Raw genomic sequence first — 57,671 nt, forward strand, 5'->3', positions numbered from 1 at the left:
TCATTCACATAGCGGATCGGGTTGCGTATATCGGCGCTGGCGTCGGCACACGGCCATTGCAACGACTGTTCGCGCAGACGGGCATGACTGGCGCCACGCATGTCGTAACCGGTCTGCGGATTCCAGGCGCGTTTGATCTCTTCGAACACCTCATTGGCATCGGTGTAGCTGAAGGCCTCGGCGAAGCCCATTTCGCACGCCACCCTGGCAATGATTTGCCAGTCGGGCAGGGTTTCGCCGGGCGCCTGCACGGCTTGTTGCATCAGCGTCAGGTTGCGTTCGGAGTTGATCATCACGCCCTCCGCCTCGGCCCATAACGCACCCGGCAGAAGGATATCGGCGTAGCGATTGGTCTCGGTGTCGAGAAAGGCGTCCTGGGTGATTACCAGTTCAGCGGCCTGCAAGCCTTCGATCACTTTCTGGCGATTGGGCACGGACGCTACCGGGTTAGTGCAGATGATCCAGCAGGCCTTGATCTGCCCGGCGCTCATCTGTTCGAACATCGCCACGGTGCCGGCACCGGCTGCGCGCGGCAGGCTGTTGTGGGGGATGTTCCATAAATCCTCGATGAATGCGCGATCCGCCTCCACCAGCAGTGAGCGCTGGCCGGGCAGGCCTGGTCCCATGTAGCCCATCTCGCGGCCGCCCATGGCATTTGGTTGACCGGTCAGGGAAAACGGCCCGCTGCCCGGGCGGCAGATCGCGCCGGTGGCCAGGTGCAGGTTGCACAGGGCATTGGTGTTCCAGGTACCGTGGGTGCTTTGGTTCAGGCCCATGGTCCAGCAGCTCATCCACTCGGCGGCTTCGCCGATCCATTGCGCAGCCTGACGGATGTCCGCTTCGGGCAGGCCGGTGATTTCTGCGACGGCATCCGGCGAATAATCCTCGAGGAAACCGGGCATCGCCTCCCAGCCTTCGGTGAAGGTGGCGATGAAGGCCGGGTCGGTGTGGCCGTTTTTCACCAGCAGGTGCAGCAGGCCATTGAGCAAGGCCAGGTCGGTGCCGGGTTTGATCGGCAGATACAGATCGGCCTTGTCCGCCGTGGCGCTGCGCCGTGGATCGACCACGATCAGTCGGGCGCCGGCCTTGACCCGATCCATCATGCGCAGGAACAGGATCGGATGACAGTCGGCCATGTTGGCGCCGATCACGAAAAACAGATTCGAACGGTCAAAATCCTGATAGGAACCCGGCGGCCCGTCGGCGCCGAGCGACAGCTTGTAGCCGCTGCTGGCGCTGGCCATGCACAAGCGCGAGTTGGACTCGATATTGGCGGTGCGGACAAAACCCTTGGCCAGTTTGGTAATCAGGTACTGGGCTTCAAGCGACATTTGCCCCGACACGTAGAACGACAGCGCATTGGGACCGTGGTTATCCAGAATGGTGCGCAGACGGGTCGCTGTCTCAGTGATGGCCGAATCCATTGCCATACGCACCGGATCTCGACTGCGTTCCTGGCGCAGGTAGGCATTTTCCATGCGCCCCGATTCGGCAATGGCCTTGCCGCATGTCGTGCCTTTGGTGCACAGCCGGCCGAAGTTGGCCGGATGGCTTTTGTCACCCGTGACTTTGACCACTCGGTTGTCTTCGACGTGCATGACGATGCCGCAGCCCACGCCACAATAGGGACACACACTGCGCACGGTTTTATTTGCCATCCTCGCCCCTCGAATCTCTACCGGCACCTGAGCGGTGCGCAAACGCAAAAGGCGCCATGCGGCCCTCCGTAAAAAACGGGGGCTACACGGCGCCTTTGTCGTATAGGTGCAATCAGCGTTGACTGCGTTTGAGGTACTTAGCAAACAGCGCGCCAGAATGTCCGGGGCCGCGCCGAATCAGGGGTTCAAGGCAGGAAAGGGTAAATCGGCATGGGTGCTGCGTGCACTTTTATATGGCGATGCACTTAATGGTGCACCAGCCCAAGGCGGGCCTTCGCAGTCCTTACCGGAATGACAGGCGCAAACGGTCAATGATTTGCTCGACGCTCGGGCCCGGGATGTTTGGCGGTTCCGGGCTCTCGCCAAATTCGCGCCAGATGAACAGCGTCAGCTCGGCGCCATCGGTCAGTGTATGAGCGTGGGCACCCGCACCGAAGTTCTTCAGTAATCTGTAGCGATCATCCTGCCAGAACAATTCTTCGACCCAGTGATAGACAGGGATGCAGTGGAAATGAATGGGGAATGCCGGGTCATGGCCAAAGCGGCTGATATAGAGCCATTTGGGTTGCAGTTGCGTCTGCAGGATCTTCTGCACTTTGCCGAGCAGGCTGCCGAGTTCAATCAACGCGGCTTCGGGAAGTTCAGCCAGTGAACTGGTGTTGTATCGCGTCCCCAGCACCAGATAGCCAGGGAGCTTTGACGACATGTGATGGTTGAGTATCCAGTGTGCCGTTTCATGGATGATGAATTGTGGAGCTATGTCCATGGATGAGTGTCCGTTGTCGAAGCAGGCAGTAAAGGCATGGTCGTAGAGCGCATTGAACTGCAGCGCAAGGCGTGACTATGCAATCCCTTGGCCGTTGTCGTATACCTCCACTTCAGCAAGACTCTGCGTCACATGAACTCGCATCCGCTACTTCAGATTTTAGTTCCGGCTGTACAAAGTGCGACACGTTTTTCTGGAAAAAAAACGCCTCATTGTCATGCCGGGGATGGTGCAGGTTTCGGGCGGCAGGAATTTATGGATAAAACCGGGTGCTGACCACCAGACAACGGTGTGTTGATTTAACACCAAGGTATAAAGATCGGCCTGACGTGCCGATATACAATGACACTCGCCGAGGTGCCCGCACTTGAGCCTCACTAACAGGGAAGAATCATGAACGTCACTGCGTCCTCGTCCTCGTCCAGCGCCTTGATCGCTGCCTATACCTCTGCCGCCAACACCAGCACGACGAGTGCCCGGGGCAAAGTGGCGGACAGCAGCGCAGCGCCGGATCAAACGCAGAATGATGACGCGGTGAGCTTTTCCAGCGCGGCCACTGATTACAGCGATGCGATTGCCAGCAACGCGCGGTACTTTCCGGTGCGCGCGGGGATGAACGCCGATGCGTTGATTCTTGGTGTGGCCCAGCCCGGTGCGATTTCCAGCTCCAGGGACAAAACCTTCGCCGACGTCGCCCTCGATGCCCGCAAGCGCATGGATGAAAAATATGCGCAGATGTCGGGCAGCGGCAAGCCCTATGACAACAGCATGGCCGACCGTAATGCGCTGATGGGCGACCTTGACCGGCGCTCGTTGTATGCGGTCGCCACCAACGAAGGCGGGAAGTTCACCAAGCAGGAGCAAACCGCAGCGCAGGACGTGATGCGCCAGCAGGCCCAGCTCGCCACTGGCTACTACGTCGGGCCGGAAGATCAGAAGAAGAACTGGCGGGATCCTTTCGCCAATGACCCGGTCGGACGAGCCAAGGCTGCCTTGAGTTTCATGGACAACATGAGCCCCGAAGAAAAGGCCACGCCGCAATGGCTGTCCCAGCGCAACACGCTGCAAACCGCGCTGGATCAAGCGACGGCGGCCGATCCCGTGGAGCTGGCGAAGAAAAAACAACTGTATTTCCCGATTCTCGCCGAAATTCTGCAGAACGGCACCAGCTGGTTCGACAAGAAAGACTCGGATGAAAAGAACGCCAGTGACGCGCTGGCCAAGCTCAAAGCGATTGTTCAGTCCACTCGGTGAAAAATCAGTCCGGTATTCGCGAGTTAGCCTTTTCGACCGACTGATTTGTCCTTTAGGCGATATGTACTGGCTTATTAGCGTTAGTCGGTAATTCTCCGCAGGGGTAGAGTCGAGATCACGTTCCTGGCCAACCCGGATGATCCCGATGACCCGCCCGCGCTTTTTACCCGACAACTTCACTCTGACCCTGGTCGGTGTGGTCATTCTCGCCAGTTTGCTACCGGCCAGCGGTCAGGTCGCGGTCGGCTTCGGCTGGTTGACCAACATTGCCATTGCCCTGCTGTTTTTCCTGCACGGCGCCAAGCTGTCGCGGGAATCGATCATCGCCGGCGCCGGTCACTGGCGCCTGCATTTGCTGGTGTTCGGCCTGACGTTTGTGCTGTTCCCGTTGCTCGGCCTGGCACTCAAGCCATTCCTCTCGCCGTTGATCGGCGACAACCTGTACATGGGCATGCTTTACCTCTGTGCGCTGCCTGCCACGGTGCAGTCGGCGATTGCCTTTACCTCGTTGGCCCGCGGCAATATCCCTGCGGCGATTTGCAGCGCGGCGGCGTCGAGTCTGTTCGGGATCTTCCTCACACCGTTGCTGGTGACGTTGCTGATGGACGTGCACGGCGATGGCGGTTCGACAGTCGATGCCATCCTGAAGATCAGCGTGCAACTGTTGCTGCCGTTCGTTGCCGGGCAAATCGCCCGCCGCTGGATCGGCGCCTGGGTGGCACGCAACAAGGGTTGGCTGAAATTTATCGACCAAGGTTCGATCTTGCTGGTGGTCTATGGCGCGTTCAGCGAAGCGGTGATCGAAGGCATCTGGCACCAGATCCCGTTGCGTGATCTGGCCGGACTGGTGGTTGCCTGCTGTGTGTTGCTGGGGCTGGTGCTGGTGGCTTCTACCGTGCTGGGCAAAGTCTGCGGCTTCAGTCAGGAAGACCGCATCACCGTCCTCTTCTGCGGCTCGAAGAAAAGCCTGGCCACCGGTGTGCCGATGGCGCAGGTGCTGTTCGCCGGCAGCACCATCGGTGTGCTGATCCTGCCATTGATGTTGTTCCATCAGATTCAATTGATGGTCTGCGCGGTCCTCGCGCAGCGTTTCGCCAATCGCCCGGAATCGGTGCCCGAGTTGATGGGGCAGGTGGATCCTTGATCGCATCCGGCTAACTCACTTGCGGTAAACTGCCTGCGCAAAAGGCGCCGCTGCGTTGAATCGCGGCGGTGCCCCTTTACCTCGCAAGCAAGAGAGTCCCATGGCCAACCAAGACATCACTTTCACCCCCGATCCCGACGCAGACTCCATTTCCTCCGACGTTGCCGGTTTCGGCGGCATGCTGGTCTCCACGCAGATTCCCACCCGCGCCGACGGGAGCCTGGAGCTGGGCGACATTACCCTGCAAAGCGAATGCACCCTGCAAGCGCTCAAGGTTGCGCTGGAGCGTGCCGGCAGTTCCATGGACCGCGTGTTGCACCTGACCATTTACCTCACCGACATGGCCGACCGCGCCGCGTTCAACGAGGTGTACAAGCGCTTCTTCGCCAAGCCATGGCCGGTGCGCGCCGCCGTAGGCGTTGCTTCACTGGCAGTCGAAGGCATGCGTGTGGAAGTCACGGCAATGGCGGCCAAGGCCTGATCCCGGCAGCACACACACAAACCTGGTCGAACAATTTGCATCCTGTGGCGAGGGAGCTTGCTCCCGCTGGACTGCGCAGCAGTCCTTGTTTCAGAGGCGCTTCACGCCCCAGCGGGAGCAAGCTCCCTCGCCACAGCTACAGCGCTTCCACAGGGTTTGAGGCATTCCAGGCCTGCCCGAGGCAGCCACCGGGCAGCCTACGGGTGCCGGTCAGGCGTTTCACCGGTACAATGCGCGCCTCGACCGTGACAGCCTGACTAAAAAAATATTATGTCCCTGCCCAAACATCACCTGGAATTGCTCAGCCCCGCCCGCGACGTAGCCATCGCCCGCGAGGCCATTTTGCATGGCGCCGATGCGATCTACATCGGTGGCCCGAGCTTCGGCGCCCGCCACAATGCCTGCAATGAAGTGAGCGAGATCGCCGAACTGGTGGAATTCGCCCGTCGTTATCACGCCCGGGTGTTCACCACCATCAACACCATCCTGCACGACAACGAACTGGAGCCGGCCCGCAAGCTGATCCACCAGTTATACGATGCCGGTGTCGACGCGCTGATCGTCCAGGACCTGGGTGTGATGGAGCTGGATATCCCGCCGATCGAACTGCACGCCAGCACCCAGACCGACATCCGTACCCTGGCGCGAGCGAAGTTCCTTGACCAGGCTGGCTTCTCGCAACTGGTGTTGGCCCGTGAGTTGAACCTGCAGGAAATCCGCGCCATCGCCGACGAGACTGAAGCGGCGATCGAGTTTTTCATCCACGGCGCGTTGTGCGTCGCGTTCTCCGGGCAGTGCAACATTTCCCACGCGCAGACTGGCCGCAGTGCCAACCGTGGCGACTGTTCCCAGGCCTGCCGTTTGCCGTACACCCTCAAGGATGAGAAGGGTGGCGTGATCGCTTACGAAAAACACTTGTTGTCGATGAAGGACAACAACCAGAGCGCCAACATCCGCGCCCTGGTCGAGGCAGGCGTGCGATCGTTCAAGATCGAAGGCCGCTACAAGGACATGGGTTATGTGAAGAACATCACCGCCTATTACCGCCAGCGCCTCGACGCCGTGCTCGAAGAGCGTCCGGACCTGGCCCGCGCCTCCAGCGGCCGCACCGCGCACTTCTTCCTGCCCGACCCGGAAAAAACCTTCCACCGTGGCAGTACCGATTACTTCGTCACTGACCGCAAGATCGACATCGGTGCCTTTGACTCGCCGACGTTCACCGGTTTGCCAGTCGGCGTTGTCGAGAAAGTTGCCAAGCGCGACATGCTGGTCGTGACGCACGAGCCACTGTCCAACGGCGATGGCCTCAATGTGCTGGTCAAGCGTGAAGTGGTGGGTTTTCGCGCGAACATCGCCGAGCCCAAAGGCGAGTTCGAAGAGGACGGCGAGAAGCGCTATCGCTATCGCGTCGAGCCCAACGAGATGCCGGAGGGCATGTACAAGCTGCGTCCCAACCACCCGCTCAATCGCAACCTCGATCACAACTGGCAACAGGCGCTGCAAAAGACTTCTGCCGAGCGTCGTGTGGCCTTGCGCTGGGTCGCTCGTCTGCGTGAAGAACAGCTTGAACTGACGGCCACCAGTGAAGAGGGCGTCAGCGCCAGCGTCACCTTGAATGGCCCGTTCGGTGCCGCCAACAAGCCGGAACAGGCGCTGGAGCAATTGCAGGATCTGCTCGGCCAGCTGGGGACCACTCAGTATCACGCCATCGACATCAAGCTCGACGCCCCACAGGCGTACTTCGTCCCGAATTCGCAGCTCAAGGCCTTGCGCCGCGAGGTGATTGAAGCCTTGACCGATGCACGGATCGCCGCCCACCCGCGTGGCAGCCGTAAAGCCGAAACCACACCGCCACCGGTGTACCCGGAGTCGCACCTGTCGTTCCTGGCCAACGTCTACAACCAGAAGGCCCGCGATTTTTATCACCGCCATGGGGTCAAGCTGATCGACGCGGCGTACGAGGCGCATGAGGAAACCGGCGAGGTGCCGGTGATGATCACCAAGCACTGCCTGCGGTTCTCCTTCAACCTGTGCCCCAAGCAGGCGAAGGGCGTGACTGGCGTGCGCACCAAGGTCGCGCCGATGCAACTGATCCACGGCGATGAAGTGCTGACCCTGAAGTTCGACTGCAAGCCGTGTGAAATGCACATCATCGGCAAGATGAAAGGCCACATCCTTGGCTTGCCACAACCGGGCAGCGTTCAACCGGTTGTCGGCCACATCAGCCCCGAAGACCTGCTCAAGACCATTCCCCGCGCTCCGCACTGAGTAGCAGCTGAAAAGGTCGCAGCCTGCGGCAGCGCCTACAGGAATCCACTGTAGGAACTGCCGCAGGTTGCAATCTGTTGATCGGGTCGTCGCGCTTTGCTTGTTCTCGACTGGCGGGCTTCGCGAGCTGTGCTAGCGTCTTGAGGTCAACCCTCATTTGCGAGCCTCTGCCATGGACGAGACCATCGTTAATGTAACCACCGAGAAGTTCAACGCACTGATCGCCGTGGTGCAGGCGTACGGCGTCGCCTTTGCGGTCAAGATGCTGACCGCCATCGCCTTCTGGATCGTCGGGCGCTGGCTGATCGGTTTTGCGGTCGGCATGGTGCAGAAGGCCCTCGGCAAGCAGAAGGTCGACCCCACCGTGCTGCGATATGTCGGGTCGGCCATCACCGTGACGCTGAACATCATCCTGGTGATTGCCATCCTCGGTTACCTCGGCATGCAGACCACCACGTTCGCCGCGCTGCTCGCTGCGGTCGGCCTGGCCATCGGCATGGCCTGGTCGGGGTTGCTGGCCAATCTGGCGGCGGGTGCATTCATTATTGTCTTGCGGCCGTTCAAGGTCGGCGATTTCATTTGCGCTGGCGGGGTCACCGGTACGGTCACCGAGATCGGTCTGTTCGCCACTGCAATCAACACCCCGGACAACGTGCTGACCCTGGTGGGCAACAACAAAATCTTCAGCGACAACATCCAGAACTTCACCCACAACCCGTTCCGCCGCGTCGATCTCCAGGCGCAGCTGTCGGGCGCGAGCGACTGGAAAGCGGCGGCGGCTTTGCTCAAGGAAAAAATCGCGGCGATTCCCAATGTGCTCGCGACCCCTGCGGTCGATGTGGAAATCATCGAGTTCAATCTGGTAGGGCCGGTGTTGGCGGTGCGTCCTTACTGCCATAACGAACACTACTGGCAGGTCTATTTCGACACCAATCGCGTGATCAAGGATGCCCTCGGCGAAGCCGGTTTCCCGGCGCCGATGCCGGCGCAAACCGTGATCTTCCAGCAAGGCGCCGCACTGCCTGGCGCACTGGCGAAGGAGTGATCGCAGCAAGCGCCGGTGATCATTGAGCCGCTTGGCTTGCAGCGGTTTCTGCAAGTCTGGCGATAACCTTGATTTCGAACGCGAATCCATAGAGCCAGGTGACGCCGACGGCGGTCAATGTCGGATGCGGTGCCTGGCCCCAGAACTCTGGCGCCACCTTCCAGATCCTCTCGAATGTCGATTGGGGATCGACCATGAAGACGGTGACGTCCACTACATCGTCGAAGGTGCAACCGGCCGCATTCAAAATCCCGTTCAGGTTGTTGAACGCTTGCCGCACTTGCTCTTCCAAGTCTTCCTCGGGCGAGCCATCCTCGTTACTGCCCACTTGCCCCGACACAAACAAAAAACCATTGGAGCGGATCGCCGGCGAGTAGCGATTGCGCTCGTAAAGTGCCTGGCGTGCGGGTGGGAAAACGACATCACGTTGGGTCATGACAACCTCCTTCGATTAACGATGGGGAGACTCTAAGGCCAGGCACTTGCCCGATAAACGCGCAACTGCAACTATCACTGTTTGCGAATCCCAAACAATCGAATAGCAATTCGGGGCAGGTATGGACCGTTTCGATGCAATGCAGGCGTTCGCCCGGGTAGTGGAATCGGGCAGCTTCACCAAAGCCGCCGAGACGCTGCACTTGAGCAAGACCAGCGTCACGCAACTGGTGCAACAGTTGGAGGCGCGCTTGCGGGTCAAATTGCTCAACCGTACGACACGCAAGGTCAACGTCACCGCCGATGGTGCCGTCTATTACGAGCGCGTAGTGCGACTGCTGGCCGATCTGGACGATGCCGAAACCAGCCTGTCGAGTGCCTCGACGGTGCCCAGGGGCAGGCTTCGGGTGGATGTGCCCAGCCCACTGGCCAGTCTGATCCTGGTCCCGGCATTGCCGGAATTTCATGCCCGTTATCCGGATATCCAGGTCGACATGGGCGTCAGTGATCGCATCGTCGATCTGATTGATGAGAACGTCGATTGCGTTGTGCGCGGAGGCGAGTTGACCGATCAATCGCTGATGGCCCGAAGGGTGGGAGACCTGCAATTGGGGGTGTTCGCTTCGCCGGGATATCTGGAGCGTGTCGGCAGGCCATCGCATCCAAAGGATCTGGAAGATTCCGAGCATCGCATCGTCGGTTTCCTGTGGGCGCGAACCGGCAAGGCTTTGCCCTATGCCATGCGCAATCAAAGTGAAAGCCTGGAGATCAAGGGGCGCTACGTGTTGGCGGTCGACGATGGCAACGCTTACATGGCAGCGGGCCTGGCCGGCATGGGCATCCTCTGGTTGCCCGATTACATGTCCAGGCCCTGGCTGGCGAGTGGCCAATTGGTTGCGCTGTTCGAGGATTGGCAGCTCGATCCGATGCCGCTCTACGTGGCGTTCCCCCCGAACCGGCATATCAGCCGCAAGGTACGCGTATTCATCGATTGGGTCGCTGAGCTGATGGCGCAGCACGCGCCGATTGCGGACCGACGTTCTGCGGCGCAATCCGTGACCTGAACGGAAAAGATCCGCACCAGCGATCGCGGGCTCTGCGGATCAAAGCGCAATGTAGCCGAAGTACATGAAAGCCATGCCCGCCGCGAGGGCGAACGCGCCCAACGCTTTCGTCGTCGATCGGTTGGTGCGCAGCGCTCCGCTGGAGCGTGGCAAGTGCATGCCTGAATCCAGGGGACGCTCAAAGAAGCCTTCCAGGGTGGCCCGGTAGGTGTAGCGCAAGCCCAGCAGGATAAACAGGGCGATCAGGCCAAGGGAAGATGCATTCAGGAAAACCGGGTCAATCCGCGGCTTGGGCAGCTCGTCTTCGCAGGCGGCACTGTCGATTTCGGCGATGCTTATTCTTCCATTGTTGATTGAAGCCAGCGCAGAACCCTTGAGGTACGACGCTTGTTGCTCCAGGTCCAGCGCCTGATACTGCCACAGCGTTGCCGAACCTTCCCGGCAATAGGTAAAACCGCTCGGGTTGGCAGCGACGATGATACAGGCGTCGTGGATACCACTTTTTTTCAGGGTTTCAGTGGCTGAGCGGGTGAAATCCAGTTCGAGAACAGGAATGACGCCATTGGCAAAAGCCCCGGCCGAGACAAACAAGTTCCCCAAAAGGCAGATGGTAGAAATGTTCAAGGTTGAGTGTCCTTGTTTTTATCGGCTTCTGCAGGAGTCGGCGAGGTTTTGACCCTCACAGATGGAGTCTAGATCGCGAATGACGATGTGATGGCAGAACGTGTGAAAGACAATGCTTCCGTTTATCGAGCGACCGGTGACATGGCACCGCCTTCGATCCTGTGCCTTACTCGAAAACCATACCGGGGAGGGCTGGGGATGCGACACAGAGGCGCAAAGTTCTGGTTATGGCTCAACAATCGGTTACCGGTCAAAATTTATGAAGATGCGCTGAACGACGGTCGGCAGATCGAAGTGCAATCACGCATTACGCAAGAAGGAATGACGCAGGTCTTCATCGGCATCTACGACAATCGTGGTGGCGTGATGTTTGAAGACTTTCAGGATCGCGGTTTCCGCGAACCGCTGGCTTCAGCATTGAAGTGGGGGGCGTCCTGGGCTCGGGAAGTTATTCTGGACATGCAACCTTTCACGGCGCCCCATCGGCCGCAGTTGACGTTGAGCACGGTGATCGCCGACGAATCGATCCTGGCATTGCGGCGGATGGAACTGACTGAAAGTCAGCGACGCAAAATCAGATTCGATGATGCTCGGGCTGAGTATCAAGCCGCTCAGGCGGCCATGCTCGAGTTGATGCGCTCGACCACCACGGTTGACCCAAAAGTATGGGCTGAGCATCAGAATCGATTGCGAGAGGCGATTGACCGCAGGATCTGGGTGCAACGCAGCTACCTGTGCTGAATTTGATCACCCACTGCATTTCGTCGAGGTATTGCGTCTGACGCGGGAGCTGCCGAAGGCTGGATCTTTGAATCTTGCTTTAAAAAACAAAATCAGAGATGGCAGCCTCGATTCGCTCGACAGCTCCGACAGGCCATGCGTTCACTGCATCAACCACGTGTGGGCAATGTCCAGTTCGGCCGGATGAAATGGCAGGTGTAACCTTCAGGAAGGCGTTCCAGATAATCCTGGTGTTCGGGTTCTGCCTCCCAGAAGGGGCCAGCGGGCTCGATTTCGGTGACCACCTTGCCGGGCCAGAGCCCCGAAGCGTCCACATCGGCAACGGTGTCCAACGCGACGCGTTTCTGCTCTTCGCTTTTGTAGTAAATCGCCGAGCGATAGCTGGTGCCCAGATCGTTGCCCTGGCGGTTTTTGGTGCTCGGATCGTGGATCTGGAAGAAAAACTCGAGGATCTGTCGGTAGCTGATCTGCGTCGGGTCGAAGACGATTTCGATCGCTTCGGCGTGGGTGCCATGGTTGCGGTAAGTTGCATTGGGCACATCGCCGCCCGAGTAGCCGACCCGCGTGGTGATCACGCCCGGTTGGCGTCGCAGCAGATCCTGCATGCCCCAGAAGCAGCCGCCGGCAAGAATGGCGGTTTCGGTGTTCGTCGTCATGGTATGCACCTCCCATCAGATAACGGCCTCGTGGGGGAGGCCGTCAGACCCTCATTGCATCTTGCTGTGATCCATCTTGCTGTGATCCATGTTGCCATGACCCATCGTGCCAAGCGCACGAGCCGGGGCATCGACCTTGATCGTTTCTTTCTCGCCCTTGGCGTTTTCCACGGTCAGGTTCAGGGGAACGCTGTCGCCCTCCTTGATCTGCGCCGTCAGGTTCATGAGCATGATGTGATAGCCATGGGGGTCAAAGCTCACGGCCTTGCCGGCGGGCAGGGCAACCGAGTCGACCTGCTGCATGCTCATCACATCGTCCTTCATGCTGGACTGGTGAATCTGCACCAGCTTCGCCACCGGCGACTGCACGCTCAACAATTTGCTGTCGGTGTCTGCCTTGAGGGTCATGAAGGCGCCGCTCGAAGGCTGACCGGCCACCGTTGCCCGGACCCAGGCGTCGTTGACCTCGGTTTGCGCGGACACCTGCCACGCCATGCCGAGCAGGGAAAGGCCCAGGGCCAGTTGTTTGATGCGTGGCGCGCAGAACGAAATCATCAGCAAACCTCCATGACGGTGAGCAGGTCTTCTGCGCACTCTTGAGCGGTAAGGGACGCGGACAGGCCAAGGCGCAGGTTGCCCCGGGAGTCGAACACGAAACTGGTGGCGGTGTGGGACAGGGTATAGGTGTCGCCGCTCGGGACCTTCTCGAAGAATACGCCGAACTCCTTGGCGGTGGCCGCGGTTTCTTCCAGCGTGCCGTACAGCGCCTCGAAACTCGGGTCGAAGGCTTTGACGTATTGGTCGAGCAATTCTGGGGTATCGCGCTCCGGGTCCAGGGTGATGAAGATCACTTGCAGGCGCTCGCCATCGCGGCCCATCAGTTTTTTCGCCTGGGCGGCGCGGGCCAGGGTGGTCGGGCAAACCGCCGGGCACTGGGTGAAGCCGAAGAAGATCATCGGCATCAGGCCCTGATAACTGCCGAGCATGCGGGTTTCGCCCTGGGTGTCCTTGAGCTTGAAGGAACGCCCCATGATCTTGTCGCTCAGGTCCTTGCCGTACTTGAACGACAGCTTGCTGCTGTCATCGCAGCCGGCGAGCAGGCCGAGGCTCAGCAGGCTCATGCCTTGCAGGACCGTGCGACGGGAATACAACGTACTCATGGAAAAAAGCATCCTGTGTAGCGACTGGATATCTACAGTGGCTGATCAATCAGACGAGAAAAAGCGCAGGGATGTTAACAAACTGTTGCCCGTTGGCGCTCAATCGATGGCCGGCCGGTCATGCGCCAAAAGGTCGCGGGCCCGTCAAATACAAGAGAATACAAAGCGCTCGGCTGTCGACACATTGCAGATACAAACATCAGGTTTGATAGGGTCGTCCAATACCTCAAAGAGAGCATCGCCATGTTTCGTAAACTGCAGCAAGCCGCGCGTTTCCTGAGCCAGAGCGGACGTTTGATGGTGGGCATGCCCGACTACGACAATTACGTCGCGCAAATGGCGATCAACCAGCCGGGCGAGCCTGTGATGAGCTATGAGGCGTTTTTCCGCGAGCGTCAGGAAGCGCGGTTTGGCCGTGGGAAATGTAATACGCGGTGTTGCTGAGACAAAGATCCCGTCCACAAGGTCATCCAGAACCCCTGTAGGAGCTGAGCTTGCTCGCGATTGCGGTATGTCTGTGACATCAAGGCTGACTGATGCACCGCTATCGCGAGCAAGCTCGGCTCCTACAGGGATTTGCGCACTTTTAAAGCGCGATGTCCGGCAACTTGCACCAGTGCGAAGCGGTTTCCTGAACCATTCCCCCCTGTAACATCAACCTCTGACAATCCTGCTCACTTCGCCAGAAGCGTTGCGGACACGGCTCTGCAGGTCTGTTTCCAGTTTCTGTGCGCGCTTGGCACAAACACTGCATCCACCCCATCAGCGCCATCTGGAAAAGATGGACCGCCCACTCGGTCAACGACGATCGATCAACCGCACAGGTCGTGGGCAATATCGGTGGATCAGGCATGGCCGTCTGGTTTCAACACCGCAAAAGAACAGGCAAAGACGCCTGGAACCGCAAGGTTTCAGGCGTTTTTTTTTGCTTTTTTTCACCGTGATGGGCTTTGGGCAGGTGTCGTTTATGAATTCCAATGTGGCCACTTTGAACAAGCAGCAAACGCTGATCGTCATCGGCAATGGCATGGTCGGACATCACTGTGTCGAGCAGTTGATCGAGCGCGGTGCCCTTGAACATTATCGCTTGCACGTATTCAGCGAAGAGCCGATGCGCGCCTACGACCGTGTGCATCTGTCGGAATACTTTTCCGGTCGCGATGCCGAGTCGCTGGCACTGAGTGACGCGGCGTTGTACCAGACGCCAGGCGTGACCCTGCACCTGGGAGTGCCGGTGCTGGAAATCGACCGTGCCCGTCGACAGGTGATCACCGCCCAAGGCTCTGTTGCCTACGACAAACTGGTCCTGGCCACCGGTTCCTATCCGTTCGTACCGCCGATCGAAGGCGCCGAAGGCGATTCGCGGCTGGTCTACCGCACCCTTGAAGACCTTGATGCCATTCGCGCTGCTGCAGCCAACGCCAGGCGCGGTGTAGTGGTCGGCGGTGGTTTGCTCGGCCTGGAAGCGGCCAATGCCCTGAAAAGCCTGGGGCTGGAAGCACACGTCGTGGAGTTCGCACCGCGCCTGATGCCGGTGCAACTGGACGATTTGGGTGGGCTGGCGCTCAAGGCGCAGATCGAACGATTGGGCGTCGGTGTTCACCTGTCCCGCGCCACGCAATCGATCAGTGCTGGCGAGCAGTTCCGCTATCGGATGAATTTTGCCAATGACGAATTCCTTGAAACCGACTTGATCGTGTTTTCCGCTGGTATTCGGGCGCAAGATGCCCTGGCTCGCCAATGCGCGCTGGAGATCGGCCCGCGCGGCGGCGTAGTGATCGACGACACGTGCCTGAGCTGCGATCCGAACATTTACGCCATCGGCGAATGCGCATCGTGGAACGGCAGCCTGTTCGGTCTGGTCGCTCCTGGCTACCAGATGGCTCGCAGTGTCGCGGCGCGGTTGTGCGACGACGTCGCCGAACCGTTCCAGGGCGCCGACATGTCGACCAAGCTCAAACTGCTGGGCGTCGATGTCGGCTCCATCGGTGACGCCCATGCCAACACCCCGGGCGCCCGTAGTTACCAGTTCATCGACGAAACCACCGCCAGCTATCGGCGCCTGGTGGTCGATGCCAGCGGCAAACGGGTACTCGGCGCAGTGTTGATCGGCGACAACAGCTATTACGACACGCTGTTGCAATACATGCAGAACGCGATTGCCTTGCCGTCGGAACCGGCCGCGCTGATCCTGCCGTCGTCCGAAGGTGCGCCGACCCTCGGCCCGGGCGCCTTGCCGGAAGCTGCCACCATCTGTTCCTGCCACAACGTGACCAAGGGCGCCATCTGCTCGGCCATCGACGGCGGCTGCACCGACCTCGGCCTGCTCAAGTCGCAGACCAAGGCTGGCACCGGTTGCGGCGGTTGCGCCGGGTTGCTCAAGCAAGTCTTCGAACATGAGCTGATTGCCCGAGGCGTCAGCGTCGACAAGAGCCTGTGCGAACATTTCGCCTACACCCGACAGGAGTTGTATGCACTCGTGCGGGTAGAAGGGGTGATCACCTTCGAAGAACTGTTGGCCAAGCATGGCCGTGGCCACACCGGTTGCGACGTCTGCAAACCGGCGGTGGGCTCGATCCTGGCGTCGTGCTGGAACCAGCCGATCATGGATCCGTCGCTGGTGCCGTTGCAGGACACCAACGATACGTTCATGGCCAACATGCAGAAAAACGGCACCTACTCAGTGGTACCGCGCATTCCCGGGGGCGAGATCACGGCCGACAAACTGATTGCCATCGGCGTGGTGGCGAAGAAATACGACCTCTACACCAAGATCACCGGCGGCCAGCGCATCGACCTGTTCGGCGCGCAGTTGCATGAATTGCCGGACATCTGGGCGGAGCTGATCGAAGCCGGTTTCGAAACCGGCCACGCCTACGGCAAATCGACCCGCACAGTGAAGTCCTGCGTCGGCAGCACCTGGTGTCGCTATGGCGTGCAAGACAGCGTGCAAATGGCGCTGACCATCGAAGACCGCTACAAAGGCCTGCGTTCGCCGCACAAGCTCAAGTTCGCGGTGTCCGGTTGCACCCGTGAATGCGCAGAGGCCCAAAGCAAGGACGTGGGGGTGATCGCTACCGAGAAAGGCTGGAACCTCTATATCGCCGGCAACGGCGGCATGCGTCCACGGCACGCCGAACTGTTCGCCACCGATCTGGATGACGCGACGCTGATCCGTTACATCGATCGCTTCCTGATGTTCTACATCCGCACCGCCGACAAATTGCAGCGCACGTCGGTCTGGCGCGAAAGCCTGGAAGGCGGCCTGGATTACCTCAAGGACGTGATCATCCACGACAGCCTTGGCCTGGGCGCCGAACTCGAGTCGCAGATGCAATTGGTGGTCAATCGCTATGAATGCGAGTGGGCCAACGCCCTCAAGGATCCGGAAAAACTCAAGCGCTTCCGCACCTTCGTCAACGACAAACGCCCGGACCCGGACATTCACTTTGTCCAGGAGCGCGGCCAACGCCGGCCGATCATGGCCGCCGAACTCAACCTGATCCCTGTCACCGAGGAGACTGTCTGATGAGCCTGTCCAATACTCAGCGCGCTGCACGTGTAGAGAATATCGATGCCTGGCAATCGGTGTGCAGCCAGCAGGATCTGGTGAGCGATTCCGGTGTCGTGGTGTGGCTCGACGGTGCGCAAGTGGCGCTGTTTTACCTGCCGGGCGCGGAGGGCAAAAAACTCTACGCCATCGACAACCATGACCCGCAATCCGGGGCCAACGTGATTGGCCGCGGCCTGGTCGGCAGTATCAAGGGGGATCTGGTGGTGGCGTCGCCGATCTACAAACAGCATTTTCGCCTGGAAGACGGTAGCTGCCTGGAGTATCCACAACAGCGTTTGCGGGTCTGGCCGGTGCGGTTGAAGGAAGGGCGGGTGGAAGTCGGGCTGGCCTGACGTTGTACGCGATTCGCATCAGGAGACGCACATGAAGACAGCCGCACAGTTGCTCAAGCTCAAAGTCGTGGAAAACCAGCAGGTGCACAGCATCGCACCGGATGCCATGGTGCTCGAGGCCGTGAAGAAAATGGCCGAGAAGAACGTGGGCGCGTTGCCGGTGATCGAAAAGGGCGAAGTCGTTGGTGTGATAAGCGAGCGTGACTACGCGCGCAAGGTGGTGCTGCTGGGGCGTTCATCAGTCGGCACCCCGGTCAGGGCCATCATGAGTTCTCCGGTGGTTACCGCTGATAGCCAACAAAGCATCGAGCATTGCATGGCGGTCATGACTGACAGCCATTTGCGGCATCTACCGGTTGTTGAGAATGGCGAGCTGATCGGTTTGCTGTCGATCGGCGATCTGGTCAAGCAAGCCATTGTCGAGCAGGCCGACCTGATTCGTCAGTTTGAACATTACATCCGCGGGCACTGAGACACGTTTTTCATCAGCCACGCAAAAGGGGAGGGATCGGAGGGTAGCCGCCGATTCGTCCCCTTTTTTTGCGGGATTATCCAAGCATCAGAATTTGAACGCCTGCCGTCCTACCAACAGCCATTTCCCGTGCTGTTTTTGCCAGATCTGGAAGTTCTCGATTTCAGTCGGGACCACCTCGGTGCCCTTGAGGGCCTGGGCCGAGAAGTGGTGGCGAACCAATGCAACATCGCCGGACAAGGTGATGGTCTGATTCTGCATCTCAAGGGTCTTGAAGGCACTTTTGCCGGTTTCGATGTCGGCGATGAAAGCTTTCTTGTCCTGGATCTTGCCGCTGGAATGACCATAAGTCAGGTTCTCGGCGGTCAATGCCTGCAGTTCGGCGATGTCCTTGTGCAACATGGCCTGGGTCAGGTGATCGACAGCTTGTGCTACCTCCTTGTCCGCGGCAGCAGGAGCGGCTGCAACGTAGCCGCTGAACAGGCAGAAAAATCCGATCAGCAATGTGGTTTTTTTCATGAAGGTTTCCTTGTTGTTGTTTAGGGTGACTGAGCTTGAAAATAGATTTGTCAGTCATCGTACAACCTAGCATGCGCTTGCGGAAAAAAGCGAACTTGCGCCGCAGGTTTTTCTCGAAGTTAAACGTTCGTCACGGTTTTTTATTTCAAGTGTCGGATTTCGAGGAATCAATGCCATGCAGCCCAAAGAACATCCGCGATACGAACTGACGTTGCTGGTGACATTGCTGGTCATCGTCGCGGTTTCCGGTTTTGCCCCGCGCAGCCGGATCGATTGGGCGTTGGAAAATCTGTTGGTGCTGTTGTTGGTGGGTACATTGCTGGCGGTTTATCGGCGGTTTCGTTTGTCTGCGACGTCCATCACCCTGGTATTCGTATTCCTGTGTATTCACGAGTTGGGTTCGCACTACACCTATTCCATGGTGCCTTACGACCGATGGTGTTCCGCCCTTACCGGGTTCAGTTTCGATAAAACCTTTGGCTGGCACCGCAACCATTTCGATCGACTGGTGCATCTGAGTTACGGCCTGTTGATGGTCTTTCCCAATCGTGAAGTGCTGGCGCGGCTGACGCCATTGCGTGGGTTCTGGCTGTTTTTTGTCACCGTGAACATCATGCTTTCCACCTCGGCGGTTTATGAACTGGTGGAGTGGGTGGGCGGCGCTTACCTCTGCGACGACACTGCCAAAGCCTTCGTTGGTGCACAAAACGATCCGTGGGATTCGCAAAAGGACATGGCGCTCGCCATTCTTGGGGCCTTCATCAGCCTGTCGCTGGTTTCGCTGCGCAGCAGCCTGTTCCAACCCGCGTTGCCTACCGCGTGTCGCAAAAACTGCAATCAGTGAAGTCAGCCCTTCAATTCCCGTTTGGTGCAGTCGATAACCTCTTCAGCAATGCAAATTGTGCTGGCGCAAGCCACCCGATAAACGTACGAAGAGGAACCACAGAGTGTCCATTAAACTGCGTTTACTGTTGCTGATCGGCACAGGCGTGATCACTGCCTTGATCATGGGGCTGGTCAGTTACCTGGGCAATGGCCAAATGGCGCAAGCGGTGAAGGACAACGACGTCGGCATGACTGCACTGCGTAACCACCTTGAAGCCGACATGATGCACGACGCCTTGCGCGCCGATGTGCTGTCGGCGATGTTGGTGGGATTGGGCAAAAGCACCAGCAGCCAGGCCGAGGTACGGAGTTCCATCGAGGAGCACTCCACGCGTTTTCGCCAAGTATTGGGCGAAAATTTCAAGCTGCCGGTCAACGACACCTTGAAAACCGCGTTGAACCAAATCAAGCCGAGCCTGGACACCTACATCGGCACCGCCGAACGCATCGTCGCGCTGGCGCTGGAGAATCCGCAAGCCGCGCAAGCGCAACTGGGCACGTTCAACCAGGCTTTCGGCCAACTGGAAGACCAGATGGCGGCGCTCAGCGAGTTGATCGAGAGCAACACGCAACAGACCAGCCAAGGCACAGCGCAAGCCATCAGCAACGCTAACTTCGCACTTGCCTGCGTTCTGGTTGCCAGCCTGTTGCTGCTGTTGGCGCAGGGCCGCTGGGTGATTCTCAGCATCATGGCGCCTTTGCAGACGGCCAGCCGCATTGCCGAGCGCATCGCTCACGGCAACCTCAGCGAAACCATCGTCGAGCCGACCCGCAAGGACGAAGCCAGCACGCTGATTCGCAGCCTCGCCACCATGCAGCGCGATTTACGCGGCATGATCGAAGTGGTGCGCAGCAATGCCCATGGTGTCAGCGGCATGAGCGAGCAACTGAGCAGCGGTTGCCACGAAGTCGCCGGCAGCAGCCAGCAGCAAAGCGCCGCCGCCAGTACCATGGCCGCGGCGGCCAGTGAAATGACGGCAAGCATCGAAGAAATCACCCGGCACGCCGAGCGCGCACTGGATATGGCCAATCAGGCTGAAGCCTTGGCCAAGGATGGTGGGCGGGTGATCCATCAGGTGGTCAACGACATGGACGGCATCGCCCGCTCGGCGCAGCAGTCAGCGCAGGTGATTCGCACGCTGGACAAGGAATCCGAAGGGATTTTCAGCATTATCCAGGTCATCAAGGGCATCGCCGATCAAACCAACCTGCTGGCACTCAACGCCGCCATCGAGGCTGCCCGTGCCGGCGAACAGGGCCGTGGTTTCGCGGTAGTCGCCGACGAAGTGCGCAGCCTGGCCGGGCGTACCAGCGCGTCGACCCAGGAAATCGCCGCCATGGTCTCGCGCATCCAGCAAAGCACCCGCGAAGCGGTGATCAGCATGGAGGAGGGCGTGGCCCAGGTCGACAAAGGCATGGCCGTGACTGCCGACGTCGAACGCGCCATCCGCGAGATCCTCGAAGCCACGCTCAACACCACGCAACTGGTCAACGATATCAGCCGCACCATCGGCGAGCAGAGCCTGGCCAGCAACGAAATCGCCCATCAGGTCGAGATGATCGCCGGCATGTCCGAAGGCAACAGCAAAGTAATCGGGCAAACGGCTACGACGACGGACGAGTTATCGAACCTGGCCGGGCAATTGTCGCAGTCGGTGGATCGGTTTCGGCTTTGATGCCGGAAGAGGCCGACGCATTCAGCATCCCTGTCGCCTGATCCGCCGCCATCGCTGGCAAGCCAGCTCCCACAAGGTCTTAAGGTTGCCGCATGATTTAGGTACGCCGCAAAACCCTGTGGGAGCAGGCTTGCCAGCGAAGAGGCCGGCACATGCAGCATCGATGGCACTAAAGCCGCCATCTCTGGAAAGCCAGCTCCCACAAGGTCCTGTGGTTGCCGCATGATGTAGGCACGCCGCAAAACCCTGTGGGAGCTGGCTTGCCAGTGAAGAGGCCAGCACATTCAGCATTGATGGCACTAAAGCCGCCATCGCTGGCAAGCCCCGCTCCCACAAGGTCCTGTGGTTGCCGCATGATGTAGGCACGCCGCAAAACCCTGTGGGAGCTGGCTTGCCAGCGAAGAGGCCGGCACATGCAGCATCGATGGCACTAAAGCCGCCATCGCTGGAAAGCCAGCTCCCACAAGGTCCTGTGGTTGCCGCATGATGTAGGCACGCCGCAAAACCCTGTGGGAGCTGGCTTGCCAGCGAAGAGACCGGCACATTCAGCATTGATGGCACTTGAGCCGCCGCCATCGCGGGCAAGTTGAATGCGCCAGGTCAGGCAGCACACCTTTTCGGCTCACAGATACTTATCCGTCACCGCCCCCTCCGAAGCGCTGGACACGGTCTTCGCATATTTGGCCAACACCCCGCGCTTGTACTTCGATTCCGGCCGCACCCAGCGCGACTTGCGCTCGGCCAGCTCAGTCGCGGACACATCCAGCGTAAGCTGCCGTGTTTCGGCGTCGATGGTGATTTTGTCGCCATTCTCGATCAACGCAATCGGCCCGCCCTCATAGGCCTCCGGCGTGATATGCCCGACCACGAAACCATGGGAACCCCCGGAAAAACGACCATCGGTGATCAACGCCACATCCTTGCCCAGACCCTTGCCCATCACCGCCGACGTTGGCGAGAGCATTTCGCGCATACCCGGTCCGCCCTTGGGCCCTTCGTAGCGGATCACGATCACTTCGCCGGGCTGAACTTCGCCGTTGAGAATGCCAGCCAGCGCACCTTCTTCACCGTGGTAGACCCGGGCCGTGCCTTCAAAGCGCAAGCCTTCCTTGCCGGTGATCTTGGCGACCGCGCCGGTCGGCGAGAGGTTGCCGTGCAACACCACCAGGTGCGAATCCTTTTTGATCGGCCGGTCGAAGGGCAGGATCACGTCCTGGCCTTCGGGATAGTCGGGCACGTTCTCCAGGTTTTCCGCGAGAGTCTTGCCAGTGACGGTCATGACATCGCCGTGCAGCATGCCGGCCGCGAGCATGCGTTTCATCAGGGGCTGAATGCCGCCGATGGCCACCAGCTCGCTCATCATGTATTTGCCGCTGGGGCGCAGGTCGGCGACCACCGGGGAAATCTTGCCCAGCTCGATGAAGTCGTCCAGGGTCAACTCGACATCCACTGCGTTGGCCATCGCCAATAAATGCAGCACCGCATTGGTCGAGCCGGCGAGGGCGATCACCACGCGGATGGCGTTTTCAAACGCCTTGCGCGTCATGATGTCCCGCGGTTTCAAATCGAGCTTGAGCAGTTCCATGACTTGCTGGCCGGCGCGGAAACTGTCCGAGGCCTTGTCGCCGCCGACGGCGTCCTGGGAGCTCGAGCCCGGCAGGCTCATGCCCAGCGCTTCGATAGCCGAGGCCATGGTGTTGGCGGTGTACATGCCGCCGCAGGAACCGGGGCCGGGGATCGCCACTTCTTCGATCTGCTTGACCTGGATTTCATTGATGTCGCCGCGGGCATGCTGACCGACGGCCTCGAACACGGAAATGATGTCGGTGTGGCCGGCACCGGGGCGGATGGTGCCACCATAGACAAAGATCGACGGCCGATTGAGCCGCGCCATGCCGATCAGGCAGCCCGGCATGTTTTTGTCGCAGCCGCCCACGGTCACCAATCCGTCGAAGCCTTCGCAACCGACCACGACCTCGATGGAATCGGCAATGACCTCGCGGGACACCAGCGAGTACTTCATGCCTTCGGTGCCGTTGGCGATGCCGTCGGAGATAGTGATGGTGTTGAAAATCACGCCTTTGGCGCCGGCGGCGTTTGCGCCTTTTTCCACTTCCAGCGCCAGCTTGTCGATGTGCATGTTGCACGGCGTGACCATCGCCCAGGTCGAGGCAATGCCGACCTGCGGCTTGTTGAAGTCGTCATCGGTGAAACCCACCGCGCGCAACATGGCCCGGGCGGGTGCGGCTTCGACGCCATCGATCACTTGGGAGGAGTACTTGCGCAGATAGTCTGTATCGCTCATGACAATGCATCCTTTGAGGCAAACAGCATCAGTATAGAGGTCCCGCCGCGTCGAGCCGGACTCACGAGTCGGGAACAGACGCGCGGGTGAGCCTTGTCGTGATATTCTTGGCGCAACTTGGTTTGACCTATTCAGTTTTCCTGTCCATGAGACGGGCGAACAGAATCACTGTCGCTCAAGTAGCTGAAGCCAAAAAAGATAAGAAGTCAGTTCAGTAGGGACATATAACGGGGGTCGATGCACAGACATCGGCCTTGTGTGCCCACCCGGTAGTCCTGCTGTGCCGCACCCATGATCTGCCGTGAAACATGGGCTGTGAGCGCGAGGATGGAAGGGCGGATGGCGTTTTATCATAGGTGCTACAGATGTTTAAAAAAGTGAACACAGCCCTGCTGGGGTTGGCTCTGTCGTTGGGGATGACGACGGCTCAGGCCGAAGAAGCCAAGAAAGTCGATGTGCTGCTGATTGGCGGCGGCATCATGAGCGCGACCCTGGGTGTGTGGCTCAATGAGCTGGAACCTGGCACATCGATGGAAATGATCGAGCGCCTCGACGGTGTCGCCCAGGAAAGCTCCAACGGCTGGAACAACGCCGGTACCGGCCACTCCGCCCTGGCTGAGCTGAACTACACCCCGGAAGACGACAAGGGCAACGTGTCGATTCCCAAGGCCGTTGAAATCAACGAAGCCTTCCAGATCTCCCGTCAGTTCTGGGCCTGGCAGGTTCAGCAAGGCGTGTTGAAGAATCCGCGTTCGTTCATCAACTCCACGCCGCACATGAGTTTCGTGTGGGGCGATGACAACATCAAGTTCCTGAAAAAGCGCTACGAAGCCCTGCAAGCGAGCCCGCTGTTCGCCGGCATGCAGTACTCCGAAGACCCGGCTGTGATCAAGAAGTGGGTCCCGCTGATGATGGAAGGGCGTGACCCGAACCAGAAAGTCGCGGCCACCTGGAGCCCGATCGGCACCGACGTGAACTTCGGCGAAATCACCCGTCAGTTCGTTGCGCACCTGCAAACCACGCCGAAATTCGACTTGAAGCTGTCCAGCGAAGTGCAGGACATCACCAAGAACGACGACGGCACGTGGCGTGTCAGCTACAAAAACCTGAAAGACGGCACTAAAACCGAAACCGACGCCAAGTTCGTGTTCATCGGTGCCGGCGGCGGTGCCCTGCATCTGCTGCAAAAGTCCGGCATTCCTGAAGCCAAGGAATACGCAGGTTTCCCGGTGGGCGGCTCGTTCCTCGTGACCGAAAACCCGACCCTCGCCGAGCAACACCTGGCCAAGGCCTACGGTAAAGCTTCCGTTGGCGCACCGCCGATGTCGGTTCCGCACCTGGACACCCGTGTGCTGGACGGCAAGCGCGTGATCCTGTTTGGCCCATTCGCGACCTTCAGCACCAAGTTCCTCAAAGAAGGTTCCTACCTGGACCTGCTGACCACCACCACCACGCACAACGTGTGGCCGATGACCAAGGTCGGCATCAAGGAATACCCGCTGGTCGAGTACCTTGCAGGTCAACTGATGCTGTCGGACGAAGACCGCCTCAACGCCCTGAAAGAATACTTCCCGAATGCCAAGGCCGAAGATTGGCGCCTGTGGCAAGCGGGCCAGCGCGTGCAGATCATCAAGCGTGACGAAGCCGCCGGTGGTGTGCTGAAACTGGGCACCGAAATCGTCGCTTCGCAAGACGGCACCATCGCCGGCCTGCTGGGCGCTTCCCCAGGTGCTTCGACCGCCGCACCGATCATGCTGAGCGTGCTGCAGAAGGTCTTCAAGGACAAGGTCGCCACCCCGGCCTGGCAGGAAAAACTGCACCAGATCGTGCCGAGCTACGGCACTCAGTTGAACGCCAGCCCTGAAAAGGTTGCGCAGGAATGGGCCTACACCGCCAAGGTGCTGGAACTGACCCCGCCGCCGGCGATTGGCCAGGCTGCTCCGGTTACTGTTCCGGCAGAAGCACCGAAAGCACCGAAGGAAAATGCTGCGGCTGATATGGCTTTGTGATCCAGTTGTTCTGCCGTTGAGGTGGGATGCCTGATTTAGCTGATCCGCAGTAAAGAAAACCCGCTGAACCGGTAACGGTCAGCGGGTTTTTTGTGAGCTGTCGGTTGTAGGAGCGAGCCTGCTCGCAATGCACCTGAGAGCGCCCGTGTTTCTTCAGGAAGCACGCGTTATCGTTGACGCCCGTCGCGAGCAGGCTCGCTCCTACAAGGAATGCGCACCTGATCCATATTTTTTATGTTTTCTGCCTCTGTGATGAGTTACTCAAACCCTGTCAGGATAAATTGCACGAAGGATGACTGATATCAGGTTGAGAACGTCTTGATTCATTGCGCCCGTAATTCCATTCAGATATTCATCAAAGCACTAAAAAGCATTCACTTCACTTGGCGTATTTGAGATAAGTACCAAATATCATCATGGCAAGACAAAGTATCCATCCTGTTCCCCATGACACAAACAGCATTCGCTTAAAACCGGTGGGGAAATTTCGGGCTTCGGTGATATCTACAATTCCTCTTTTTGCGCAAGGTCCCGGCATCATGAGAACCATGGTGAGAAAACCGTTGCGCATGACCTTTCCTATAAGACCAGCATGTTGGTACAAGTCTCTGTTTGATTTAACAAAACTACTTTTCTGCAGCAATGCTTCCGCTTCTTCTGTATACACGTGGATCATGTAAAAAAGCCAAAGCTCTACAGCAAAAAGGGAGATAAGTAGAGCTAATGAAATAAGTCCGGAACAAAAGAATATAATTTGTTACTCCGTTCTATAGCATGCTGGTGTCATTTCGATTCGAGGTAGTTAAGGCATCCTTGTAGGATCATAAGAGTGATCGCTAACAACCATGCGAGTCCCCATGATGCTATAAGCATTAGCTTGAGGTGTTTTGGGAACTTCACGACTTCCGCTACATCAACAATATTTCTCTTTGCAGTGAACGATGGCGTTAACAGCAATGTTCGTACTCGGTACCCAGAATCGTTCGAGCTTTGTAGGGCTCCTTTATGCGATATCTCAACGATAGATGTTGATTATATGGCAGGAGATTTATCGATATATTTAATATAAGCTCCAAATATTACAAGGGAGACGGTAAATAGAGAACATGATGCCCAGGACGTAACGAACATCCACTTTAATTTGCGTGGGAAATTTTTTACGTCCTTCAAGTCAACAAGCCCTCTTTTGGCTAATAGTTTTGGATTTAGTAGTGCTAAAGTTAGGAAGCCATTACGCATGGCTTTTCCCATGAGACCTGCTGGTGAATAGATTTTAATATTTAGCTCGACAAAATTACTGTTCGGCAGCAAGTTTTCCGCCTTTTCAGTATAAATATGAACCATATAAATCAGCCACATCAGGATAAATGTATGTGGAACTCCTACGAAGAGTCCAATCAAACCGAGCGGTACTGAGTTCATTGCGCCATTTCGCTGTACAAATATTCGCCAACTATTTCACCGACGTTCTCCCCGAACGTCCCGCCAGCCCATCCTCCCACAGCACCTCCTATCACGCTGCACGCTAAGGCGCCAGTACCTCCAGTAGCAAGGCCTAACACCGCGATACACCCGTACGACGCCGCGAATCCGCCTAGAACACCCCCACCGGTTCCGCCACCCAAGCTAAGTACCAGGGAAGTCCCCTCAACATACTTCGCCTTAGTACACGCTTCCTCCCGCCCCAACGCACACGCCTGCCGGATATCCAGTCCAGTGGAAGCAACCTCCAGCGCGACGCCAATATAAACTCCGCGCTTGATGAGTTTCGCCGCCCTGGCCACTCCACTGACCTTTGTCGCATAACCGGCAATTTCGCCGGTACTCATGTAGCTTTTTGTCGAAATCCCCAACATCCGTTTTATCGAACCCTGATAACGAAGTCCGGAGCCCCAGGATGCTACGTTGCCAAGCTGATTTTCCAGCTTGGCGAACAGCAGGGCGCGTTCGCTGTAAAACCTGTCTCGGGCTGTTATTGAGCCGCTGCGCAGGTACTTTTTATGGGCTTGGTCGATTTCCTCCAGCGTAGTCTTGATTGCGGCCATGTGCTTGCTCCAGCCGTCACTGACGACACCGGCACCAATAGCGCCTTGAGCAAGCATGCCTTGCAGCAGTTCGTAGTTATCGAGAAAGAAGTCGTCAGCATCGACCTGATTGGTTAACAGGCCGATATGGATGTCCCGCGCCCTGGCCATCAAGTAGGCTTCTTCGCTGGTGCTCATAGGTGTAGACACATCACCGATGATCACCAACTCGCCAGCCAGCACCACGGAATTGACGATATGGCTGTTGAGTGCATCAAACTTGCTTTTGGCGATGCCGGTCAGGGCCAGTTGAGCCTTGAGTGACGCGTAGGTTTGCGATTGCGCATTGATGAACGCCAAAGGCTGTGCCATGTCAGCCTCACGAGTAGCGCTTGTTGTTGATGCGATCCCAGCCGCCCGCGATGTTGCCGCCACCGGCGCCGTCGCTGCGTTTTTGCTGGGTATAGACCGTTTTGATGCGGCCGTAGTCCAGTTGCACTATTTCAACGGGAATCCCTGCGGCGGCATTTTGCAGGTAGTCGGCGATAATCACTTCTTCGAGCACGATCTCGAAGTACTTGAGCTTGTCGCCGCCTGCACGGCTTAGAACCAGAGTGACCTCTTTCAGGTGTTCACCGGCGCAGCTGGCTTCCATCAGTTTGCAACTGGACTTGTCGAGTTCTTTGGTGAAAGTGAAAGTGCTGAGCGTCGTGCGCCCGGCAGTCGCGCCACCCGCTGAACTGGCGGTGGCGGAAGTACTTTGCTGAGTGCCAAAGCTGTAGCTGTTGACCTCGATCCAGTTCCGATGCTGCTCGTCCAAGGCTTCGCCCGGGATACCTTCGATTTTGATGTAAGCGTCAAATGCCATATGACCGCTCCTTGGCAATGGGGTTATTTATCCATGTTCGCAGGAGGGAATGTACGGGTTTCGAAACGGAGAAGGGCGCATTCAGCGATCGCTGATCATTCGAATCGGACGGTTCCTATTATGTTTTGGCTGGTGGATGTAAGACGTTTCCGTTCACGCCCATCGCGAGCAGGCTCGCTCCTACAGGGATTTGTATCTGATCCGTATTATTTTATGTTTTCTGCATCTGTAATGAGTGCAGTTTGCGCCTCACTATAGTGACCCGTTCCGCGACTCGGACGCGGTGCACCGCAACTTCAATATGCAGGAGGCCTTTATGGGCAAAATGGCGATTTTCCTCGGTGGTTTTTTGGTTGTGACGATTCTGATTGGCGTGCTCGCGACCATTTCGCCGGTGTGAATGACGGTTCAGTTCTTTTGCGCAATCTGGATCAGATTGCCGCACGTATCATCGAACACCGCGGTCGTCACCGGCCCCATCGCTGTTGGTGGCTGAGTGAAGTGCACGCCAGCAGCGAGCAGCCGTTGGTACTCGGCGTGAACGTCGTCGACGCCGAATGAGGTGTAGGGAATCCCATCCTGTTTGATCGCCGACTTGAACGGTTTCGCTGCCGGATGGGCATCGGGCTCCAACAGCAATTCGACGCCGTCTGGATCGCCGGTCGAGGTGAGCGTCAGCCAGCGGAACTGGCCCATCGGGATGTCATGCTTGAGTTCAAAACCGAGTACGTCCCGGTAGAAGGCCAGTGCCTTGTCCTGGTCGTCGACCATCACGCTGGTGACTACGATTTTCATGAGTTTTTCCTCCTGGATGAAGCGCAGTATTCTGCAAACAGCGTAGCGGGTGGCGGTGCCGGTGTTTACGATGGGCGACCACAGGGATCGAGGTTAAAACATGACATTGACGAACGAAGCATTGGTCAGGATCGCCATGACCAATCCCCTGAACGCTGAAATCAGCAGGCGCCTGCCCGCACTGGGTCTGAACCAGTGCATGCTCACTGCCGGATGTTTGTTCCAGGCGGTGTGGAATCGTCAATCGCAACAGTCGACGGCTTGGGGGGTGAAGGATTACGACGTTTTCTACTTCGATGATGATTTGTCATGGGAGGCTGAGAACGATGTCATCCAAGCCGCCCAACGCTTGTTCCACGACCTTGATGCCAACATCGAAATCAAGAATCAGGCCCGCGTTCATCTCTGGTACGGCCAGCGATTTGGTGGGGCCTATCCTCAGCTTGAATCAGCCAAGGACGGGATTGATCGCTACCTGATTGCGGGTACCTGCATTGGTCTGGATGTCGTCACCGGCGAAGTCTACGCGCCCAATGGGCTGGCCGACACCGAGTCAGGACTGCTGCGTATCAATCCCAAAAATCCCAAAATCGAACTGTTCGAACAGAAGGCCAAAAGTTACCAGGCGCGCTGGCCCTGGCTGAGGATCATCGAGCCGCAGCTTTCATGAACGCTGGTGGCGGTAGTTACTTCGATACCGCTGTCTGCTTGATATCCCCACAAAAAATATCAACGTTGCCATCGGTCGCAGCCGTGCGCACGAGTATGTGATGCTCACTGGTCAGCAGTTCAGGCAATGCCACCGGTACGCTTCTGGAAAAGGTCCAGCCGCGTATGGGTTGGCGCTCGGTGTTGACTCGGTCGTTCATGGCGTAGGCGACCGGGCCGGGCTGCTGGCAGCTGCCTTTGTTGATAAAACTGTAGAGGCGCAAGGGCAGGGTGGATCCCATTGGAGCGCCGCTGATGAAGAAGCTCAGTCCGGTCTGTTTGCCCCAATCGGACAACGTGACATTGCCGATCTGACCGGCATTCTGTCGGGTCGCATCAAGGTTCACGAAGACGCCATGGTTTGAGGATGAGGTGCAGCCGTAGACACCGAGGGTGATCGTCAGCGCCGCCAGTGAATATCTGAGTTTCATTGCTGCACTCCTTTGTTGAACATGAGCGGATGTCGCTGATTGATCACTCTGCGGCTGACAGCGGCGCTGCGCTATCGGCCGTGCGCGGCGTCGGCGAGTTGCCCGGTGTCGACCCGGACGAAAACCGAGTCGCCCACCGCTGTCAGTACGTCCCCGGCGAAGACCTCGCAGATGACTCGGGTTTTGCGTCCGACTTCGCCTTCAACGGTCGCCCGCAACGTCAGCGGCACGCCCATGGGTGTCGGCTTGATGAATTTGATGCCCAGGTTGCCGGTGACGCAATTGATCCGCGGCAGGCTCGCGACTTCGCGGTTTTCCTGACGGTAATGAAAGGCCATCGCCGTCCAGTTCGAGTGGCAGTCCACCAGCATCGCGATCAAGCCGCCGTAGACCAGGTCCGGCCAGCCGCAGTATTTGGTTTCGGGTACATGCTCGGCAACGACATGTTTGCCGTCCTCATGCCAGTAACTCTTGATGTGCAGTCCGTGTGGGTTGCTGCCACCGCAGCCGTAACAAACGCCGTCGGGTGCAGCGGTGTCTTGCAGGGAAGTCTCTGGGTTGGACATGTCTTGATTATCCGAAAAATGTGAATCCAGTGTTCAAGGGTGAATGTACCCGCTGCTACGGCGGCGTTAAATGCGTGCCAACGCCTGTGCGAGATCCGCGCGCAAGTCTTCGACGTCCTCGACTCCCACCGACAGTCGCACCAGCGCATCACCGATGCCCAGTTGCGCGCGGGTTTCCACGGGGATGGTGGCGTGGGTCATGATCGCCGGGTGTTCGATCAGGCTTTCAACGCCGCCCAGGCTTTCAGCGAGGGCGAAGATCTGCACGTTTTCGAGGAAGCGTCTGGAGCCGGCCAGGTCAGTATTGAGGTCGACGGAAATCATCCCGCCGAAGCCGCGCATTTGCTGGCGCGCCAGTTCGTGCTGCGGGTGTGAGGGCAGGCCTGGGTAGTACACGCGCGCCACTTGCGGTTGTTGCTCCAGCCATTGCGCCAGTTCCAGCGCGTTGCTGCAGTGGCGCTCCATGCGCAGCGCCAGGGTCTTGACCCCGCGCAAGGTGAGAAAGGCATCGAACGGCCCGGCGATGGCGCCCACGGCGTTTTGCAGGAAACCCAGGCGCTCCGCCAGTTCGGCGTTCTGGCCGACCACAGCGATGCCGCCGATTACATCCGAGTGACCGTTCAAATACTTGGTGGTCGAGTGCAGCACGATATCGAAACCCAGCTCCAGTGGCCGTTGGATCCACGGACTGGCAAAGGTGTTGTCGGCCACGCAGATGATGTCGCGAGCGCGGCAGATGCGGGCGATGGCGGCCAGGTCCGAGAGGCGCAGCAGCGGATTGCTCGGCGTCTCGACCATGACCATGCGCGTGTCTTCCTGTAACGCCGCCTCGAACGCCGACAGGTCGGTCAGGTCGACAAAACTGAATCGATGCCCGGCGCTGCGTTGGCGCACTTTGTCGAACAGGCGGAAAGTCCCACCGTACAAGTCGTTGCCAGAAACGATGTGCGAGCCCGCATCGAGCAGTTCCAGCACCGTGGAAATGGTCGCCAGGCCGGAAGCGAAGGCGAACGCCCGGGAGCCGCCCTCCAGATCAGCCACGCAGCGTTCCAGTGCCCAGCGTGTCGGGTTGTGCGAGCGCCCGTAGTCGAGGCCCTTGTGTACGCCCGGACTTTGCTGCAGGTAAGTGGAGTTGGCATAGATTGGCGGCATCAACGCCCCGGTGGACGGGTCCGGCTCTTGCCCGGCGTGAATCACTCGGGTGGCAAAACCATGGGAGGCGCTCGTTTTATCGTGCTGACTCATGCAAGGGATCTCCGTAGATGATTGAGCAAGTCGACCCGGGTGATCAGGCCGTGGAAGCCTGTGGTATCGGCGATGATCGCCACCAGTCCGCGGTCGAGTTCTTCCTGCAGTTCAGCGAGGCTGGCGGCGGGTGGCAGGGTTTGCAGTTTGTCGGTCATGGCGTCGGCGACAGTCAGGCGGAAGTGCGAAGCGTCCTGATGCACCCGCAGCAAAATGTCGGATTCATCGATCACCCCGACCAGGCGCTGGCCGTCGATCAGCACCGGCAGTTGCGAGACGTCCGCCAGGCGCATGCGCTGGAACGCGGTGAGCAATGTGTCGTCGGGACCGACGCTGATCACCCGGCCGTCCTCGAAGCGTCGCGCAATCAGGTCGCGCAGGTCGCCGTAGCGTTTGCTTTGCAGCAAGCCCTGGTCGCTCATCCATTGGTCGTTGTAGACCTTCGACAGATAGCGAGTGCCGGTGTCGCAGACAAAGCTGACCACGCGTTTCGGTACGGTCTGTTCGCGGCAATAGCGCAACGCCGCTGCTAACAGGGTGCCGGTCGAAGAGCCACCGAGGATGCCTTCGGCGCGCAATAACTGGCGAGCGTGATCGAAGCTTTCTTCATCGCTGATCGAGTAGGCGTGGCCCACGCTGGAGAGGTCGGCAATCGACGGGATAAAGTCCTCGCCGATGCCTTCCACTGCCCAGGAGCCCGGGGTGCCGATGGCGCCGCTGCGGCTGTATTCGGCCATCACTGAGCCGACCGGGTCGGCCAGCACCATCTCCAGCTCCGGCTGTACGCGCTTGAAGAAACGGGTCAGGCCGGTCAGTGTGCCGGCCGAACCGACACCGACGACAATGGCATCGACATCGTGCTGGGTCTGCGCCCAGATCTCCGGCGCGGTGCTGCACTCGTGGGCCAACGGGTTGGCCGGATTGTTGAATTGATCAGCAAAAAAGGCATCGGGAATCTCACTCGCCAAACGTCCGGCAACGTCCTGGTAATACTCCGGATGACCCTTGCCGACATCGGATCGGGTGATGTGAACTTCGGCGCCCATGGCCTTGAGGTGCAGCACTTTCTCGGTGGACATCTTGTCCGGCACCACCAGCACCACCCGGTAACCTTTGGCGCGACCGACCAGCGCCAGGCCCAGGCCGGTATTGCCAGCGGTGGCTTCGACGATCGTGCCACCGGGTCGCAGGCGACCGTCGCGCTCGGCGGCGTCGATCATGGCCAGACCGATGCGGTCCTTGATGGAGCCGCCGGGGTTTTGTGATTCGAGCTTGAGAAACAGGGTGCAGGGGCCGGTATCGAAACGGCTGACACGCACCAGTGGCGTGTTGCCGATCAGTTCAAGTACCGCGGGGCGGGAGTTATCAGGCATGTGGTCACCTCACTGCGCAAATGCGCACAGGATGAACAAAAGGGGCGGCCGGTCATGGCGCCGGTTGTCGATATTGTTGTGTCTGGACCATAGGCCGGGATCGGCTCATTCGCAACCGCTCCCGGTCAGTCGGTCGCGTTGCCGGGCGATACAATGGCGATGATTTCAGAGCGGATTTGGCAGAGCCTGCCAAGGCTGCCAGTGACCCCGACGTTGGGGAAATACCCTGAATCCGGTGACCTGTTTGGGGGGCTGCATTTGACTGGCTGTACGAGGGAGATAGATGCAGGAGAAAGTGGAAAAACAAAGATTCAGAGCGTGACAATAATCATCACCAGATTAACTTCCTGCATCAGTTGCGTAATGCTCACAAGCCCCGTGGCTTGCATCGCCGCCATGAGCATTGCCGGTTGTGGTGTCAGTGAGAGTGTGGCCAGCAGTTGAATATCCGGCGCAACTTTCTCGATAAGGCCAATGGCCGCGAACGTTGCGCCGGTCACCCAGACGGCCACCGCGGCTGCGGCTACGGTGGCGATGATGATCACGGCAGCGACCAAGGCAGTGATGAGCACTGCCATCATTGCTTGTCCTGCCATGACCACCTCCGCCGATTGATGAGTGCCTGAATCTGCCACAGCAAGGGGCGGGCCAAATCCCCGCCCTGGTTGCTGCGCTAACTGTCACTGGGTTATCGGTGCCGAGACAGTCACAGTCACCGTCGCCGGTGCCGACAGGGCGTTCCTGGTATCGCTGGCCTGATAAGTAAAGCTTGCCGTGAACGGCGCGGCGATTGTGGCCGGTGGCGTGTAGACCACACGTGCGCCATCAGTGCTGACCGTGCCCTTGCCGACACCTGGTTGCGTCAGGCCTGTCACTTTGAGCGGTACGTTACCGTCAGGGTCGTTGTCGTTGGCCAGGACATTTATCGTCAGCGGTCTGCCGTCGCTGCTGACAGCGCTGTCGGGATAGGCGAGCGGTTTTTTGTTTTCGACTTCGCCTGTGCGAAAGGTCGGCAGCGCAGCCGAGTTCACGTAGGTAACGCCGTCCCAGCCAGGCAGGGGCGTTGGCATCAACTGGAATTGGCCAGGCTTCTCGACGTCCCAGCGCAGCAGCATCGAAGTGTCCTCGTGCTGGGTGTTGTGGCAGTGCTCCATGTAGGTTCCGGCGAACTCGCGGAAGCGGACAGCTATTTCCACGTCCACTGAACTGTCGATGCCTTCGCCGATGCGATAGACGTCTTTGCGCGCGCCTTTTTCCCATTCAGGCGGGGCCTTGCCGTCGCGGTTGAGAACGATGCCTTCTTCGAAGTGCACGTGCACCGGGTGGGTCCAGCCGTTGCCGCCGTTCTTGATTTTCCACACTTCCAGCGTGCCGTCGCCGCTGTAGCCAGCGTCGGTTGGGCCGTTGGCCAGTTGCGGGGCGGCGTTGATGCGCCGTGAGTCATGCTGGTAGCCAAAACTACCGTCGGTCTTGATCGTCCAGGGTTCCTGGTCGGTGCCGTCGGAGCGGCCGAAGATGAACTCGCGATGCCGGGCCGCCTTGAGTTTGGTTTGGACGGTCGGGTCGTCGCGGTTAAGAGTCAGTGGGATCATGACCTTGCCAGCGGCTTTGCCGGGTTTGGCCGGTTCATAATCAGCCGGGTTCATACTCACGTCCGTGCCGCTGTAAGGCTGGACCACCAGTTGCAGAAACTTGCCCACCACCGGATCGCCGTTGTCCCATTCCAGCCCTTTGTTGCCCAGCTTCAGCACCGCCTTGTACTTGCCGGACAGCACGTCGGCCAGGCTGAGCGGATCCATCTCCGGACCTTTGCCGGTCTGATGCGCCATCAGGTTGACGAAGTACAGTTTGTCGCCGGTCTTGATCCCGTTTTTCGCGAAGTTGACGATGATGTCGTAACGCTCAGCAATGCCTTGGGCGGGGAGGATGGCGTTGTGGTCCTGCAGGTCACCGTCGGCATCCAGGTCCATGCTGCCGTCGAACGGCACGGCGTGTTCCATGATGTTGCCGTCGTTGCCGATCAGGTGGAACGGCACTCGGGCGAAGGACACGCCGGAACCTGCCGGCCCCGGGAACTCACCGCCGGTGCCGGCGATTTCGCGGACCAGCGCGATCCGGAAATAGCGCGATACCGAGCCGTTGAGAATGCGGAAGCGGTAGCTGCGCGCGCGGACTTTCAGGCGCGGCTGATACTGCCAGTTGACCAGGATCTGATCGCCAAGAAAGCCGTCGGTGTTGAACGGGTTGAACCACAGCTGACCGTTCTTATCCCAGGCCTTGTCGGCCACCATCAGGTTGACGTCATAGTCGCGGTTGCCCCAGGGCAGTGCCGAACCGCTGGGCAGGCGCAGGTTGACGCCGTCTACGATCGCCTCATTGCCACGATCCAGGGCGCTGTAATAATTCATCATTACCGCGTTGCCCTTGTAGACGTTCTGCGCGGTGAAATCGAGCATGTGGTCGTGGAACCAGTGGGTGCTCATGGTTTCGCGCCAGTCGCCACGGATCTTGATGGTGCCGTTGTTGCAGGTCTTCAGACCCGGGCTGGCATCGTTGACGAACAGGGTTTCGCCCGGTGCGCAGGGGAACGCCGCGCGTGGGTCTTCGGCCTTGGTGTTGATGGTGTCGTAGCCGGCCAGTTGCAGTGGCCAGCGATAGTCGTAGTACTGCCCCGGAAAGAAAAACGCGTTGGTATAGCCGTCGCTTTCGGCCGGGGAGTGGCCGTTGTGTTCGTGGGTGCTGAGGGTGTGCAGACCAAAACCCATGTTGGCCGCCGGATCAATGGGCAGGGCGTTGTAGTGACGCATCAGCACCGGTTGGCCATGCCGCGCCATCAGCAGTTTTACCGGGAAGGTGCCGTCGAAGGTCCACAGCGCTTTGTGGTTCTGGATCGGCATATTGGGGTGAAAGCGGGTGTCGATGCCTTTGGTGGTGCCGACAATGTTGGGGTTGTCCGAGGTCTGGTAATAGAGCCCGCCAGGTCCGAACTCACCGACGGCATAGTTGTGCATCTGCCTGCGGTCGCGCATGCCGCCGTTGATTCTGGCGCCCGCTTGCACGGTTTTGAAAGCGACCTGCGGGTAGAACTCGTTCCAACGCTGATGGGACCAGCCTTTTCCCGGCGGACGACCTTCAGCCGGCGAACCGACCGGATGGCGGTTGAGGAAAGCTTCAACCTGCGACTTCCACGGATTGCGATCCAGCACGTTGGAGTATTGCGACGGAAACGGATAGAGCCCGGGCTGGCGCATGAACGCTTCCAGTGCTGACGTCGACGGGCCGCTGCGAGCGATGCTGTTCGGGTCCTGTTGTGGCGCTGGACCAGCGAGAGGCACGGGGAAGGTCAGCGGTGGCGCGGGCAGGGTCGGGTCGAGTTTTTCCGTGCCGAACTCCTCCAACAGCAGCAATTGCTGGGTGAAGGGTTGCGCCCCGAACAATGGGCTGGGTTTGCCGTTGGTGGGGATTTTGAACGAGGTTTGCAGGCTCGGCGGCAGCACGTTTTCAGTGCGCGGGGTGTTGCGGTCCCCGTACGCGCCGTTCGGCAGGGCCAGCGCGCCCTGGTTGGTCTCGGGCATGGTTTTCAAGGCTTCCAGCGCTGCCGCAGGGTCGGCAGGCGGATTGGAATACGCCGAGGGGTCCGTCGGTGGCGGCTGACTGAAGTCGTCGAGCGGCACGGCATGGGCAGTGTTGAGGGTCAGAAGCACCGCACAGGACAGGCTTGACCTGCGCAGCAAGTGGATGGAATTGAATGGTGGTGTCAGGCTTTTCATTGTTCACCCCTCGCGTAATGCCCCGCCGTCTCCACGTTCGGGACGACAGCTGATGCGGGTACACAGGGTGGAGCAACAAATGAGCCATTACCGCAGGGCGAAAAGAAAGTTCAATTTTGTTGACTGTTGTGATGAGTGATGTAAGTGACAGGGTCAGAGGGTGGGTGATATTCCTCAAGTTTGGTGGTGATTCCCCAACTTATTGGGTGTAGATCCCCACTTGTGCGAATGGTAATTGTCTTGTTTCGGACAGTATTTGGATCCAAGAAAGTCAGCGGTTGCGAGAGAATAATACCTATTTGCAGGGGGTTATATGCGGTTAAGGGAAAGTTTTTCAACAGAAGGGAATGTCAAAAATGACTGGTCAGCAAAGCCGGTCGGTTTTCAATTGCCTCGACCGGCTCTCAGCTGAACGTTAGTTGGTGACCAGCAGTTCCGGACCAAGGTAGTCGTTGATTTGATTGATGTCGTCGTCACCCAGACTGCCTACCGAAGAAGCCAGGCGCAGACGCGACATCAGGTAGCGCAACTTCGCTTCGAACAGATCGTGGCGTGCAACGTACAGCAACTCTTCGGCGTTGAGGACGTCCGAGTTGGTGTTGGTACCGCCTTCCTTGAAGCCTTTGCGTGTCGACATCAGTGAGCGTTCGTTGGACTCCACGGCCCGCTCCAGCGCTTGAATGCGCTTGGCACCGCTGTGTATGCCGGCAAACTCGCGGGTGGTTCCGGAGATCACTTCCTGTCGCGTGGCGTCGAGTTCATCCAGGGCCTTGAAACTGTTTGCGCTGGCCTGGCGTGTCAGGGCGCTGGTGCCGCCGCCGTTGTACAGCGGGAAATTGACTTCCAGCCCGATGGAGCCGTAGCGGTTGCGTTGATTGAGCTCGGAGATTGATTGGCTGTCGCCTGCGGTGTAGCCGGCCACAAAATCCAGTGTCGGCCAGTGACCAGCCCGGGCACGCTTCACTTCTTCTTCGGCGAGGTTGCTGCTGTGCCTGCGCGCATGGATCAGCGGGCTATCGGTCTGGGCCTTGATCAACCAGTCTTGAAGGTTGCTCGGCAGCAGCGGTGGCGTTTCGAAGCCGGGACGCAACGTGGTCAGCGATTCAGGGGTTTCTCCGATGAACTCCTCAAGCTTGCGACGCGCATTGATCAGCTTGTCCTGCGCTTCGATCAGCTCGGCTTCGGCCAGGTCGCGGCGAGCGATCGACTCGTCGATGTCAGTGATGGTGCCGGCCCCCAGCTCCATACGCCGTTTCGCAGAGGCGAGTTGCTCATCGAAGGCGTTCAATTTGGACTTGGCGAGCACGATGGTTTCGCTGGCCAGGAGCACGTCGAAGTAGCTTTCGGCCAGGCGTACTGCCGCGTCCTGGCTCTTGGCATCGAACACCGCGACGCTGTAGTCGGCGCGTTGCTGACCCTGGCGGTACTCGGCCATTTTCTGTTTGTTGAACAGCGGTTGGCGCAACCGCACGTTGGCGCCCTTGGAGTCGTAGTCCAGATCCCGTTCGACACCGCTCTGGCGCTGGGTGCCGTTGACCTTGTTGTCGTAGGCCGAGGCACTGATCTGCGGTAGCAGGCCGGCCTGGCCGATGGCGCGGTTTTCCAGGCCGGCCTCTTTTTCATGCACCGCGGCGCGGTAGACGGGGCCTTGGTATTGCAGCAGATCCCAGGCTTGTTTGAGGTCCATGGCGCTGGCCGGGAGTGACAATCCCAGCAGGCAGAAAATCAGGCAATGACGGTCCATTTCATTGTTCCTTGAAGGCGCTGTCGACACGTTCGAGCATCGGTTTGAGAAGATAGCTCATCAAGTTGCGCTCGCCAGTCTTGATCGTGACGCTGGCGGGCATGCCCGGGCGAATGTGATTGCTGCCCAGCAGACTCATGCCATCGGGTGTGACTTCTACCTGAGCCAGATAGAACGGTTGCTTGCTTTCCTCGTCGAGCAGGCGGTCGGCGGAAACGGTCTTTACTCGGCCAGGAATATTGGGCGTCTGGGCATGGTTGAAAGCCGGAAACGCGATGTCCACGTCCAGGCCGGGAACCATTTTGTCGATGGCCTGGACGGGAATCATCGCGTCGACTTGCAGGGGTTCGTTGCCCGGAACGATTTCCATGATCTTGAAGCCCGGCTGAATGATCCCGCCGATGGTGGCGATGCTCAGGGACTGCACCATGCCATCGATGGGCGAGCGAATGACCGTGTGGGTCACTTCGTAGTCCAGCGCACGCAAGCGGTCGGCCAGGGTGGTGTTTTCCTTGGCGGTGTCGGTGAGCTGCGATTCGACTTCCTTCTGGTAATCATGCTGGCGCTGCAAGATGCGCAGTTTGATTTCGGTGGTCTGGCTGCGTATGCGAGCGATGTTGTTCAGGTTTTCCGCCTGGCCTGCGGAGAGGTCGGCGTTGCTGCGTTCCAGTTCGAGCAGGCGGTTGCGCGGCACATAGCCTTCGGCCGCCAGCACGCGGGTGCCTTGCAGTTCCTGGTTGAGGAAGTTGATCTGCGAGGCGCGGGCGCCATAGACCTGCTGCAGACCCTTGAGCTGGACTGCCGATGCCGCGAGGTTTTCCTGGAGGATGCTGATTTCGCCAGCGAGGCCGGCGCGCCGTGTATCCAGCAAGCGCTGTTGCAAATTCATGGCGGCGACCAGACGGGGGTCATTGCCGAATCGCTTGAGCAATTCGGGATCGAAGGTCACCACGTCGCGCCCGTCCCGTTCCGCTTCCAGGCGGTTTTCGACGGTCTTGCTGACGATGTACTGGGCGCTTACGGCACCCTGTTCGGCAACGGCGCGCAGTGAGTCGAGGCGGACGACTTCCTGGCCTTGTTTCACGGCATCGCCTTCGCGGACAAAAATGGCTTCCACCGTGCCGCCGCTCAGATGTTGTACGGCTTTACGGTTGCTGGTGACTTTTACCGTGCCTGTCGCAACCACGCCGGCATCCAACGGCGCCAGCCAGGACCACAGGAGGAAACCGCCGAAGCCGGCCAGCACCAGCCACATGCCCCGGCGCAGGGGTTTGCCGACGTCCAGATCGACCTCGTTTCTGGGGTCGGCGTGAATCAGGTCCGTGTGTGGGCTCATCTGCATGATCGGGTCACTCCCGTGCTTTAACGGAGGCCAGCGGAGTCGATGCGCCTGCAGGCATCACACTGGCCTTGCGCAGCGCTGCGAATACTTCGTCCCGTGTGCCCAGCATCTGCACGCCGCCATCGCGCAGCATCAGCACCTTATCGACGGCGCAGAGTACGTTCGGGCGGTGGGAAATCAGAATGACGGTGGCGCCACGCTTCTTCAGCTGGCCCAAAGCATCAACCAGAGCCTTTTCACCGACGTCGTCGAGGTTGGCGTTCGGCTCGTCCAGCACAATCAGATTGGGCTCTCCGTACAGCGCGCGGGCCAGGGCGATGCGCTGTTTCTGGCCGCCGGAAAGGGGGCTGCCATCGGTACCCAGGCGGGTCTCATAACCCTGCGCAAAACGCAGGATCATCTCGTGCACCCCTGTCGTCCTCGCGGCCTGGATGACCGCGTCGCTGTCCACTTCACCAAAGCGCGCAATGTTTTCGGCGATGGTGCCTTCGAACAGTTCCACGTCCTGTGGCAGGTAGCCGAGCCAGGGTCCGAGTTCGCCTTTGTTCCAGGTGAATATGTCCGCGCCGTCAAGGCGCACTTTGCCGGCCTGTGTCGGCCAGACGCCGACCAGCAAGCGGGCGAGGGTGGATTTTCCCGAGGCGGATGGGCCGATAACCCCGAGGCTTTCGCCCGGCGAAAGGTTAAAACTTACCCCGCGCAAAATCGTGTTGCTGGTGCCGGGTGAGCCTGCATACACATTCTCCACCCCGAGCATGCCCAGCGGACGCTGCAGCGGCATGCTGGGTGGTCGGCGCGGAAAGTCTTCCAGCATCTCGTTGAGCCGGCTCCAGGCCGAGCGGCAACCGAGCAGTTGTTTCCATGACGCGATGACTTGTTCCACCGGGGCCAGTGCGCGGCCGGTGAGGATCGAGCACGCAATCATCATCCCGGGGGTAATCTTGCCTTCGATGGCCAGCAACGCACCTGCGCCGAGGATCAGTGACTGCAAGGTGATGCGCACGAAACGCCCGATGCTGCTGATCAGCGCGGCGCGATCGGAGGCCAGGGTCTGCATTTCCAGGATGCGCAAATGGCTTTGGTACCAGCGTTTGCCAATCGACGGCAGCATGCCCATGGCCTCGATGACTTCAGCGTTACGCAGGTTGTTGTTGGCGTAGCAGGCGGAAGAGAGGGCGGCATGATTGGCTTCGGCCAGGGGTTTCTGCGTGGCCTTTTCGGTGAGATAGGCCAGGCCCACCAGAATCAGTGATCCGATCAGGGTGACCAGTCCAAGCAGTGGGTGGATCAGGTAGGCAACCAGCAAATAGATCGGCGTCCACGGTGCATCGAAGAAAGCGAACAGGGCATTGCCGGTGATGAACTGTCGAACCTGTGAGAGATCTTGCAGGGCCTGGGCTGGATTGCCTCCGGCGCGATTCAGATTACGCTCGAATGCGGCGGTGAAAACGCGTCGGTTGAGGTCCATGTCCAGGCAATTGCCGACCCGGATCAGCACTCGGGTGCGGACCAGTTCCAGCGTGGACATCAGCAGGAACAGCCCGATCACCAGTAACGTCAACATCGTCAAAGTGGTGACGTTTCGACTGACCAGTGCCCGATCATAGACCTGGAGCATGTACACGGCTGGCGTCAACATCATGACGTTTATCACGCCGCTGAACGCGGCCAGCGAATAAAAACTGCGGCGCAGGCGAAAAATCGCGGCGGCAAGTTCGGAGCGGACGTTCGACTGCTTCTGCATGTTGATAATCCCTCTCCGAAATCCGGTTTGCGATGAGGCAAGGCAGCTTGTGCAAGTGTTGTGCCGGCCCCTAGATGTAGGGGCATGGTCGGCTCATCGACGCAAGTTGTAGCGCTCTCGAAAAAGTTCAAAAAATATTTTCCTTCTGCCTTGGAGCGTAGGTGGCGTTTGTTTCTCTAGCGATACAGTTTTAAATAACATTTCGCTCTACAGATAATCTTGAATTTCTATATATCCTTTAAGAACAATTAGTTGAGTACCCAAATTTGGGTGATCTTTTTTTGTGCCGAAATATTGACAGCTAGTTGCTATGGAACTTTAGTCATGGTTGGGGAGACGCCCTCCTGAAGCCTGCCATCGCTTTGGCAACGCAGGCCACGGTGTTTCTTGAAGGAGCACAGCATGTCGAGCATCTCGTTCTACCTCGCAGTCACGGAGCTACTCCGGAAGTTCGCTTCGACTTCCAGATTCCATGGGCCACCAACGGCTCGGAATCGCTCTGGCTGATTACTCAGCGAGCAATTGAAAACGCGAATTCCAGGCGCGCATTCACCGGCGCAGAGAACGGCTTTGCCTGTTCCATGCCTGCTCTCGCCAAACACTGAAACAAAGAACTGCGCAAGCCAGCACGTGACTTGGCGCGGGCGGATTTCTTCGTCCCGAGCCTTTCCCATATAGATCGAGGGCAATCGAAATGGCCAATTTCAACAAGTCGGATCTGGAGTTCATCCTCAAGCAAATCTTCATCGCGGAAGCGCATGCGGCCGGCACCAGCCTCAGTGATTTGCTACCCAACAGTCAGGTGCCTTTCGGCCTGCGTACCGTCGATGGCAGCTACAACAACCTGGTCGCCGGGCAAACCGAATTTGGCGCTGCGGACAACTCCTTCCTGCGTCTACTGGACGCCTCCTACAGAGCGGCTTATGCCGGGACCGGGACGGTAGTTGACGCGCAGCCACGGATTATCAGTAACCTGATCAACGACCAGACCGCCAACAACCCGGCCGCCGTTGCAGCCAACGGTGGCGCCGACCCGGTGATCAGTCCCGGGCTGGACGGCGTGTTCGGTACCGACGACGACAAAGAAGTGTTCTTCATTCCCAACGAGTCGCCGGACGTCGGCCTGACCGCCGGCTTCAACTCGTGGATGACCTTTTTCGGCCAGTTCTTCGACCACGGCCTGGACCTGGTTACAAAGAGCAGTACCGACATCGTTTTTATCCCGCTGCAGCCCGATGATCCATTGTATGTACCGGGCGGCCCAACCAACTTCATGGTGTTGTCACGTGCCGTGCGTACCGCCGGCGTGGACGGTGTCGTCGGCACGGCCGATGATGGGCAGCCCAACACCACCTCGCCGTTCGTTGATCAGAGCCAGACGTACAGCTCGCACCCGTCGCATCAGGTGTTTCTGCGTGAATACATGCTCAATGCGGCTGGCGAGCCGGTTGCCACGGGGCGCTTGATTACCAACCGCGATCTCGGCGCCGATGGCAAGTTCGGCACGGCCGATGATGGCGACGGCGCGAGTGGTGGCATGGCGACCTGGGCAGTGGTCAAAGCCCAGGCCCGTGACATTCTCGGCATTAACCTCACCGATGCTGATGTGCACAGCGTGCCGCTGCTGGCGACCGATGCATATGGCAATTTCATTCGCGGGCCGAGCGGCATGCCGCAGGTGGTGATGCGCGTCAGTAACGGTGCCGACGGTATCGCCGGAACAGCTGATGACGTTACTCAACTGGTCGAAGGCAACCGGGATGCGCCGATCAGTCTGGCCAGCGCCGTGAGCACCGGGCATGCCTTCCTCGACGACATCGCCCACAATGCCGCGCCGGTCGTGGTCGGTGGGAATTTGCAGGCGGACGGCGACACCGATGTCGGCAATGCGCAGCCCGCTGGCCCCGGTGGCAACAACCTGACCTATGACAACGAATTGCTCGATGCCCACTACATTGCCGGCGATGGCCGGGTCAACGAGAACATCGGCCTGACGGCTGTACACCATGTGTTCCACTCGGAACACAACCGCCTGGTCGAGCAATCCAAGCAAACCATATTGGCCGCGGGCGATCTGGCGTTCCTCAATGAGTGGTTGGTGGATGACGTCGCCGCGATGCCGGCTTCGCTTGCCGAAATCGCAGCGTTGGTGTGGGACGGCGAGCGCCTGTTCCAGGCCGCCAAGTTCGGCACCGAGATGCAGTACCAGCACTTGGTTTTCGAAGAGTTTGCGCGGACCGTCCAGCCGCAGATCGATGAATTCCTCGCACCCAACGGCTATGACACCTCGATCAATCCGGCCATCCTCGCCGAGTTCGCCCACGTGGTGTACCGCTTTGGTCACTCGATGTTGACTGAAACGGTCGATCGCTTCGACCCAGAGTTCAATCCGCTGCTCACTGACCCTGACAACCCGGACTCGCAAATGGGCCTGATCGCGGCCTTCCTCAACCCGCTCGCCTTCGCGGGCAGTGGCGCGACGGCGGACGAAGCGGCAGGCGCGATCATTCGCGGTGTGACCCGCCAACTGGGCAACGAAATCGACGAATTCGTCACCGAAGCCTTGCGCAACAACCTGCTGGGGCTGCCGCTCGATTTGCCGGCCCTGAACCTGGCGCGCGGTCGCGACACAGGCATTCCGACGTTGAACGAGGCGCGGCGTGAATTCTACGAAATGACGGGCGACAGCCAGCTCAAGCCGTACATCAGCTGGGCGGATCTGGCCAATAACCTCAAGCACCCTGAATCGTTGGTCAATTTCATCGCAGCCTTCGGCACCCACGGGGCCTTGACGGCGGCCGATGTCGATACGCTGGTCGAGATGCGTGCGATTGCCGCGGCCCTGGTGTTTGGCGGCAGCGCGGTCATCAACGCCGGTACTGCCGATGAGCGTACCTTTACCGCCACTGAAGCGGATCGTCTGGACTTTCTCAACAGTTCGGGCATCTACGCCATGGTCAACGGTGTGACCACCACCGGTGTCGACGACATCGACTTCTGGGTCGGTGGCCTCGCCGAGCAGAAGATGCCGTTTGGCGGGATGCTCGGCTCTACCTTCAACTTCGTGTTTGAAACCCAGATGGAGGCGTTGCAGAACGGCGACCGGTTCTACTATCTGTCGCGCGTTGCAGGCCTGAACTTCGGCACCGAATTGGAGAACAACTCCTTTGCCAAGTTGATCATGCTCAACAGCGATGTTACCCATCTGTCGAACACCGTGTTCCTGACGCCAACGTTCACCCTCGAAGTGAATCAGGCCAATCAGTTCACTGGCCTGGGTGCGGACGGCCAAGCCGACCCGACGGGCGGCCTGATGATCAACGGCGTGGAAATCGTCAAGCTGGTGGTTCGCGACAACCCCGACACGCAGGGGGCAGACAGCAATTTCCTGCAGTACAACGGTGCGGACCATGTGGTATTGGGAGGCACCGCCGGCGATGACATCATCATTTCCAGTGAAGGCGATGACACGCTTTACGGTGACGGCGGCAACGACCGCCTGGAAGGCGGCGCCGGCAACGACGCGGTCCTGGGCGGCGCCGGTGATGACATCATCACCGATTCGTTCGGTGACAACCGTCTGGAAGGCAACGCCGGTAACGACGTGATCATCGCCGGCAGCATGCTGGCCGGGGGCAACCTGATCCTGGGTGGCGATGGTCAGGACTTCATCGTCACCACCGAAGACATCAGCACCACCTTCGGCGGCCAGGGCGACGACTTCATCCTTGGTGCCAAGACCAACTTGCCACCGACCGGCAACGAAGGTGACGACTGGATCGAGAAGGGCACCCAGGACGGTGCACCTGGCGATAACGCCTCGCCGTTGGCCAACGATGATGTGATCGGCAACGACATCTTTATCGGTGGCGCTGGCTTCGACGAAATGATCGGCGAGGGTGGCGATGACATCTTCGTCGGCAGCGATGCCCAGGACAATATGGACGGTATGTCGGGCTTCGACTGGGTGACCCATAAGAATGACAAGATCGGCGTGACCGTCGACCTGACCATGGCCGCGCTGGCGCAGCCACACGGTAACGCGCCAAATCAAAACAACGGGCCGTTCAACCCGGTCGGCGCATCGCCGGCCTCGATCCTCGACCGGTTTGCCGAGGTCGAAGGCTTGTCCGGTTCGAAATTCGGCGATGTGCTCAAGGGCGATAATGTTGATGCGGTCACCATCGTTGACCACGGTGGTACGACGGGCAGTGCGCTGACCAATGTGGCGTTGATCCGCGGGCTGGAGCAGTTCCTGGCCGACGCCGGTTTGCCGACCACCGGCTTTGCCACGGGCAATATCATCCTGGGTGGCGATGGCAGCGACCTGATCGAGGGTCGTGGTGGTGATGACCTGCTCGACGGCGACAAATGGCTTAACGTCAGGATTGCGGTTTATGCCCCTGACGACACCAACCATAGCGGCCCTGAGATCGCCTCCTTCGACAGCATGGTCGAGATGATCCCGTTCATGATGGACGGTACCTATAACCCGGGTCAGCTCAAGGCCGTGCGGGAAATCCTGCCCGGTACCTCGACAGGCGGAGCCGCCTACGACACCGCGATTTTCTCCGGGCAGCAGTCCGAGTATGTGGTGACGCGCGACACCCGCGGTACGCTCAATACAGCGGACGATGTCTGGACGGTGGCCGATACCGTAGCAGGGCGCGACGGCACCGATACCCTCCTGCATATCGAACGCCTGCAGTTCTCCGATACCCAGCAAGTGCTGCTGCCGGGGCTCAATGCGCAACCGGTTGGCAGACCGAACATCGCCGACGCAAACGGCGGGGCGATCACGGTGGGCGACGTGCTGACGGTCAGCGTGGCCGGGGTGAGCGACGCCGACAATATTGGTGGCAGCCTCAACAACTCCTCGGTGTCCTACTACTGGCAATTCGAGGCGGATCCAGGCAGCGGCGTTTTCGAAGACATCATCTTGTTGCCGGCCGGCGACCTGGCGTTCCAGAGTGCCGACGGCACCACGTTCAAGGTCTCGCCCGACCTTGCCGGGTTATCGCTGCGGGTCAAGGCAATCTACCAAGATGGGCATGGCACTACTGAAGTGGTGTTCTCGCAGCCGACGGCCGTGGTCGTTCCCGGCGCGCCGGTCGTACCGACGTCGCCGACACCCGTGGCCGATGCCACGGCCGGTGGCGAGGGCCTTCACATGGTCCGCTCCGACCTCAACTTCATCCTCGATCAGATCAAGATTGCCGAGGCTGACGCGGCCGGCCAGGACATGCTCTCGCTGATCCCGAACATCCGCGCGCCGTTGGGCCTGCGTGCGGTCGATGGGTCGAACAACAACCTGCTGAACCTGAACGGCAACAACCACACCGAGTACGGTGCTGCCGATAACCTCTTCCCGCGGCTGAGCGACCCGGTCTTCAATCCGGCAGAAGGTGTACCTGCCGGTTTCTTTGGTCCCGGCTCGCCAGCCATTCCGGGTTCGTCTTATCAGCAAACCAGCGGCTTTGTGTTTGACTCGCAGCCGCGCACCATCAGTAACCTGATCGTCGACCAGACATCGAACAACCCGGCGGCCTATGCCACGGCTTATGACCCTGGGGCCAACGGTCATCTCGACTTTGGCGTAACCGGTAGCGGTAACGACGACGTGCTCAAGGAGGGGGTACGGATCGTCGCCAGCCCTGGCATGGATGGCCAGTTCGGTACCGGCGACGACCACGATGTGTACCTGTTCGAGAACACCGCGGCGGATGCCGGATTGTCCGCGCCGTTCAATGCCTGGATGACCTTCTTCGGGCAGTTCTTCGACCATGGCCTGGACCTGTTGACCAAAGGCGGTTCAGGCACTGTGTTCATCCCGCTGCAACCGGACGACCCGCTGTATGTACCGGGCGGCAACACCAATTTCATGGTGTTGACCCGCGCGACCAACCAGCCAGGGGCGGACGGCGTGCTGGGCACGGCCGACGATGTCCGTGAACACACCAACACCACCACGCCGTTCGTGGACCAGAACCAGACCTACAGCTCGCATCCCTCGCACCAGGTATTCCTGCGCGGATACGTGATGACAGAGGATGGCCCCAAAGCGACCGGCAATCTCATCACCAACCGTGACCTTGGGCCGGACGGCAAGTTTGGTACCGCAGACGACAGCGAAATCGGTGGCATGGCGACCTGGAAAGTGGTCAAGGCGCAGGCACGTGATGTGCTGGGTATCGATCTCACCGACGCCGATATCGACAGCAGTCCGCTGCTGGCGACGGACGCCTATGGCAACTTCATCAAGGGGCCGAACGGCTTCCCGCAAATTGTCGTTCGGCTTAACAATGGGCTGGACGGTATTGCCGGCAACGCCGATGACGTCACGACCCTCGTCGAAGGCAATCCGGCCAACCCGATAAGCCTGGTGAACGCGGTACGCACGGGCCATGCCTTCCTCAACGACATCGCCCATAACGCTGTGCCGGTTGTCGTCGGCGGGGTTTTGCAGGCGGATGGCGATGTCGATGTCGGCAATGCGCAGCCCGTTGGCCCGGGCGGCAACAACCTGACCTACGACAACGAACTGCTTGACGCTCACTACATCGCCGGTGATGGCCGGGTCAACGAGAACATCGGCCTGACCGCAGTGCATGCGATCTTCCACGCCGAGCACAATCGATTGGTTGCGCAGACCAAGGACACCGTGCTCGATTCCAATGACGTGGCCTTCCTCAACGAGTGGCTGCTCTCGCCGGTTGCTGCCTTGCCGGTCAACCAGGCCGAGATCGATGCGCTGGTGTGGAATGGCGAGCGCCTGTTCCAGGCGGCCAAGTTCGGCACCGAGATGCAGTATCAGCACCTGGTGTTCGAGGAGTTTGCGCGGACCATCCAGCCTCGCGTTGACCTGTTCTTCGCACCGACCCAGGTCTATGACGTCGACCTTGATGCCTCGATCGTCGCCGAGTTTGCCCACACCGTGTACCGGTTTGGCCACTCGATGCTGACCGAGACTGTCGATCGCTACGACGTCAATTTTGACGTGATTGGCGATCCGAGCAGCGCTGATCCCGATCAGCAACTGGGCTTGATCGCGGCGTTCCTCAACCCGTTGGCCTATGCCGCCAGTGGCGTGACGCCGGAGGATGCGACCAGTGCGATCGTGCGCGGGGTAACCCGGCAAGCCGGTAACGAAATCGACGAGTTCGTCACCGAGGCGCTGCGCAACAACCTGCTGGGCCTGCCTCTTGACCTGCCGGCGATCAACATCGCCCGTGGTCGCGACGTGGGGATTCCCTCGCTCAATGCGATTCGCCGCGACATCTACAACCAGACCGGAGATACCCAACTCAAGCCGTACAGCAGCTGGGTCGACCTGGTGCAGCACCTCAAGCATCCGGAGTCGTTGATCAACTTCATCGCGGCTTATGGTACGCACAGCACGATCACGGGGGCGACTACGCTCGAAGGCAAGCGTGCCGCGGCGATGTTGTTGGTGTTCGGCGATGGCGGGATCAACGAGCCATCCGATCGCCTGGACTTCCTCAACGGCACCGGTACCTGGGCCAACGTAACGCGGGCGGGCAAAGACGGGGTTCTGGGGACTGCCGACGATCTGAAGGGTGTGACGATCACAGGGGTCGACGCCATCGATCTATGGATTGGTGGCCTGGCCGAAGAGAAAACGCCGTTTGGCGGCATGCTCGGCTCGACCTTCAACTTTGTGTTCGAAAATCAAATGGAGAAACTGCAGGACGGCGACCGCTTCTACTACCTGGAGCGCACCTCTGGCCTGTCGATGAATGCCGAGCTGGAAAGCAACTCGTTCGCCAAGCTGATCATGGCCAACACCTCGGCCACGCACTTGCCGGGCCTGGTGTTTTCGGACCCGGGCTTCTATCTGGAGAGGGATCAGTCCAAGCAGTACAACGATGGCTTGGGCAATGCCGACCCGCTGGACGAGAACGGCCAGCAGGTGGTGTTCCGCGACAACCCGCTGACTGCCGGACCGGACACCAACTACATCAAGTACACCGGTGACCAACACATCGTGCTGGGCGGTACCAACGATGCAGACATCCTCATCGCGAGTGAAGGCGATGACACCGTCTGGGGTGACGGCGGCAACGACCGCATCGAGGGCGGTGACGGCAACGACCAGCTGCGCGGTGGTGCCGGTGACGACATCATCAGCGATATGGGCGGCGACGATAACATCCAGGGTGGCGACGGCAACGACGTGCTGCACGGTGGTAACGGCATCAACCTGATCATCGGCGGGTTCGGCAATGACTTCATCGTGACCGGTGAGGACGCCTCCGAGGCCATTGGTGGACAGGGCAATGACTTTATCCTGGGCAGCAAGGCCAACGAACAGGACATGGGTAACGAAGGCGACGACTGGATCGAGAAGGGCACCTCCGACGGTGCGCCTGGCGACAACTTCGATCCGCTGGGCAACGACCCGGTCATCGGCAACGATGTCTTCATCGGTGGCAACGAGAACGACAAGTTCAACGGTGAAGGCGGCGACGACATCATGGTCGGCAGTCTCGGCTTTGGTGACCGCTATATCGGTGGCTCGGGCTTTGACTGGGCAACCTTCAAGGGGCTCGCCCAGGGCGTGAGCATCGATTACAGCGACCGCTTTTTCGATGTGCCGCCGGTTCCGGGCTCGGGTGCTTCGGCACTGGTGCGTTTCGACATCATGGAAGGTCTTTCGGGTTCATCGCACGGTGACTTCCTGCGCGGCGACAATCAAGATGCCGCATCGTTACCGGGTGCAGGTGCAACCGGCAGTGTGCTGACCAACATCAACCTGATCGACGGCCTGGCGGATGTGCTGCCGGCCGGAGCGACGTTCTTCGATGGCGGCAACATCATCCTCGGTGGCAGCGGCAGCGACCTTATCGAAGGTCGCGGTGGCGACGACATCATCGACGGTGACAAGTGGCTCAACGTACGCATCAGCGTCCGGGCAAATGCCGATGGTACCGGACCGGAAATCGCTACCTTCGACAGCATGGAGCCACTGGTTCCGTTCATGCTCAACGGTACGTACAACCCGGGTCAGTTGATCATCAAGCGGGAGATTCTGACGGGCGATGACAGCTTCGACACTGCGGTGTTCTCCGGTAATTCGACGGAATACATCGTTTCTGTCGAGGGCAACACAGTCATCGTGACGGATCTGGTGGCGGGGCGTGATGGTGTCGATCGCTTGACGGGCATCGAGCGTCTGCAATTCTCTGACCTGGCGCAGTCATCCGGCGTTGGTACTGCCTTGAACGAGGGGCCATCGGGTCATCTGGCGATTCTCGATGATGCTACCGGTCTGCGTGACGACACGCCTGTGGCCGGCCAGTTGCTGCGCGTCAGCGGTCGTGCCGTACACGATGCGGACAACGTAAGCGGCGCCAATCCGACCGGTACGTTGTCCGGAGCGGTGGCTTACTACTGGCAGGTGGAAAACATTCCAGGCACGGGGATCTATGAGGACATCACCGTTGTTGCCGCCGGCGAAGCCTCGCGGGCGACCGGGACCACCTACCGGGTGACGGACGATGTGGCGGGTCTGAACATTCGCGTTCGGGCGGTGTATCAGGATGCCAAGGGCACGCTGGAAATCGTCGACTCGTCGGCGAACAGCGCACCCACCGCGGGGCCGACGGTCACCGGGCTTTTGGTGGAGGACCAAGTGTTGACCGCTGACCCATCGAGCATCATCGATCTGGATGGCCTCAGCAATCCGCAGTTCACCTACCAGTGGCAGGCAACCAACGGGGTCAGCTTCGTCGACATCGTCGGAGCCACCAGTAGCACGTTCACGCTTGGCCAGGACCAGGCCGGCGACCAGGTGCGGGTGGTGGTCAGTTACGTGGATGACTTTGGTGTATCCGAGAGCGTGGCGTCCGACCCTTCGGACCCGGTCGCCAACGTCAACGATGCACCCACCGGTGCGTTGCTGATCAGCGATACGACACCGGATCAAGGACAGGTGTTGACCGCGCTGACTGCCGGGATTGCCGATGAGGATGGGCTGGGCACCTTCAGCTTCCAATGGCAGCAAGGTACTGGCGCTTCCTTCACCGACATTAACGGCGCGACCGCTGCGACCTTCACCCCGGGCTTTGCGCAGGGCAATCTGCAATTGCGGGTGATCGTGCGCTATACCGACGGCTTCGGTACGCTGGAGACGCTGACCTCGGCGGCAACCGCTGCCGTTACGGTAACGCCTGGCGTGGTGCTGGTGGGTACCCTTCTTGCTGACACCCTCACCGGTGGCGCGGGTGCCGATGTGCTTAGTGGCCTGAGCGGCAACGATACGCTCAATGGCCTGGCCGGTAATGACCAACTGCTAGGTGGCCTCGGCAATGACATCCTCAACGGCGGAGACGACAACGATATCCTCAACGGCGATATCGGCGACGACTTTCTCAACGGTGGCCTCGGCGCGGATGCCATGAATGGCGGTCTCGGCAACGACACCTTCGTGGTGGACAATGTCGGCGACGTTGTCACTGAGATTGCCTTGGGCGGTACCGATCTGGTGCAAACCAGCCTGGCCAGCTACGTGCTGGGTGCCAACCTCGAGAACCTGGCCTATACCGGTGCGGGCAGCTTTACCGGTACCGGTAATGCGCTGGCCAACATCATCACTGGCGGGGTTGGTAATGACGTCCTCAGTGGCGGGGACGGCAACGACACCCTCAACGGCGGGCTTGGCGCGGATGCCATGAACGGCGGTGCCGGCAACGACACCTTCGTGGTGGACAATGTCGGTGACAGCGTCACCGAAGCGTTGGGCGGTGGTACCGATCTGGTGCAAACCAGCCTGGCCAGCTACCTGCTCGGGGCCAACGTCGAGAACCTGACCTATACGGGGGCAGGTAACTTCACCGGTACGGGCAATGCGCTGGCTAACACCCTGACCGGCGGGGTGGGTAACGACATCCTCGATGGCGGTGCGGGTGCTGACCAGATGGCAGGGGGCGCTGGCAACGACACCTACATCGTCGATGTGGTCGCTGATGGGGTGTTCGAGGTGGCGGGTGGCGGTTCGGATAGCGTGCAGACGACGCTGGCCAGCTACGTGCTTGGTAATAATGTCGAGAACCTGGCTTACACCGGAGTCAACAACTTCGTCGGTAACGGTAACGGGCTGAACAATAACATCGTCGGCGGGGCAGGTAATGACACCCTCAACGGCAACAGCGGCAACGACATCCTTACCGGCAACGCAGGTAACGACACGCTCAATGGTGACATCGGCAACGATCAGCTGTTGGGTGGCATAGGCACCGATACCCTGAACGGCGGTATCGGCGATGATGGCCTCGACGGTGGTGACGGAAACGATGCCTTGAATGGTGACGCAGGCAACGACACGTTGCTGGGTGGGCTGGGTAATGACGTGCTCGATGGCGGTACCGGCAACGATCTGCTCCAGGGCGGCGATGGCAGCGACACCCTCAACGGTGGTATCGGTAACGACACATTGCTGGGCGGTATCGGCAATGACTTTATCGATGGCGGAGTGGGCAACGATAGGGTCACTGGCGGTGCCGGCGACGATGTGATGGTCGCCAGCGTTGGCAACGACGTCTTCCTGTTCGCGGCGGGCTTCGGGGCCGACCAGATCATCGGCTTCGATGCCAACGCGGCGGGGGGCCAGGATCTGCTCGATATTTCCGCATTCGGTGTCACGGCTGCGACCTTTGCCAGCACTGTCATCATCACCGATGTCGGTGCGGATACCCTGCTCAGCTCCGCAGGAGGCGCTGAAACCATCCGCCTGGTCGGTGTGGCCGATGCGACAACCATCACTGCCTCAGACTTCATTCTGGCTACTTGAGGTGAAGTCCAGTCAGCGTTAACCGAGGCGGGGAGGGCAATGGATGCCCTCCCTTTCTTTTGCCGATGGATGTCGTCTGCCGCTTGCAGTCTGGAAAACTACGCTTGATCGCACTCCCGCAGGATCAGGCAAGTTGTCAGAAGGATCTGACTAACTCGCTGCACACCTTTATCCCTAATCTGAACACGTAGCGAGGCACCTCTCGCGTCATCAAGCACTCAGTAAAGGATAGGGATCATGTCGAACATTTCGGAAAAAGTAGTGGTGATCACTGGCGCCAGCAGCGGTATTGGCGAGGCGGCCGCGCGTCTTTTAGCTGGCAAGGGGGCACACGTCGTGCTGGGTGCACGTCGCACGGATCGCCTCGAAAGCCTCTGCCGTGAGATCAATGCCGCGGGCGGGAGCGCCCAATTCAAGGCGGTTGATGTCACCAGCCGGTCTGACGTGCAAGCGTTTGTGGATTTTGCCGTCAGCCTCCATGGTCGCGTCGATGTGATCGTCAATAACGCCGGTGTAATGCCTCTGTCGAAGCTTGAAGCGCTGAAGGTCGCTGAATGGGACCAGATGATCGACGTCAACATTCGCGGCGTCCTGCATGGTATTGCAGCAGGCCTGCCTCTGATGCAGAAGCAGAAATCCGGACAGTTCATCAATATAGCGTCTATCGGTGCATACACAGTCAGCCCGACAGCCTCTGTTTACTGCGCGACGAAATTTGCGGTACGGGCCATTTCAGAAGGACTGCGTCAGGAAGTTGGTGGAGACATTCGTGTCACCGTTATTTCGCCGGGGGTCACCGAATCGGAATTGGCCGAGAGCATCTCAGACGAAGGTGGACGGGCCGAGATGCGTGAGTTTCGTAAGATCGCACTGCCTGCCCAGGCCATCGCCCGTGCTATTGCCTATGCCATCGAGCAACCTGCCGACGTTGATGTCAGTGAGCTGATTGTCCGGCCAACCGCCAGCCCCTATTAATGTGGCGAGACTGGAGGAAAAGAAAATGACGGTCAAAAAGTCCGCAGATCAAGACAAATACGTCGGCATGTGGGTTACGGCAGATGGGCATATTCGCCATGAGCTATTGCCAGGCGGCCGATATGATGAGGCCCGAGGCAAGACAGCGAGCGCCTACCAGGGAAGATATTGGCTGGAAGGTGACCACATTGAATACGTCGATGACACCGGGTTTACCGCTGATGGCGAGTTCCGGGAGGGGATTTTGTATCACGCAGGCATGATTCTGTATCGCGAGGACTAGAAGCTGACCTTAGCGGTGATGAGCGTCGCTCCATCGAGGCTCATCAGGAATCACCGCGCATGGCGTAAAAAAGTTGTACAAGATCGGTCCTGATGGCGTAAAAACTATACATTAAGCTATTTTTGTATAGAATTTACAAAAGGCCGAGACGATCATGAACGTGGCTGATTCCAAGCGTTGCTTTGGACATCGTCTGTCGAGATGCTGGCTGTTCGCGTTGTTGCTGGCGGTACCTTGCTGGGCGGATTGGCGTCCCGCACTGCCAGACGGGCGTCTGTTGGGCAGCGGCGACTTTACCTGGTTCGGCGTGAGTCTCTACACAGCGCGTTTGTGGAGCCCAGGGATGCCGATGACCTGGGACCAGCCTTTTGCACTCGAACTGGTTTATCACCGTGCCCTTTCCCGGGACGCACTGGTTGAGGCCAGCCTCAAGGAAATGCGTCGCATGGCAAAGGCTCGTCCAGATGAGCCCACACTCCAACGCTGGTCCAGTGAAATGCGTGATGCCTTCGTCGATGTTCGGCCGGGAATGCGCATTACCGGGCTTTACCATCCGGGTAAAGGCTGCACTTTCTTCGTCGACGGCCAACTGCGCCGGCGGGTCGAGGACCCTGCATTCGCCCGTGCCTTCTTCGACATTTGGCTGGACCCGCGTACTCGGGACAAAGAACTGCGTCAACGCCTGCTGGGGATGGCCGGGCCGGCGGAGTGAGGAGGTTGAGATGCGTCGATTAGCGGTACTGCTCGTTAGCCTGTTGCTGGTCAGCTGTAACAACGTTGGCGTGGACCACTACGCGAAGGAGCGACCCGCCCTGGATCTGGTGGCCTTTTTCTCCCGGCCGGTACAGGCTTGGGGGTTGTTCCAGAATCGCTCGGGCGAGGTGGTCAAACGTTTCCATGTCCAGATTGAAAGTCGCGTCGAAGGACAACAATTGATCCTCGACGAGCGATTTCTCTACAGCGATGGCACGCGTCAGCGGCGTACCTGGACGCTGGAACGGACCGGTTCCGGGCGTTGGCGTGGCCGTGCGGACGATGTCGTCGGAGAGGCCAGCGGCGAGATCGCGGGCAACGCGCTGCACTGGCGCTACCGCCTTGACCTGCCGGTTGACGGCCGGCATTGGGAAGTGGATATGGACGACTGGATGTACCTGATGGACGAAGACACGATCATCAATCGCACGACTATGAGCAAGCTTGGCGTCGAGTTGGGACAGGTGATCCTGTTCTTTCGTCGCCAGCCGGCGGCATCTCCCTGAACCCACGATGGCCGAGCCGAGCAGGCGCTATTCGCCCATTGGAAAGATCAGCGCCGAGCCGCCAGTCGCAGGATAAGCGGCATCCATACAGCCCAAAGCGGCGCGAGCAGCAGGACTGTGCCCAAAGTGCCCCAAGGCAGACCGACACCCGCCAACGATGCGCCGGCGATGTAAGCCGGGGGACCGCCGCACATGCCCAGTAGCGCGCCGTACCAGATGGGATGTCGAGCCCAGGCCAGGCTATGGCGAAGTCCACTGGCCAGCACCAGCCACAGTACCGCCAGCCATAGAGGTAAGGGGCGCTGGGCAAAATCGAAAACGCCCAGCGCACCCAGGCCGGCATCCAGTGCGCAGCCTGCCATTGCCACACAGACCAGCGTGGTTGCTTCCTCGCGCGGCCGCGGGCAAGCAGCCACATGCACCAACAAACCTGCCGCCACCGGGAGCAGCAGCCAGGGATGCCGCTCGCTCAGCACGCAAGCCCACCACGCGGCTTGCATCCACAGTGCGTTGCCGATCAACCAGGCCCGGCTCATCAGGCACCCGGCAGCGAAGCTCGACGTGCGGCCGGGGCTGCCCAGAGCAGTTGCGCGACGCCAATTGCGCGCTCCTCGAAACCGCCCTGGCAATAACACAGGTAGAACTCCCAGAGGCGTTGAAATGTTTCGTCATAGCCCAGCTCAAGCAACGCGGTGCGCGACTGGCGCAAGTTGTCGCGCCAGTGCTGCAGAGTCCGCGCATAGTCCTGTCCGAAGTCCTCCATGTGCACCAGGTTCAACGTGGTATGGCAACTGGCGGTCTGCAGCATGACGCTCAAGGAGGGCAGGGCACCGCCGGGAAAGATATGGCGCTGAATGAAATCCACCGAGCGCTGGGCCTGTTCATAACGCTGGTCGCGAATGGTGATGGCCTGCAACAGCATCAAACCGTCTTCTTTGAGCAGCGATGCACACCGACGGAAGTAAACCGGCAGATAGCGGTGCCCCACTGCCTCGATCATCTCGATCGAGACCAGTTTGTCGAAGCGTCCGCGCAGGTCGCGGTAATCCTCGCGCAGGACGGTAATGCGTTCTTGCAGGCCAAGATCGCGGACGCGCTGCACGGTATGGGCGTACTGCGCCTCGGACAATGTGGTGGTCGTCACCCGGCACCCGTGACGGGTAGCGGCATGGATCGCCAGGCTACCCCATCCGGTACCGATCTCGAGCAGATGATCGTCGGGGCTCAGCGCGAGTTTCTCGCAGATACGCTCGAGTTTGTTCAGTTGGCCTTGCTCCAGGCTCTGCTCCAGACTGTCGAACATTGCTGCCGAGTACATCATGGTCGGGTCCAGCAGCCGCTCGAACAGGGCATTGCCCAAATCGTAATGAGCGAGAATATTGCGCCGCGCGCCTTGCCTGTTGTTTCGATTGAACCAATGCAGCAGGCGCAGGACCGGTCGACCCAGGCGCGCCAACCCGCCATCAAGGGCGTCGAGCACTTCCAGGTTGGCGACGAAGAGTCGGGTGACCGCCGCCAGGTCCGGCGTTCGCCAGTAGCCGTGGATGTAAGCTTCACCGGCACCGATCGAGCCGTTGGCAGCCACCATGCCCCAAGCTGCTTCGTCGAAGATCTCGACCTCGGCGTGCAGTGTGCTGCCGGCATCGCCAAACAGCCACTGTCGGCCC

46 protein-coding genes and 1 pseudogene (2 of these 47 running past the window's edge) are annotated in these 57,671 nt (G+C 59.4%); 22 read left to right on the forward strand and 25 right to left on the reverse strand.

The genetic code is table 11. From position 1 onward, the window contains the following. Positions 1–1,658, reverse strand: partial view of a bifunctional nitrate reductase/sulfite reductase flavoprotein subunit alpha gene (locus ASD60_RS07250; RefSeq protein WP_056853347.1) — the 5' end (the start) only. Its footprint begins 2,446 nt before the window's first position; the window shows 1,658 of its 4,104 coding nt (coding positions 1–1,658); its start codon is at positions 1,656–1,658; its stop codon lies beyond the left edge, outside the window. Between the two features lie 283 nt (positions 1,659–1,941). Continuing rightward, complete coding sequence (locus ASD60_RS07255) at positions 1,942–2,424, reverse strand: hypothetical protein (RefSeq protein WP_056853348.1); 483 nt, start codon at positions 2,422–2,424, stop codon at positions 1,942–1,944. 393 nt (positions 2,425–2,817) lie between these two features. Between ASD60_RS07255 and ASD60_RS07260 the strand changes: the two genes are divergently transcribed. The 5 genes from ASD60_RS07260 to ASD60_RS07280 all read left to right on the forward strand — a co-directional run bounded on the left by ASD60_RS07260 (position 2,818) and on the right by ASD60_RS07280 (position 8,616). After that, positions 2,818–3,678, forward strand: coding sequence for a hypothetical protein (locus ASD60_RS07260; RefSeq protein ID WP_056853349.1), 861 nt, complete (start codon positions 2,818–2,820; stop codon positions 3,676–3,678). 145 nt (positions 3,679–3,823) lie between these two features. Then, positions 3,824–4,822: a bile acid:sodium symporter family protein gene (locus tag ASD60_RS07265; RefSeq protein ID WP_056853350.1), complete on the forward strand. Its 999-nt coding sequence runs from the start codon at positions 3,824–3,826 to the stop codon at positions 4,820–4,822. Between the two features lie 100 nt (positions 4,823–4,922). Then, positions 4,923–5,303: a RidA family protein gene (locus ASD60_RS07270; RefSeq protein WP_056853351.1), complete on the forward strand. Its 381-nt coding sequence runs from the start codon at positions 4,923–4,925 to the stop codon at positions 5,301–5,303. Between the two features lie 270 nt (positions 5,304–5,573). Continuing rightward, the gene (locus ASD60_RS07275; protein ID WP_056853352.1) at positions 5,574–7,571 is read left to right on the forward strand and encodes a peptidase U32 family protein; all 1,998 of its coding nucleotides are present in this window, start codon (positions 5,574–5,576) and stop codon (positions 7,569–7,571) included. 172 nt (positions 7,572–7,743) lie between these two features. Beyond that, positions 7,744–8,616, forward strand: a complete 873-nt coding sequence (locus ASD60_RS07280) for a mechanosensitive ion channel family protein (protein WP_056853353.1) — start codon at positions 7,744–7,746, stop codon at positions 8,614–8,616. 19 nt (positions 8,617–8,635) lie between these two features. On the opposite strand, the gene ASD60_RS07285 is transcribed toward ASD60_RS07280, so the two are convergent. Beyond that, positions 8,636–9,052 (reverse strand): RidA family protein, encoded by a 417-nt coding sequence (locus ASD60_RS07285; protein ID WP_056853354.1) that lies wholly within the window; start codon positions 9,050–9,052, stop codon positions 8,636–8,638. A gap of 121 nt (positions 9,053–9,173) precedes the next feature. Here ASD60_RS07285 and ASD60_RS07290 point away from each other — a divergent pair, with 121 nt between their 5' ends. Beyond that, entirely contained in the window at positions 9,174–10,115 is a 942-nt protein-coding gene (locus tag ASD60_RS07290; RefSeq protein WP_056853355.1) for a LysR family transcriptional regulator, read from the forward strand. A 39-nt stretch (positions 10,116–10,154) separates the two neighbouring features. On the opposite strand, the gene ASD60_RS28770 is transcribed toward ASD60_RS07290, so the two are convergent. Next, positions 10,155–10,739 (reverse strand): hypothetical protein, encoded by a 585-nt coding sequence (locus ASD60_RS28770; RefSeq protein ID WP_056853356.1) that lies wholly within the window; start codon positions 10,737–10,739, stop codon positions 10,155–10,157. Between the two features lie 198 nt (positions 10,740–10,937). On the opposite strand from ASD60_RS28770, the gene ASD60_RS07300 reads away from it, so the two are divergent. Then, positions 10,938–11,480, forward strand: a complete 543-nt coding sequence (locus ASD60_RS07300; protein ID WP_056853357.1) for a hypothetical protein — start codon at positions 10,938–10,940, stop codon at positions 11,478–11,480. A gap of 149 nt (positions 11,481–11,629) precedes the next feature. On the opposite strand, the gene msrA is transcribed toward ASD60_RS07300, so the two are convergent. The 3 genes from msrA to ASD60_RS07315 are packed head-to-tail and all read right to left on the reverse strand — an operon-like array spanning position 11,630 to position 13,296. Next, a complete protein-coding gene (msrA, locus tag ASD60_RS07305; RefSeq protein ID WP_056853358.1) occupies positions 11,630–12,136 on the reverse strand; it encodes a peptide-methionine (S)-S-oxide reductase MsrA in 507 nt (168 codons plus the stop codon). Positions 12,137–12,187: 51 nt separating this feature from the next. Then, positions 12,188–12,691 (reverse strand): copper chaperone PCu(A)C, encoded by a 504-nt coding sequence (locus ASD60_RS07310; RefSeq protein WP_056853359.1) that lies wholly within the window; start codon positions 12,689–12,691, stop codon positions 12,188–12,190. Continuing rightward, a complete protein-coding gene (locus ASD60_RS07315; protein ID WP_056853360.1) occupies positions 12,691–13,296 on the reverse strand; it encodes an SCO family protein in 606 nt (201 codons plus the stop codon). The genes ASD60_RS07310 and ASD60_RS07315 overlap by 1 nt, the downstream gene beginning before the upstream one ends. Before the next feature lie 243 nt (positions 13,297–13,539). Here ASD60_RS07315 and ASD60_RS07320 point away from each other — a divergent pair, with 243 nt between their 5' ends. From ASD60_RS07320 to ASD60_RS07335, 4 genes are all read left to right on the forward strand, one after another. Further along, on the forward strand, positions 13,540–13,740 hold the full coding sequence (locus ASD60_RS07320) for a YbdD/YjiX family protein (RefSeq protein WP_056853361.1): 201 nt from the start codon (positions 13,540–13,542) through the stop codon (positions 13,738–13,740). 523 nt (positions 13,741–14,263) lie between these two features. Further along, on the forward strand, positions 14,264–16,825 hold the full coding sequence (gene nirB / locus ASD60_RS07325) for a nitrite reductase large subunit NirB (protein WP_056853362.1): 2,562 nt from the start codon (positions 14,264–14,266) through the stop codon (positions 16,823–16,825). Then, positions 16,825–17,202, forward strand: coding sequence for a nitrite reductase small subunit NirD (gene nirD / locus ASD60_RS07330; RefSeq protein WP_056853363.1), 378 nt, complete (start codon positions 16,825–16,827; stop codon positions 17,200–17,202). The genes nirB and nirD overlap by 1 nt, the downstream gene beginning before the upstream one ends. 31 nt (positions 17,203–17,233) lie before the next feature. Continuing rightward, complete coding sequence (locus ASD60_RS07335) at positions 17,234–17,674, forward strand: CBS domain-containing protein (protein ID WP_056853364.1); 441 nt, start codon at positions 17,234–17,236, stop codon at positions 17,672–17,674. 87 nt (positions 17,675–17,761) lie between these two features. On the opposite strand, the gene ASD60_RS07340 is transcribed toward ASD60_RS07335, so the two are convergent. Further along, the gene (locus ASD60_RS07340) at positions 17,762–18,193 is read right to left on the reverse strand and encodes a nuclear transport factor 2 family protein (RefSeq protein WP_056853365.1); all 432 of its coding nucleotides are present in this window, start codon (positions 18,191–18,193) and stop codon (positions 17,762–17,764) included. Positions 18,194–18,368: 175 nt separating this feature from the next. Between ASD60_RS07340 and ASD60_RS07345 the strand changes: the two genes are divergently transcribed. From ASD60_RS07345 to ASD60_RS29825, 3 genes and pseudogenes are all read left to right on the forward strand, one after another. Then, on the forward strand, positions 18,369–19,037 hold the full coding sequence (locus ASD60_RS07345) for a DUF2238 domain-containing protein (RefSeq protein ID WP_056853366.1): 669 nt from the start codon (positions 18,369–18,371) through the stop codon (positions 19,035–19,037). Positions 19,038–19,140: 103 nt separating this feature from the next. Then, positions 19,141–19,896, forward strand: a pseudogene (locus ASD60_RS29820) (MCP four helix bundle domain-containing protein); the annotation flags it as partial. 132 nt (positions 19,897–20,028) lie between these two features. Next, a complete protein-coding gene (locus tag ASD60_RS29825) occupies positions 20,029–20,754 on the forward strand; it encodes a methyl-accepting chemotaxis protein (protein WP_442965989.1) in 726 nt (241 codons plus the stop codon). Between the two features lie 622 nt (positions 20,755–21,376). Here ASD60_RS29825 and ilvD read toward each other — a convergent pair. Further along, the gene (gene ilvD, locus ASD60_RS07355) at positions 21,377–23,059 is read right to left on the reverse strand and encodes a dihydroxy-acid dehydratase (RefSeq protein WP_056853368.1); all 1,683 of its coding nucleotides are present in this window, start codon (positions 23,057–23,059) and stop codon (positions 21,377–21,379) included. A 365-nt stretch (positions 23,060–23,424) separates the two neighbouring features. Between ilvD and mqo the strand changes: the two genes are divergently transcribed. Continuing rightward, positions 23,425–25,068 carry a malate dehydrogenase (quinone) gene (gene mqo / locus ASD60_RS07360; RefSeq protein ID WP_056853369.1) on the forward strand — a complete coding sequence of 548 codons (1,644 nt, stop codon included), beginning with the start codon at positions 23,425–23,427 and terminating at the stop codon, positions 25,066–25,068. 379 nt (positions 25,069–25,447) lie between these two features. Here the strand turns inward: mqo and ASD60_RS07365 are convergent, their stop codons facing one another. The 4 genes from ASD60_RS07365 to ASD60_RS07380 all read right to left on the reverse strand — a co-directional run bounded on the left by ASD60_RS07365 (position 25,448) and on the right by ASD60_RS07380 (position 27,960). Then, entirely contained in the window at positions 25,448–25,735 is a 288-nt protein-coding gene (locus ASD60_RS07365) for a hypothetical protein (protein ID WP_156386256.1), read from the reverse strand. Between the two features lie 365 nt (positions 25,736–26,100). Further along, positions 26,101–26,490 (reverse strand): hypothetical protein, encoded by a 390-nt coding sequence (locus ASD60_RS07370; RefSeq protein ID WP_131107523.1) that lies wholly within the window; start codon positions 26,488–26,490, stop codon positions 26,101–26,103. Beyond that, entirely contained in the window at positions 26,487–27,464 is a 978-nt protein-coding gene (locus tag ASD60_RS07375) for a hypothetical protein (protein WP_056853372.1), read from the reverse strand. The genes ASD60_RS07370 and ASD60_RS07375 overlap by 4 nt, the downstream gene beginning before the upstream one ends. A 7-nt stretch (positions 27,465–27,471) precedes the next feature. Beyond that, positions 27,472–27,960: an Hcp family type VI secretion system effector gene (locus ASD60_RS07380; protein WP_056853373.1), complete on the reverse strand. Its 489-nt coding sequence runs from the start codon at positions 27,958–27,960 to the stop codon at positions 27,472–27,474. A 235-nt stretch (positions 27,961–28,195) separates the two neighbouring features. On the opposite strand from ASD60_RS07380, the gene ASD60_RS29345 reads away from it, so the two are divergent. Continuing rightward, positions 28,196–28,360 (forward strand): hypothetical protein, encoded by a 165-nt coding sequence (locus ASD60_RS29345; protein ID WP_177434384.1) that lies wholly within the window; start codon positions 28,196–28,198, stop codon positions 28,358–28,360. Positions 28,361–28,368: 8 nt separating this feature from the next. Here ASD60_RS29345 and ASD60_RS07385 read toward each other — a convergent pair whose 3' ends face one another. Then, positions 28,369–28,755 (reverse strand): VOC family protein, encoded by a 387-nt coding sequence (locus ASD60_RS07385; RefSeq protein ID WP_056853374.1) that lies wholly within the window; start codon positions 28,753–28,755, stop codon positions 28,369–28,371. 136 nt (positions 28,756–28,891) lie between these two features. On the opposite strand from ASD60_RS07385, the gene ASD60_RS07390 reads away from it, so the two are divergent. Then, on the forward strand, positions 28,892–29,425 hold the full coding sequence (locus ASD60_RS07390) for a nucleotidyltransferase family protein (RefSeq protein WP_236708416.1): 534 nt from the start codon (positions 28,892–28,894) through the stop codon (positions 29,423–29,425). A 16-nt stretch (positions 29,426–29,441) separates the two neighbouring features. Here the strand turns inward: ASD60_RS07390 and ASD60_RS07395 are convergent, their stop codons facing one another. The 9 genes from ASD60_RS07395 to ASD60_RS07435 form a co-directional block, all read right to left on the reverse strand. Further along, positions 29,442–29,894, reverse strand: coding sequence for a hypothetical protein (locus tag ASD60_RS07395; protein WP_056853376.1), 453 nt, complete (start codon positions 29,892–29,894; stop codon positions 29,442–29,444). 71 nt (positions 29,895–29,965) lie between these two features. Continuing rightward, complete coding sequence (locus tag ASD60_RS07400) at positions 29,966–30,460, reverse strand: PaaI family thioesterase (RefSeq protein ID WP_056853377.1); 495 nt, start codon at positions 30,458–30,460, stop codon at positions 29,966–29,968. Between the two features lie 66 nt (positions 30,461–30,526). Next, a complete protein-coding gene (locus tag ASD60_RS07405) occupies positions 30,527–31,705 on the reverse strand; it encodes a trans-sulfuration enzyme family protein (RefSeq protein WP_056853378.1) in 1,179 nt (392 codons plus the stop codon). Then, positions 31,702–33,078 (reverse strand): pyridoxal-phosphate dependent enzyme, encoded by a 1,377-nt coding sequence (locus ASD60_RS07410; RefSeq protein ID WP_056853379.1) that lies wholly within the window; start codon positions 33,076–33,078, stop codon positions 31,702–31,704. Before ASD60_RS07410 ends, ASD60_RS07405 begins: the two co-directional genes overlap by 4 nt. Positions 33,079–33,389: 311 nt before the next feature. Next, the gene (locus ASD60_RS07415; protein WP_130906972.1) at positions 33,390–33,674 is read right to left on the reverse strand and encodes a hypothetical protein; all 285 of its coding nucleotides are present in this window, start codon (positions 33,672–33,674) and stop codon (positions 33,390–33,392) included. A gap of 84 nt (positions 33,675–33,758) precedes the next feature. Then, positions 33,759–36,848, reverse strand: a complete 3,090-nt coding sequence (locus tag ASD60_RS07420; protein WP_236708418.1) for an Ig-like domain-containing protein — start codon at positions 36,846–36,848, stop codon at positions 33,759–33,761. Positions 36,849–37,263: 415 nt separating this feature from the next. Then, positions 37,264–38,592 (reverse strand): TolC family outer membrane protein, encoded by a 1,329-nt coding sequence (locus ASD60_RS07425; protein ID WP_056853381.1) that lies wholly within the window; start codon positions 38,590–38,592, stop codon positions 37,264–37,266. Position 38,593: 1 nt separating this feature from the next. Then, on the reverse strand, positions 38,594–39,934 hold the full coding sequence (locus ASD60_RS07430) for an HlyD family type I secretion periplasmic adaptor subunit (RefSeq protein WP_056853382.1): 1,341 nt from the start codon (positions 39,932–39,934) through the stop codon (positions 38,594–38,596). Between the two features lie 7 nt (positions 39,935–39,941). Then, on the reverse strand, positions 39,942–41,678 hold the full coding sequence (locus ASD60_RS07435; protein ID WP_056853383.1) for a type I secretion system permease/ATPase: 1,737 nt from the start codon (positions 41,676–41,678) through the stop codon (positions 39,942–39,944). Between the two features lie 694 nt (positions 41,679–42,372). On the opposite strand from ASD60_RS07435, the gene ASD60_RS07440 reads away from it, so the two are divergent. The 5 genes from ASD60_RS07440 to ASD60_RS07460 all read left to right on the forward strand — a co-directional run bounded on the left by ASD60_RS07440 (position 42,373) and on the right by ASD60_RS07460 (position 56,004). After that, positions 42,373–53,487: a peroxidase family protein gene (locus ASD60_RS07440; protein ID WP_056853384.1), complete on the forward strand. Its 11,115-nt coding sequence runs from the start codon at positions 42,373–42,375 to the stop codon at positions 53,485–53,487. A gap of 237 nt (positions 53,488–53,724) precedes the next feature. After that, a complete protein-coding gene (locus tag ASD60_RS07445) occupies positions 53,725–54,462 on the forward strand; it encodes an SDR family oxidoreductase (RefSeq protein WP_056853385.1) in 738 nt (245 codons plus the stop codon). A gap of 25 nt (positions 54,463–54,487) precedes the next feature. Next, positions 54,488–54,745, forward strand: a complete 258-nt coding sequence (locus ASD60_RS07450; protein ID WP_056853386.1) for an Atu4866 domain-containing protein — start codon at positions 54,488–54,490, stop codon at positions 54,743–54,745. A 154-nt stretch (positions 54,746–54,899) separates the two neighbouring features. Further along, positions 54,900–55,457, forward strand: a complete 558-nt coding sequence (locus ASD60_RS07455) for a chalcone isomerase family protein (RefSeq protein ID WP_082557540.1) — start codon at positions 54,900–54,902, stop codon at positions 55,455–55,457. Positions 55,458–55,467: 10 nt separating this feature from the next. Then, positions 55,468–56,004, forward strand: a complete 537-nt coding sequence (locus ASD60_RS07460; protein WP_056853387.1) for a DUF3833 domain-containing protein — start codon at positions 55,468–55,470, stop codon at positions 56,002–56,004. Positions 56,005–56,051: 47 nt separating this feature from the next. On the opposite strand, the gene ASD60_RS07465 is transcribed toward ASD60_RS07460, so the two are convergent. Together ASD60_RS07465 and ASD60_RS07470 are read right to left on the reverse strand one after the other, a co-directional pair. Beyond that, a complete protein-coding gene (locus tag ASD60_RS07465; RefSeq protein WP_056853388.1) occupies positions 56,052–56,540 on the reverse strand; it encodes a DUF2878 domain-containing protein in 489 nt (162 codons plus the stop codon). Continuing rightward, on the reverse strand, positions 56,540–57,671 hold the 3' portion of the coding sequence (locus tag ASD60_RS07470; protein ID WP_056853389.1) for an SAM-dependent methyltransferase. Its footprint extends 128 nt past the window's final position; the window shows 1,132 of its 1,260 coding nt (coding positions 129–1,260); its start codon lies beyond the right edge, outside the window — the gene reads right to left on this strand; its stop codon occupies positions 56,540–56,542. The genes ASD60_RS07465 and ASD60_RS07470 overlap by 1 nt, the downstream gene beginning before the upstream one ends.

The sequence above is a fragment of the Pseudomonas sp. Root562 genome (assembly GCF_001427125.1).
Lineage (GTDB): Bacteria > Pseudomonadota > Gammaproteobacteria > Pseudomonadales > Pseudomonadaceae > Aquipseudomonas.

Coding starts and splice junctions, on each gene's coding strand:
- ASD60_RS07260 (WP_056853349.1), top strand. CDS start 2,818: ATGAACGTCACTGCGTCCTCGTCCTCGTCCAGCGCCTTGATCGCTGCC.
- ASD60_RS07320 (WP_056853361.1), top strand. CDS start 13,540: ATGTTTCGTAAACTGCAGCAAGCCGCGCGTTTCCTGAGCCAGAGCGGA.
- ASD60_RS07455 (WP_082557540.1), top strand. CDS start 54,900: ATGAACGTGGCTGATTCCAAGCGTTGCTTTGGACATCGTCTGTCGAGA.
- ASD60_RS07255 (WP_056853348.1), bottom strand. CDS start 2,424: ATGGACATAGCTCCACAATTCATCATCCATGAAACGGCACACTGGATA.
- ASD60_RS07460 (WP_056853387.1), top strand. CDS start 55,468: ATGCGTCGATTAGCGGTACTGCTCGTTAGCCTGTTGCTGGTCAGCTGT.
- ASD60_RS07425 (WP_056853381.1), bottom strand. CDS start 38,592: ATGGACCGTCATTGCCTGATTTTCTGCCTGCTGGGATTGTCACTCCCG.
- ASD60_RS07280 (WP_056853353.1), top strand. CDS start 7,744: ATGGACGAGACCATCGTTAATGTAACCACCGAGAAGTTCAACGCACTG.
- ASD60_RS07420 (WP_236708418.1), bottom strand. CDS start 36,848: ATGAAAAGCCTGACACCACCATTCAATTCCATCCACTTGCTGCGCAGG.
- ASD60_RS07340 (WP_056853365.1), bottom strand. CDS start 18,193: ATGAAAAAAACCACATTGCTGATCGGATTTTTCTGCCTGTTCAGCGGC.
- ASD60_RS07385 (WP_056853374.1), bottom strand. CDS start 28,755: ATGAAAATCGTAGTCACCAGCGTGATGGTCGACGACCAGGACAAGGCA.
- ASD60_RS07450 (WP_056853386.1), top strand. CDS start 54,488: ATGACGGTCAAAAAGTCCGCAGATCAAGACAAATACGTCGGCATGTGG.
- ASD60_RS07440 (WP_056853384.1), top strand. CDS start 42,373: ATGGCCAATTTCAACAAGTCGGATCTGGAGTTCATCCTCAAGCAAATC.
- ASD60_RS07265 (WP_056853350.1), top strand. CDS start 3,824: ATGACCCGCCCGCGCTTTTTACCCGACAACTTCACTCTGACCCTGGTC.
- ASD60_RS07285 (WP_056853354.1), bottom strand. CDS start 9,052: ATGACCCAACGTGATGTCGTTTTCCCACCCGCACGCCAGGCACTTTAC.
- ASD60_RS07445 (WP_056853385.1), top strand. CDS start 53,725: ATGTCGAACATTTCGGAAAAAGTAGTGGTGATCACTGGCGCCAGCAGC.
- ilvD (WP_056853368.1), bottom strand. CDS start 23,059: ATGAGCGATACAGACTATCTGCGCAAGTACTCCTCCCAAGTGATCGAT.
- nirD (WP_056853363.1), top strand. CDS start 16,825: ATGAGCCTGTCCAATACTCAGCGCGCTGCACGTGTAGAGAATATCGAT.
- ASD60_RS07435 (WP_056853383.1), bottom strand. CDS start 41,678: ATGCAGAAGCAGTCGAACGTCCGCTCCGAACTTGCCGCCGCGATTTTT.
- ASD60_RS07405 (WP_056853378.1), bottom strand. CDS start 31,705: ATGAGTCAGCACGATAAAACGAGCGCCTCCCATGGTTTTGCCACCCGA.
- ASD60_RS07415 (WP_130906972.1), bottom strand. CDS start 33,674: ATGGCAGGACAAGCAATGATGGCAGTGCTCATCACTGCCTTGGTCGCT.
- ASD60_RS07410 (WP_056853379.1), bottom strand. CDS start 33,078: ATGCCTGATAACTCCCGCCCCGCGGTACTTGAACTGATCGGCAACACG.
- ASD60_RS07290 (WP_056853355.1), top strand. CDS start 9,174: ATGGACCGTTTCGATGCAATGCAGGCGTTCGCCCGGGTAGTGGAATCG.
- ASD60_RS07465 (WP_056853388.1), bottom strand. CDS start 56,540: ATGAGCCGGGCCTGGTTGATCGGCAACGCACTGTGGATGCAAGCCGCG.
- mqo (WP_056853369.1), top strand. CDS start 23,425: ATGTTTAAAAAAGTGAACACAGCCCTGCTGGGGTTGGCTCTGTCGTTG.
- ASD60_RS07345 (WP_056853366.1), top strand. CDS start 18,369: ATGCAGCCCAAAGAACATCCGCGATACGAACTGACGTTGCTGGTGACA.
- ASD60_RS07380 (WP_056853373.1), bottom strand. CDS start 27,960: ATGGCATTTGACGCTTACATCAAAATCGAAGGTATCCCGGGCGAAGCC.
- ASD60_RS07370 (WP_131107523.1), bottom strand. CDS start 26,490: ATGAACTCAGTACCGCTCGGTTTGATTGGACTCTTCGTAGGAGTTCCA.
- ASD60_RS07430 (WP_056853382.1), bottom strand. CDS start 39,934: ATGCAGATGAGCCCACACACGGACCTGATTCACGCCGACCCCAGAAAC.
- ASD60_RS07390 (WP_236708416.1), top strand. CDS start 28,892: ATGACCAATCCCCTGAACGCTGAAATCAGCAGGCGCCTGCCCGCACTG.
- ASD60_RS07375 (WP_056853372.1), bottom strand. CDS start 27,464: ATGGCACAGCCTTTGGCGTTCATCAATGCGCAATCGCAAACCTACGCG.
- ASD60_RS07395 (WP_056853376.1), bottom strand. CDS start 29,894: ATGAAACTCAGATATTCACTGGCGGCGCTGACGATCACCCTCGGTGTC.
- ASD60_RS07310 (WP_056853359.1), bottom strand. CDS start 12,691: ATGATTTCGTTCTGCGCGCCACGCATCAAACAACTGGCCCTGGGCCTT.
- ASD60_RS07300 (WP_056853357.1), top strand. CDS start 10,938: ATGCGACACAGAGGCGCAAAGTTCTGGTTATGGCTCAACAATCGGTTA.
- msrA (WP_056853358.1), bottom strand. CDS start 12,136: ATGACGACGAACACCGAAACCGCCATTCTTGCCGGCGGCTGCTTCTGG.
- ASD60_RS29825 (WP_442965989.1), top strand. CDS start 20,029: ATGGCCGCGGCGGCCAGTGAAATGACGGCAAGCATCGAAGAAATCACC.
- ASD60_RS07315 (WP_056853360.1), bottom strand. CDS start 13,296: ATGAGTACGTTGTATTCCCGTCGCACGGTCCTGCAAGGCATGAGCCTG.
- ASD60_RS07335 (WP_056853364.1), top strand. CDS start 17,234: ATGAAGACAGCCGCACAGTTGCTCAAGCTCAAAGTCGTGGAAAACCAG.
- ASD60_RS07400 (WP_056853377.1), bottom strand. CDS start 30,460: ATGTCCAACCCAGAGACTTCCCTGCAAGACACCGCTGCACCCGACGGC.
- nirB (WP_056853362.1), top strand. CDS start 14,264: ATGAATTCCAATGTGGCCACTTTGAACAAGCAGCAAACGCTGATCGTC.
- ASD60_RS07270 (WP_056853351.1), top strand. CDS start 4,923: ATGGCCAACCAAGACATCACTTTCACCCCCGATCCCGACGCAGACTCC.
- ASD60_RS07275 (WP_056853352.1), top strand. CDS start 5,574: ATGTCCCTGCCCAAACATCACCTGGAATTGCTCAGCCCCGCCCGCGAC.